The sequence below is a fragment of the Pseudomonas fluorescens genome, from assembly GCF_000968015.1.
Classification (GTDB): Bacteria; Pseudomonadota; Gammaproteobacteria; order Pseudomonadales; family Pseudomonadaceae; genus Aquipseudomonas; species Aquipseudomonas fluorescens_W.
Genome location: NZ_LACH01000046.1, coordinates 1 through 56,926 on the forward strand (window position 1 = coordinate 1; position 56,926 = coordinate 56,926).

Sequence of the window (56,926 nt, forward strand, 5' to 3'; positions counted from 1 at the left end):
GGGGATTTATCCCCGTTCGGCTGCGCAGCAGTCGTGAATCGTTACGTTGGTTATGCCTGGCAGACCGCGATGCAGGTTTAACGACTGCTTCGCAGCCGAACGGGGATAAATCCCCTCGCCACAACGCAGCTGATACAAGGGTTTTGTGATCGGATCGCAGCCCCTCGCCACGCCGACCCTCGGCGGTTACCCTGTCGAGGATTTTTCCCACGACTATTGTGAACCGCCGAATGCCTACTCTGACCCTATACGTCCAGCGCATCCTGGAATTGATGAAGCGCTACCCGGGGGTCATTGCGCTCGGTGGTTTTATTTCCGGGGTCGGCAGTTTCATTCTGGTGGATCGCCAGCAAAGTCTGGCGACCTGGATCACCACCATCATGCTGGTCAGCTGGATCTGGCTGATGCTGGAAAACAGCCTCACCAAGCTGTTCACCAGGATCTTCAAACGCGAAATCCCCCAGCCTCTGCTGCGCTACGCCACGCAGATGATCCACCAGGAAAGCCTGTTCTTCGTCCTGCCGTTCTTTTTTATCACCACCACCTGGAACAGCGGCCAGCTGTTCTTCACCGGGCTGCTGGGCATCGCCGCGCTGATTTCCATCATCGACCCGCTCTACTACAAATGGCTGGCCCCCCGGCGCTGGGCGTTCCTGGCACTGCACACACTGACGCTGTTCGCTGCACTGCTGACCGCCCTGCCCGTCATCCTGCACCTGACCACCTCCCAGAGTTTTAAACTGGCCCTGGGCACCGCCGTCGTCCTGTCGTTCCCGAGCCTGGCATCGATCTTCCCGATTCGTACCGTGCGCAACGCCTTGGCGATTCTCAGTATTACGCTGGGCATCGGCGCACTCGGTTGGGTGCTGCGATCCTGGGTGCCGCCGGCGACCCTGTGGATGACCGACGTGGCGATCAGTACCCAAATGCAGGACCGCACCCCCGGCGACAGCCTCGATGAAGTCAGTGCCGAGCAGATTCGCGGCGGCGGGCTGTACGCCTACACCGCGATCAACGCCCCGCGCGGCCTGGATGAGCGGATCTACCACGTGTGGCAGTTCAACGGCAAAGAGGTCGACCGCATCCCGCTGGATATCCACGGTGGGCGCAAGGAAGGCTATCGGGCCTGGACCCACAAACAGAATTTCCCCGGCAACCCCGCGGGTAAATGGCAGGTTCGGGTGCTGACCGAAGATGGCCAGGTCATCGGTGTGTTGCGCTTCGTGGTAAAGGACAGCAAGCCGGCGACTGCCGCAAAGTAACCTGTTCGTGCTATTACGTAGAGCTGCGTAATAGCCGATAAAGCACGGAGCTTATGACCAGCAGCACAATGCCCGGCAGTGCCCGACTGGACACCTCTCACTCTCCTGCTCAGTTGCGGGTCACGGGTGACTGGACGCTTGTCCATTACGCCGATCTCAAGCACCTGAGCGAAAAGCTCCACGGCCAATACGACGACAGCACTCACATCGACCTCAACGGCCTCGGCGCGCTCGACACCGCCGGTGCGTCGCTGCTGGTGGAGTTGCTCGGTTCCGAGCGTTTGGGCCGATCTGCCGAACACCCCGATTGCACACTGTCCTCGGCTGACCGTGCCTTGTTGCAGACCGTCTATTGCTCGCTGACCGACTTCTGCGTGCCGATCAAGGAACCGGAAATCAGCGTCGGCATTCAACTGCTGACCCGCATCGGCCGCGCGGTGGACGCGGTCTGGCAAGACACTCTGCAACTGCTGGGTTTCGTCGGCCTGATTCTGGAAACCATCGCCCGCGGTCTGTTTCGCCCTAAACGCTGGCGCATCACGCCGATGGTGGCGCACATCGAACAGACCGGCCTCGACGCCGCCCCCATCGTCGCCCTGCTGACCTTTCTGGTGGGCGCCGTGGTGGCGTTTCTCGGGGCGACCGTGCTGGCGAGTTTCGGCGCGAGTATTTTCACCGTGGACCTGGTGGCGTTCTCCTTCCTGCGCGAATTCGGTGTGTTGCTGACCGCAATCCTGATGGCCGGCCGCACCGCCAGTGCGTTTACCGCACAGATTGGCTCGATGAAAGCCAACGAAGAAATCGACGCCATCCGCACCCTGGGCCTCGACCCGATGGAGCTGCTGGTGGTGCCGCGAGTCTTGGCCCTGCTGGTCGCGCTGCCGATGCTGACCTTTCTGGCGATGCTTTCGGGGATTGTCGGCGGCGGTGTGGTGTGCGCGGTGGCGCTGGATATCTCGCCGGCGATGTTCCTGTCGCTGCTGCAAACCGACATCGGTGTTCAGCACTTTTTGGTGGGGATCGTCAAAGCGCCGATCTTCGCATTCCTGATCGCTGCCATCGGCTGTCTCGAAGGCTTCAAGGTCAGCGGCAGCGCCGAGTCCGTCGGTGCTCACACCACGTCGAGCGTGGTCCAGTCTATTTTCGTGGTGATCGTGCTCGATGCCGTCGCCGCGCTGTTTTTCATGGAGATGGGCTGGTGAGTCGTCTACCCCGAGCGCCCTCCGAGGCGGTGATCGAAGTCCGTGGTCTGTGCAATCGCTTTGGTCGCCAGAGCGTGCATGAGAACCTCGACCTGGATTTGTACAAGGGAGAAATCCTGGCCGTGGTCGGCGGTTCCGGCAGCGGTAAATCGGTGCTGTTGCGCAGCATCGTCGGCTTGCGTCAGCCCAGCGAAGGGGTGGTGAAGGTCTTCGGTAAAAACCTGCCGACGTTGTCCGAACACGAGCGCTCCTTGGTCGAACGGCGCTTTGGCGTGCTGTTCCAGAAAGGCGCCCTGTTCTCTTCGCTGACGGTCACCGAGAACGTCGCCCTGCCCCTGATCGAGCATGCCGGTTTGAGCCGAGAGGACGCCGAGCACCTGGCGGCAGTGAAAATGGCCTTGGCCGGGCTGCCGCTGTCGGCGGCCGACAAGTACCCCGCTTCGCTGTCCGGCGGCATGATCAAGCGTGCGGCACTGGCCCGGGCGCTGGCGCTGGACCCGGACATCCTGTTTCTCGACGAACCCACCGCTGGCCTCGATCCGATTGGCGCGGCCGCGTTCGATCAATTGATCCTGACCCTGCGCGATGCGTTGGGCCTGAGTGTGTTTCTGGTCACCCACGACCTCGACACGCTCTACACCATCACCGACCGGGTGGCGGTGCTGGCGCAGAAAAAAGTGCTGGTGGCGGATGCCATCGACAAAGTCTCGGAAACCGACGATCCGTGGATTCACGAATACTTCCATGGCCCTCGCGGCCGCGCGGCGCTGACCGCCGCTCAACAGCTTAAGGAGGTCTGACATGGAAACCCGAGCCCATCATGTATTGATCGGCCTGTTCACCGTGATTGTGGTGACGGGCGCCCTGCTCTTCGGTTTGTGGCTGGCCAAGTCCAGCGTCGACACCGAGTTCAAGGATTACGAAATCGTCTTTAACGAGGCGGTCAGCGGCCTGTCCAAGGGCAGCGCCGTGCAGTACAGCGGGATCAAGGTCGGCGACGTGGTGACCTTGCGCCTGGACCCGAAAGACCCGCGCCGGGTGCTGGCGCGGATTCGTCTGGGCGGTGATACGCCGATCAAGGAAGACACCCAGGCCATATTGGCGCTGACCGGGATCACCGGGACCTCGATCATTCAACTCAGCGGTGGTACACCGCAAAGTCCGACGCTCAAGGGCAAGGACGGTCATTTACCGACCATTATTGCATCGCCCTCGCCCATCGCCCGTTTGCTGAATGACAGCGGTGACCTGGTGGCCGGTGTGAATATGCTGATGCACAACGCCAACCAGATGTTTTCTTCGCAGAACGTAGAGCGCATCAGCAAGACCCTTGAGCATCTGGAGCAAACCACCGGCACCATTGCCGACCAGCGCGGCGATATTCGCCAGGCGATGCAGCAACTGGCCTCGGTCGGCAAACAGGCCGGCGCCATGCTGGAGCAGACGTCGGCGCTGGTGCGCAACGCCAATGGCCTGCTCAACGATCAAGGCAAGCAAATGTTCGGCAGTGCCGAGCAGGCGATGAAGTCGCTGGAACAGAGCAGCGCGACCATCAACAATCTGCTCACGACCAATCAGGACTCGCTCAGCAGCGGCATGCAAGGCCTCAATGGCCTGGCTCCGGCGGTGCGTGAACTGCGCGACACCCTGACGTCGTTGCGGGCTATTTCCCAGCGTCTGGAAGCCAACCCCACCGGTTATTTGCTGGGCGATGACAAGAACAAGGAGTTCACGCCATGAAGCTGCCTCACCTCGCCCTCCTCGCCAGCTTCATTGCGCTCAGCGCCTGCTCGATTCTGCCCAAGTCCGAGCCGTCCGATGTCTATCGGTTGCCTTCGGCCCAGAGCAGCGCATCGGCCAGTCACGGGACGCCGCAGCGCTGGTCGCTGCGCCTGGCCAAGCCGCAGGCCAGCGAGGCGTTGAACAGTCCGAAGATCGCCGTGATCCCTCAGGGCGATCTGATCAGCAGCTACAAGGCTTCGCGTTGGAGCGACCCGGCTCCGGTGTTGCTGCGCAATCGTCTGTTGGACGGTTTTCAGCGTGATGGTCGGGTGTCATTGCTGAGCACCGACGACAGCAATTTCCAGGCTGATCTTGAACTGGGCGGTAGCCTGCAGGCATTCCAGACTGAGTACCAAGGCACGAACGCGAGCGTCGTCGTGCGTCTGGATGCGCTGCTGGTGCGTGGTTATGACCAGCGAATCCTCGCCAGCCGACGCTTCGAAGTGCGCCAGCCGTTGAGCGATGCGAAGGTGCCGGCGGTGGTGGCCGGGTTTGGTCAGGCCAGTGACCAGTTGACGGCGCAGGTGGTGAGTTGGGCGGTTGAGCAAGGGCAGAAAGTCGCGCCGCCTCCGCGTCTTTAAGGCCAACTCATCCCCCTGTAGGAGTGAGCCTGCTCGCGATAGCGGTAAATCAGTCACCCCAAATGTTGACTGTTAAACCGCTATCGCGAGCAGGCTCACTCCTACAGGGGATCTCGGTTAACCGAAGAACCAGTAGCAGACGCCAATGGCGCCGAGCACGCCGGCCAATTCGGCCAGCAACGCACACCCCACTGCATGCCGCGCCCGCTGGATCCCCACCGAGCCGAAGTACACCGCCAATACATAGAAGGTCGTTTCGGTACTGCCCTGAATCGTCGCTGCCACCAGCGCCGGGAAGCTGTCCACGCCAGACGTTTTCATGGTTTCGATCAGCATCGCCCGGGCGGCACTGCCGGAGAACGGTTTAACCATGGCGGTCGGCAGCGCATCGACGAAGCGCGTGTCCCAACCGGCCCATTGCACCAGATGCCGAATTCCGTCCAGGCCAAAGTCCAGCGCTCCGGATGCCCGCAGCACGCCGACGGCACAGAGCATCGCCACCAGATACGGCAGCAGGTTCTTGGCCACGTCGAAGCCTTCTTTGGCGCCTTCGACGAACGCTTCGTAAACCTTCACTTTGCGCAGCGCGCCGATGACCAGAAACAACATGATCAGCCCGAACAGCGTCACGTTGCCGAGGATCGATGACAGGCCGGCCAGAGCGGTCGCTGAGAGCGTCGCCAGCAGCGCCATGAAGGCGCCGAGGGCCAGGGCGCCGGGAATCAGGTACGCGAGCACCACCGGGTCCCACAGGCGCAGACGCTGCATGAACGCCACCGACAGCAGGCCGACCAATGTCGAGCAACTGGTGGCGAGCAGGATTGGCAGGAACACCAGGGTCGGATCGGGCGCACCTTGCTGGGCGCGGTACATGAAGATCGTCACCGGCAGCAGGGTCAGGGAAGAGGCGTTGAGCACCAGGAACAGGATCTGCGCGTTGCTGGCGATGGTGTCGCTGGGGTTGAGCTCTTGCAGCGCCTTCATGGCTTTAAGGCCGATCGGCGTGGCGGCGTTGTCCAGGCCCAGGCCGTTGGCGGCGAAGTTCAGGGTGATCAGGCCGATGGCCGGGTGCCCGGCCGGCACTCCTGGCATCAGCCGCAGGAACAACGGGCCCAGCGCTTTGGCCAGCCACTCGACGATCCCGGCCTTCTCGGCAATCCGCAGAAAGCCCAGCCAGAGCGTCAGGGTGCCGAACAACAGGACCATGACTTCGACCGACAACTTGGCCATGGCGAAAATGCTTTCCACCATCGCCGCGAAGATCCCGGCGTTACCGCCGATCAGCCATTGCGCCAGTGCCGAAACGGCAGCCACGATGAAGAAGCCAAGCCACAGGCCGTTAAGCATCAGTCAAATCCCCCGAAGAATGCGGCGAATGATAGCGGGGTAGCCAGAAACGACAAACCCCGGATTTCTCCGGGGTTTGTTTGTTCGGCTTGCACCGGACCTTTGTAGGAGTGAGCCTGCTCGCGATGAGGGCGGCACATCCAACATCGCTGTTGTTTGATACACCGCTATCGCGAGCAGGCTCACTCCTACAAGGTTTTGTGTCAGTTGCTGGAGACTTCACCCACCGGCAATTTTTCCTTGCTGCGCCAGTGCGGCAAGGAGTTCCAGTAGCGCTGGCCCTTGGCGTCGTCGTACATGCCTTCCCAACGGGAGATGACCAGCACGGCCAAGGCATTGCCGATCACGTTCAGTGCGGTACGGGCCATGTCCATGATGCGGTCGACACCGGCGATGAACGCCAGGCCTTCGAGCGGAATACCCACGCTGCCCAGGGTGGCCAGCAACACCACAAAGGACACACCCGGTACGCCGGCGATGCCTTTGGAGGTGACCATCAGGGTCAGCACCAGCAGCAATTGCTGGCTGATCGACAGGTCGATGCCGTAGAGCTGGGCAATGAAGATGGCCGCGATGCTCTGGTACAGGGTCGAACCGTCGAGGTTGAACGAGTAGCCGGTCGGCACCACGAAGCTGCAAATGGCTTTCGGCGCGCCGTAGGCTTCCATTTTCTCGATCACGCGCGGCAGCACGGTTTCGGAACTGGCGGTGGAGTAGGCCAGCACCAGCTCATCCTTGAAGATGCGTATCAGCTTGATCACCGAGAAGCCGAACAGGCGAGCGATCAGGCCCAGCACCACGAAGGCGAAGAAGGCGATGGCGACGTAAACCAGGATCACCAGTTTGGCCAGCGGTATCAGGGAGGCGAAGCCGAAGTTGGCCACGGTCACCGCAATCAGTGCGAAAACGCCGATCGGGGCGTAGTTCATGATCATGTGAGTGACTTTGAACATGCTTTCCGACACGCCCTGGAACATCTTCACCAGCGGCTCGCGCAGGTCCGATTGCAGGCTCGACAGACCGAGGCCGAACAATACGGAGAAGAAGATGATCGGCAGCATCTCGCCGCGGGCCATGGCCGCGAAGATGTTCGACGGGATCAGGTTGAGGATGGTTTCGATGAACGCATGTTCATGCTGAACCTCGGCGGCAGTGGCCTGGTACTTGGAAATATCCACGGTACCCAGGGTGCTCATGTCGATGCCGGTGCCCGGATGGAACACGTTGGCCAACACCAGACCGACCACGATGGCGATGGTGGTGACGATCTCGAAGTAGACGATGGTCTTCAGACCGATACGCCCGAGCTTCTTCGCGTCGCCGACGCCTGCAATACCGACGATCAGCGAAGAGATCACGATCGGGATCACAATCATTTTGATCAGACGGATAAAGATATCGCCTGCTGGTTGCAGGACGTTGCTGATCCACCAGGCTTTTTCGGCACTGAAATGGTTGAGCAGCGCACCGATTGCAATCCCCAATACCAGACCGATGAGGATCTGCCAGGCGAGGCTAAGCTTTGCCTTCTTCATATCTTTACCCTTACTTGCGTTTGACTCAGACAGATGCAAGAACTGGAACGCTTGTGGCGAAAAAGTCTTGTGCACCTGCCCCCGTATAAGGTGCCCCGGAGCGCTTGTTATCGGCTCTCTGGCAGGCGAAAAAAGGCGCAACTATTCAGATGCAAGGAAGCGACGTCTAATGCCGTAAACGCCTACCCTATGCCGAATCGGCATGAGCTTTTTTAACTGAAACTCGCGTCCCAACCGGTTCGAATACGACATTTCGGCAGGCATAAGTGCCGTGAACCGGCCATCGCAGAGGAGGTTGGTTGTTTTTTGAACAAGTGAATGTTGACTAAAACTTGGGAAAAATCCTACGTTTAAACGCGAAAATTCTCGGTCTTTGAGTCGCAGTTTTCTCGATATACGGTCACCAAAGAAACACCGCGAAATGGTTTTGCGAGGGATTAACGGAGATGAAGCGGGGATGCGAGCAGAACGCTCTAAGACAACGCTTTGCGCTGAGGAAGCTCTTCGCAAGTCCGTCGATCCATGAGTGACCGACGAACCTGCGTCGCAGCTTCTGCCTGATCCGGCCCTTGCGCAGGCACTCCCTGTACCCGTAGGTCACTCCGCCCCTGAAACAGGCAGAACGTCCCGGCCCCTTGATCATGCGTCTACCGTCCTCGGGTAGCGCAGTGGAAAGAAGCCATGCTGCTTCTTTCATGTTACGAATTCAGTACCCGTGTGGATCTTTCTTCAGCTGTTCCATCAACAAGTCCTGCATGTCGCTGTTGCCATGGCACTGCCGCCCAGTAGCAGGGCGGCTGCCAGTGTCTTTCACAAAACGCTCATGTTCACCCTCGACCGCGACGGCCAAAGAAGAAGGAAGCAATGAACATCACCAGGAACACGACAAAGAGAATCTTGGCGATACCCGTGGCGGTGCCCGCGATACCACCGAAGCCCAGTACTGCAGCGATGATGGCAATGATCAAGAATGTGATTGCCCAGCTCAACATGGTGATTCTCCTTACGCTTCTATTTAGAGGTGTTGCTTGTGGTGCTATTCCCGGCGCATTGAAAGCGCCAAGTTCATGTGTTTAGAACACCCAACGTTCCTGGCGAGGCATCTCATCCGCAGGCTGAGCCTGGTCGACGTCCATCATTCGCATTGGGGGGCTGTCAGCCTGGTTACTGCTGGCCGCGCTGAAATGGGTTTGGATCGGGTGCTGAATCGACAAGCGTGGCGCTTCTTGCTGCCGGTTCTGCTCCCAACGCTGAAGCTGCTGGCCGGCGATCAAGGTGATCAATAGCGCCAGAACAGAAAACAGTACTTGCTGGATATGCAGTGGCGAGATACGCAACTGGGCGGCACGTTGGCGACTCATCCTGAAGCTCCTCCCACTCTTGTGGTGATCTGGTTAGGGGCGACTTCTTGAATGCCCTGGTTAATCAGACTATTGCAGTCTGCATGCCAGCTTTTACTGATAATAAAATTCAATAAAATCAATCAGTTATGAATGGCGTGGAAAGCAGGTCGGACGCATCCTGCACGATGGTCCTTTTGAAGTCGTGCGTAATGCACGATGGATTCGTAGGAACTTTCAATATTTTTGAATTGCGAGGAGGGCGCGGATGTCACAAAGGAACACCGGTAATCGCCTGAGAACCGGCTATCTGATAAAAAAACAACAAAATCAGGCGATTAGCCGTAGGGTAAGCAGAGAGCTACGCTGCTGTAGCTGGAATCGACCAGAATCAACCATGCAACTTGCCCGATTTTTCCGGGACTAACCAAGACCATTCTTTAAGGAGCGTAGGAAAATGGAATCAGCCACTGAGCATCAAGGCCGCATTCTGCTGGTGGACGATGAGTCCGCCATCCTGCGTACTTTCCGCTATTGCCTCGAAGATGAAGGCTACAGCGTCGCTACCGCCAACAGCGCCGCCCAGGCTGATGCATTGCTTCAGCGGCAAGTCTTCGACCTGTGCTTCCTCGACCTGCGCCTGGGTGAAGACAATGGCCTCGATGTGCTGGCCCAAATGCGCATTCAGGCGCCGTGGATGAGAGTGGTGATCGTCACCGCTCATTCGGCCGTGGACACTGCCGTGGATGCCATTCAGGCGGGTGCCGCCGACTATCTGGTCAAGCCTTGCAGCCCCGACCAATTGCGCCTGGCCACCGCCAAGCAGCTGGAAGTGCGGCAACTGTCGGCACGTCTGGAAGCCCTTGAAGGCGAAGTGCGCAAACCCAAGGATGGCCTGGACTCTCACAGCCCGGCGATGAAAGTCGTGCTCGAAACCGCCCGCCAGGTGGCCAACACCGATGCCAATATTTTAATTCTCGGCGAGTCCGGTACCGGTAAAGGCGAACTGTCCCAAGCCATTCACGGCTGGAGCAAGCGCGCGAAGAAATCCTGCATCACGATCAACTGCCCGTCCTTGACCGCCGAACTCATGGAAAGCGAGCTCTTCGGCCACAGCCGTGGCGCGTTCACCGGGGCCAGCGAAAGTACTCTGGGTCGGGTCAATCAGGCCGACGGTGGGACGCTGTTTCTTGACGAGATCGGCGATTTTCCTGTGGTTTTACAACCTAAACTGCTGCGTTTCATCCAGGATAAAGAATACGAACGGGTGGGCGACCCGGTCACCCGCCGCGCCGATGTGCGCATCCTCGCGGCCACTAACCAGATCCTCGAAGACATGGTCCGCGACGGCCGTTTCCGCGAAGACCTGCTTTACCGCCTGAACGTCATCACCCTGCACCTGCCACCACTGCGCGAACGCAGGGAAGATATTCTGAACCTGGCCGATCGTTTTCTGGCCCGTTTCGTCAAGGAATACGCGCGTCCGGCTCGGGGCTTCAGCGACGAAGCCCGTGAAGCGCTGCTCGGCTACCGCTGGCCGGGGAACATTCGCGAACTGCGCAACGTTGTGGAGCGGGCAAGCATCATTTGTCCACAGGAGCGGGTCGAGATCAGTCACTTGGGCATGGCTGAAACCCCGGTCAACAACGCACCTCGCATCGGCGCTGCGCTGAGTCTGGATGAATTGGAAAAAGCCCACATCGGAGCGGTCCTCGCCACTGCAGAAACGCTGGACCAGGCCGCCAAGACCCTGGGTATCGATGCCTCGACGTTGTACCGAAAACGCAAGCAGTACAACTTGTGAGCTGTCTCCGATGAGACTGGCGATGAAGTTGCGCACACGGCTGTTTCTGAGTATTTCCGCACTGATCACGGTGGCGCTGCTTGGGCTGTTGCTCGGGCTGGTCAGCGTGATGCAGATGGCGAGTTCCCAGGAAGCGCTGATTCGCAATAATTTCGTCACGCTCGACCTGGGACTGAAATTGCGTCAGACCTTGGGCGATCAGCTGATGATCATGCTCAGCGAGAAGCCGGATCCTGCTGCGTTCGAGGCGTCCAAGCAGCATTATTTCCAGTTGCTTGATGACGGCATTGTCCATGCCCGGGCTGGCGATGAGCGTCAGTTCGGTTTCGAACAGGCCAAGACTGACTACCTGAGCTTTCTGCAGGTGTACGACCTATCACGTGACTCGACACTGGTGTTGAGTGGCAACAAAGAACTCACCGAAAAATTCAATGCGCTGCGCAATGGTTTGATCGTCGAGCAACAGCGTGCACTGGATAACATCAATGCCACTGAGCGGCAGGCTCGGGAGAGGGCGCTGCTGATTGCCGGCCTGCTCGGGCTGGTGGGGTTGGCGGTGCTGATCATCGGGTTCGTCACTGCCCACGCTATCGCTCGACGTTTCGGTGAACCGATCGAGGCCCTGGCCCAAGCGGCGGACAACATCGGCCAAGGCAATTTCGAAGTGACGCTACCGATTTCATCGGCCGTGGAAATGAACCAGCTGACCAAGCGCTTCGGGATCATGGCCGAGGCCCTGCGCGAGCATCAGGCCACCAATGTCGATGAACTGCTCGCCGGCCAGCAGCGTTTGCAGGCCGTGCTCGACAGCATCGACGATGGGCTGTTGATGATTGATCGCGATGGTCGTCTGGAACACCTCAACCCAGTGGCGCAGCGTCAGTTGGGTTGGGACAGCGATCGTCTCGGTCAAGGTCTGGGTACGGCGCTTGAGCGTCCCGAACTCGATGATCAGCTGCAACTGGTGCTGCGCGGCGGCACCCTGGAGCGAGCGCCTGAGGACCTGAGTATCGAGGTCGACGGTGAGTCGCGGTTGCTGACCTTTAGTCTGACGCCGGTCAGTCATACACAGGGTCATATTCTCGGCGCCGTGATGGTGCTGCATGACGTCACCGAACAGCGGGCGTTTGAGCGGGTGCGCAGCGAGTTCGTGCTGCGTGCCTCCCATGAATTGCGAACGCCGGTTACCGGGATGCACATGGCGTTCGGCCTGTTTCGCGAGCGCGCGCACTTTGCCAAGGACTCGCGTGAAGCTGATCTGCTGGACACCGTGAATGAAGAGATGCAGCGCTTGATGCAGTTGATCAACGACCTGCTGAACTTCTCCCGCTACCAGAACGGATTGCAGAAACTCACGTTGGCGCCGTGCTCCAGCGAGGATTTGCTGGAGCAGGCCCGGGAACGTTTTGCCGGCCGAGCAGAAGAGCAGGGCATCGACCTGCTGGTGGAAGTGCAAGGGCCATTACCGCGATTGCAGGCCGATCAGCCGCAGTTGGACCGGGTGCTTGATAACCTGATCGACAACGCGTTGCGTCACACCACTTCCGGCGGGCAAATACGTTTGCAGGCTCGACGCCATGGGGAACGAGTGATTATCAGCGTCGAGGACAACGGCGAAGGCATTGCCTATGGTCAGCAGGGGCGGATTTTCGAACCTTTTGTGCAGGTCGGTCGCAAGAAGGGCGGTGCCGGACTCGGTCTGGCGCTGTGCAAGGAAATCGTGCAGTTGCACGGCGGTCGTATGGGTGTTTATTCGCGGCCAGGGCAGGGTACTCAGTTCTATATGGCGCTGTCGGTTTAAGCCGCAGTCGCTTCAGGCTTCGTCATCGAGACGTCGGGCAGCCAATCGTCGGCCACGGGTTATCAGCTCGATGAACTGCACCGCACTCAACGCATGGGCGAACAGCCAACCCTGACCGAACTTCACGCCTTCACTGCTCAGAAGCGCCGCCTGGGATTCAAGTTCGATGCCTTCGGCAATCACCTTGAGCTGCAGGGCCTGGGCCATGTGAATAATGTGCGGGGCGACACCGCTACTTGCAGCGTCGTGACCCAGCGCATCGATAAATGCCTTGTCGATTTTCAGGCAATCGACTGGCAGGGTTTGCAGATAGGCAAGGCTGCAATAGCCGGTGCCAAAGTCATCAATCAGCACTTGATGCCCGACATCCCGCAAGGCTTGCAGGTTTTCCCGGGCGACCACGACATCGATCAATCCACGCTCGGTGACCTCAAAGGCAATTTGCTTTGCCGCGACTCGGTGCAAAGTCAGCAGTCGCGCCATTACCTGACCGATACGCGGCACCATGACGTCGCAGGCCGCCAGGTTGACCGAGATGTACAGTTGCGGATTGGCCCGTAACAATTGACCCAGCTGCTCAAGCAGGCGTTGCAGGACGAAGTCGGTCATCTGGCGGATCTGGCCGGTGTTTTCCGCCATCGGAATAAACAGGTCGGGGCTCGTCAGGGTGCCGTCCGGCCTTCGCCAGCGCAGCAAGGCTTCTGCCCCGACACAGTTGCGGCTGTCGAGGTCGAAGATCGGTTGATACAGCACCTGCAATTCGCCTCGTCGTATGGCACCACTCAGTTCGGCGTCCAGCGACTGTCGCTGGCGCACCAGCAAAAGCACCAGAAAACCCACGCATAAGGCGAGAGCCAGGCTGGCCGGCAGCAACCACCACCAGACTGCGGGTACATGCATACCGGTTCGCGGGCTGATCAGCACCAATTGGTATTCCGGATTGTTGGTGGGCATGCGGTAAATCAAGCGGGAATGCGTCACTTGTAGCGCGTCGAGGCTTTTCGGGGGCCAGGGTTCGGTGGGTGGCCAGGCCTGCGAGACACCCAGTACCGGAATCGCGCGCGTACCGTGGTCGAGCACCACTAGCAGGCTGCTTCCCGGTGGCAAGTCGACCATGTCGGTCAAATGCCCGCGAGACGTCGCGACACGAAAATTGCCGCGCCCGAGCATCAGCGCGGCACGGTTTTCATCGGGTTCGGTGGTGGTGTTCAGCCAATAGCTGTAGGTCGGCCCCTTGATGTCTGGCGGCCTTATCATCGACAGCCCTTCCTGGCGGGGGCGGTTGGAACAGATCCGCGATGCATCCATATAAGCGGCTTCGTAAACGAAACGGTAATTGAAGCTGACCTGTTGCAAGGTCGCGATCATTTCGTCATCGCAGCCGCGTAACGGCTGGGCTTCCAGGTCGTCGAGGCTTTCACGCAACTGCCCGAAAAGTTGCTCCAGGCGAGCAAGGAAGCGCTCGCCCTGGGCATTCATTTCTTCGCTTTCGCTCTGCTCGACTTGATGCATGGCCACGAACAGGCTACCGGCCATCAGGAGTGTCGCGCTCAAGGCAGCAGCCACTATCGCCAAAAACCAAGGGCGAAAGAACCAACTACGTAGTGTCTCTCGAGCAGCAGGCATAGGGAATATCCGAAGAATTACCAATGAGTTATAGCTGCTGATTGAAAAAAAGCCCTGACCGTCGGGCGGGCGTCATTATTTTGTCTGGTTTAAGACTTGTAGAAGCGCCGCGGTTTGCGCATCCGGGGTGCCATCGAAACGTGACGGTCGGAAATGCATCTGGAAGGCCGCAATCACATGACGTGTCGCAACATCCAGTTCGCCGGTTTGCGGCGTGGGATAACCTGCGCGGGCCAGCTGTGCCTGAAACCAGCTGATGGTTGGCAGTTGTACTTCGAACTTTACTTGCTGGCGCGTTACGGCCTGCTCGTTCGGCCATACGCCCAGGCCTTCGGCAGCCAGGCGCTTCCAGGGGAACAGCGGCCCCGGATCAAGCTTTCGCAGCGGGGCGATGTCGCTGTGGCCGATGATGCTGTGGGGATTGATGGCGTAACGCTTGCTGATGTCCTTCAGCAGGACGATCAGGGACTGGACCTGGTCTTCGCTGTAGGGGTACCAAAGGCGCCCGGTAGGGGTGTCTTTAAAACCCGGATTGACGATTTCGATACCGATGGAGCTGGAGTTCAACCAGGTCCGGCCTTGCCATTCGCTTTCCCCGGCGTGCCAGGCTCGGAGGTTTTCATCCATCAGCTTGTAGATGGTGGCGCCCTTGTCGTCGCCAATCAGATAGTGGCTGCTGACGTCACCGTGGGTCAGCAGTTGCAGCGAGCGCTCCAGTGACGCGTTGGTGTAATGCACCACCACGAACTGAATGCGGCTGTCGTAATTGGCTGAAGGGTGACGGGTGTCGAACCGGGGGCCGCTGGCACAACCGGCCAACAGAATCAGCGAAACGATGAGAGATAGATATTTCATGGCAGAAGGCAATACACGCAAGACAGTAATGCAACAGTGTAACGTACTGACTTGCGCGCAGACGGCCAACTCGAAGTTTTAAACAAAATGGAACAATTGACCGTCAGCCCAGTGCCACTTGGTTACGGCCGGCATGTTTCGCGCGATATAGAGCCTGATCGGCTCTTTTAAGGACCAAGTCGCTATGTTCTCCGGGTTTGAATGCAGTCAGACCCATGGAAATGGTGATGGTTACTGGCTCACCCTTGAAGTGGAAAGGGCAGGCTTCGATCGAGGCGCGCAGCTTTTCCAGTAGTTTCGCACCAGCAGTTGGCACTGTGTCTGGCATCAACAGGACAAACTCCTCGCCGCCGAACCGGGCAATGAAATCCGTCCCGCGCAGCCGCTTGCGTAGCACGTTGGCGATGATTTTCAGTACTTTGTCGCCCGCCAGGTGACCATAGTTATCGTTAATGCGTTTGAAATGGTCGAGGTCGAGCATTGCCAGCAACAGGGTGTTGCCGTGTTGCTGCCATTGGTTGATTTCGTGATCCAGCCGTTCGCTCCAGGCTGCCCGGTTAGGCAGACCGGTCAGCGGGTCGATCAACGCCTTCTGACGCTGCTCTTCGAGATGCTCGCGGTAACCCAGGGCTTCCTGCTCCATGTGCGCAACGCGTTCGGCCAGACCATGAAGGCGGGCTGCGACTTCCTGCTCGCGCTCGTTACGCTGCTTCTGGTGCTGGTCCATGGTGCCGAGCAGGCCTTCCAGATGGTTTTCCAGAACGTGCTTGAGATCGTCCAGGTCGGCGGCTTCCTGCATGCTGCTCTGCAAGCCGTCGACCTGCTCGCGGATCTGCGTGTCCATCTCGCGTGCGGCGGAACGGTTGTCGGCATGGCCTTCGCTGGCGGCTTGCAAGTTGCTTTGGAATGACTCGAGGCGTTCGTTTAGCTGTTGCAAGTAGGCTTCAAACTCATGCTGGCCACTGTCGGTGATTGCCAGCATCAAGGTTGCCAGATCGTCGAGGATTGGCAGCAGTTCGTACCAGTTCAAGCCGTTTTGCAGACGATCACGCATCGCTTCGGCTTGTGGACGATGACGCTCGGGCAGCGTCAGGTCGTCGAGCAGTCCCAGTAACGTGTCTTCGATGTGCTTGGCCACCGAGCTGTAGGACGGCTCGGGTGAATCCGGCAGGGCGTAGAGAACATCCGGCTCGGATTGTTCAGTGTCTACGGCGGCTAACACCTCGGCCATGGCCGGGGGCAACGGCAGGCTGTCGAGATAGACCACCGGGGTCAGTTCGTCGGGATTGATAGCCGGTTGAGCCTGTATTTCTGGCTCGATGATTGATGGAGCGGGTACTTCTGGATGGTCGATGTCCGGTTGCGGTTGCGTCGCTGGAGTCTGGGCGGGTGCTCGCTCCAGTTCATGCACCGGCGGGACAAACGCTACAACTGCAGGAGAAGGCGCTGCTGCGGGCGGAGCCTCGATCGTCGGTGGCTCGGATGCAGTGGTGACCACTTGCGGCTTATCGATCCCTGGCGCGAGATCGACAGTTACCTGTGGGGTCTCGGCATGAGGCACAGCAACCGTTTCGGCTGGCTGCGGGGCGGGCGTCGGGAAGGTGTCGGAGGCAGTCTGTGATGCCGTTTCATCCGCTTCACGGCTACCAAACAGGCGCTGCAGCAAACCAGGGCGGCCGGGTTCTGCCGGGTTTTCAAGCTGATTCAGGGCCTTGCCTTGCAGACCGCTCAGTTCGCTGAGCAGCAACGGAATTTCGCGCGCCTGCCCGACTCTTGCATCCAGTTGCTTGGCGAAGTTTTTCAGCGGACGGCTTACTTCGCGGGGCAGCGGTAATGTTTGCAGCTGCGAGACCAGCGCGGTCAATGCAGCGCTGGTCTGATTAACCCGGGTTTCCCGGCGTTGTTCGGAGTCGAGTACAGCTTTTTCCAGCCGCGGGAGCAGGGCGGCCAGGCCGGCGTCCATGTCGTCGGTGCGCACGACTTCACGCATTTCCTTCATGCATTGGTCAACGACGCGGTCGGTGCCCTCGGCTGCCAGCGTGCTGCGCACCAGGCCGCGACGCAGCAGGTCGAGTCGGGCGTCCCATCGACGTTCGAGCTTTTCCTGTTGTTCGATGCTTTTGAGGTATTTCTCTTTCCAGCGCTGTGCTTCGTCGCTCATTCATGGGATCCGCGAGGGGCAGGACTCAACGCGGGCAATGCATCAGCCGTGAGCGAACCCGGCAGACGAATCTCTACCGCGACCGGCAGGTGATCGGAAATGGGTTGTGCCAGCACCTCGACCTTTTCAAGGGTCAGGGTGGGGCTCAGCAGAATATGGTCCAGGCAGCGCTGCGGGCGCCAGCTAGGGAACGTCGCTTCCAGTTGCGGCGCGAGCAGGCCGAGGTCGCGCAAGGGGGAGTTTTGCAGCAAGTCACTGGCGTGGGTATTCATGTCGCCCATCAGCACCTGGTGTTTATAGCCGCCGATCAACTCGCGGATGTAAGCCAGTTGCATACTGCGGGCGCGAGCGCCCAGTGCCAGGTGCATCATGACCACCACCAGCGCCTCAGGACCTTCGCCAAAGCGCACCAGAATCGCCCCGCGACCCTTGGGCCCCGGCAGCGGATGATCTTCGATCGCCCACGGGCGCAGGCGGCTGAGCACACCATTGCTGTGCTGGCCGAGACGTCCGAGATTGCGATTGAGTTGTTGATACCAGTAGGGGAATGCGCCGAGCTGGGCCAGGTGTTCGACCTGGTTGACGTAGCCTGATCGCAGGCTGCCGCCATCGGCTTCCTGCAAGGCGACCAGATCGAAGTCGCCCAGCAGATTGCCGATCTTTTGCAGATTGTCGGCACGTCCGGTGTGCGGCAGCAGATGCTGCCAGCCCCGGGTCAGGTAGTGGTGATAGCGCTCGGTACTGATGCCGACCTGGATATTGAAACTGAGCAGGCGCAGACGGCTGTCTGCGGGCAGGCCCGTCGATTCCAGATGATGTTCGTTGACCCGCGGATCATGCAGGCCAACGACGCGTTCAGTGCCCCAGCGGCGCATGGCAGTCGCCGCGCTTAGTTGGCAGCAGCCTTGTTAGCCGCTCGCTCTTTGTCGATCAGCTTGTCGGCCAGTTGCAATGCTTGTTCGGCTCCGCCGGCAGAGCCCACGTCGAAGCGATACTTGCCGTTGACGATCATGGTCGGAACGCCGGAGATTTCGTACTTTTTGGCCAGGTCAGTGGCCTTGACGATCTGGCCCTTGATGGCGAAGGAGTCGAAAGTGGCCAGGAACTTGTCCTTGTCTACGCCCTGAGTGGCCAGGAAATCGGCCATTTCATTCTTGTCGACCAGCTTCTTGTGTTCTTTCTGAATTGCGTTGAACACCGCAGCGTGAACCTTGTTTTCGACGCCCATGGCTTCAAGGGTCAGGAACATCTGGCCGTGTGCGTTCCACGGGCCGCCGAACATTGCCGGAATGCGGACGAAGTTCACGTCGGAAGGCAGTTTCTCAACCCATGGATTGATCACGGGTTCGAAAGCGTAGCAGTGCGGGCAGCCGTACCAGAACAGCTCCACCACTTCGATCTTGCCAGGCACAGCTACCGGGACGGGATTGGTCAGTTCGACATAAGGCGCTGCGGGTGCTTCAGCAGCTTGGGCGGTCATGCCGAACAGGCTGGCAGCGACGAGTGCGGCGCTGATGATCAGATTACGCATGCTTTACTCCTGGACAATTTTGGTCGCCTCGCGCGACCTGTTTTCAGACAGGTCCTGGCGGGCTTGAGTTCTGTAGTGTAACGGCAGCGGCCACAAAAAAGGGCGGCCTAAGCCACCCTTTTTATACTTGCTGCGACGGATTAATAGAGCGTTAACGTTGCAGGAGATGTACATCCCGCGCAACGCTCCAACCGCCAGCCTTAATGCAGGCCCTGAATGTAGCTGGACACGGCTGCGATATCTTCATCGCTCAGCCGTTTGGCGATGGTCTGCATCGTTTTGGTGTCGCCATCGTTGGTGCGGCCGCCTTCTTCCTTGCGGAAGTCGGTCAGTTGCTTGGCAACGTATTGAGCGTGTTGGCCACCCAGGTGCGGGAAGCCGGCAGCTGCGTTGCCTGCGCCATTTGGCGAGTGGCAACCGGTGCAGGCTGGCAGGCCCTTGGCCAGATCGCCGCCGCGGAACAATGCTTCACCGCGAGAAACGACTTTCGGGTCGGCGGCGCCAACACTGCCTTTCTGACTGGCGAAGTAGGCGGCGATATCGGCCAGGTCCTGATCGCTCAGGTTGGTCAGCAGGCCGGTCATTTCCAGTACCGTGCGTTTGCCGGACTTGATGTCGTGTAGCTGCTTGTTCAGATAACGCTCGCCCTGGCCTGCCAGTTTCGGAAAGTTAGGCGCCATACTGTTTCCATCCGGGCCATGACAGGCGCCACATACTGCGGCTTTCGCCTGACCAGCAGTCGCATCACCTGCAGCATGGGCAATGCCGGAGATCCCCACGGTCAACAGCAGACTCACGATCAATTTGTTCATCAGCTAATCCAACTACGGCTAAGGGTTAAAGAGTTATGGACCGGGATCACTCGCTCATCCACTGGATGATTGCTTGGTAATCCTCGGCACTGCAGTCCATGCACAAACCACGCGGCGGCATCGCCTTGAAACCCTGGGTCACGTGTTGCACCAGCGTCTCCATACCTTTCGCCAACCTCGGCGTCCAAGCTTCCTGATCGCCCTTTTTGGGCGCCATGGGTAGTTGGCCGGAATGACAGGCACCACAAACACGGTTGTACACAGCTTCCGGATCCTGTGTAGCCTGAGCGCTGTAAAGCGGCATCAAGACACCGGCAGCTAGCAGCCATTTCGTCATAAAACGACCTTTTCAGGGTTGAGAGCGTTCTGCGTTCTAGTGCGCAATCAAGGTCAATCGCTCTCGTGAACTTCATCCTACGCTGGGACAAAGCGCACACAAAATCTGCGGCATTATATACTGGCGTCACTGAAACGGAAACGACACTGCTCGCCGCGTCCATTCCCGGCGCCGCCCACATCGGAAATCCCATGCAACTCAAGAACCCCATCCTCGGCCTGTGCCAACAGTCCACCTTCATGCTCAGCGCTGCCAAAGTCGATCAATGCCCCGACGACGAAGGCTTTGAAGTGGCCTTCGCCGGGCGTTCCAACGCCGGCAAGTCCAGTGCGCTGAACACCTTGACGCACGCCAGCCTTGCGCGGACCTCGAAAACTCCGGGTCGCACGCAGCTCTTGAACTTCTTCAAGCTAGACGATGATCGTCGTCTGGTCGACCTGCCGGGGTACGGTTACGCGAAAGTACCTATCCCGTTGAAGCTGCACTGGCAGCGTCACCTGGAAGCCTATCTGGGTGGTCGGGAGAGTTTGAAGGGGCTGATTTTGATGATGGATATCCGTCATCCAATGACCGACTTCGATCTGTTGATGCTCGACTGGGCCGTCGCTAGTGGCATGCCGATGCATATTTTGCTGACCAAAGCCGACAAACTGACCTACGGCGCGGCGAAAAACGTCCTGCTCAAGGTTCAGACAGACATCCGCAAGGGTTGGGGAGATGCGATCAGCATCCAGCTGTTCTCGGCGCCAAAACGCATGGGCCTGGAAGACGCCTACACTGTACTGGCGGGCTGGATGGAACTCGCGGACAAGGGCTCGGAGATTGCCGAGCAATAAATCGCGGGCAAAAAAAACCCCGGACTTCTTATGGGGAGGGGGAAGTTCCGGGGTTCAAGTTCCGGACCGCTAGGGCGGGGTCCAGATATCTGCCAACACTTAACACAACATTAGGAGCATCGAAGGGCTTCACCACCCATTCAGTAACTCTGAGTGGCGATTCGGGAGATTAGTTCAGAATTTTTTAAAAAGCCTTTGGAATAGGGCATCGAATTTTCCGGACTAAGAGCCCTTCCGGCCTTTCTGCCGCGGCACTATGCCGCAGCGGAAAAGGCCTTTTCAGACGGCTCAGTGAGCCTCATCCCAGTTATTTCCTACACCAACTTCTACCAACAGCGGCACATCAAGCTTCGCTGCGTCGCTCATGTGCACGCGAATTTCATTGCGGACCTGATCGACCAAATCCTCACGCACTTCCAGCACCAATTCATCGTGCACCTGCAGGATGACTTTGGCGTCGAGGCCTGACGCTGTCAGCCAGCTATCCACGGCAATCATGGCTTTCTTGATGATGTCCGCCGCGGTGCCTTGCATCGGGGCGTTGATCGCCGTGCGTTCGGCACCTTTGCGCAGGGCCGGGTTTTTCGCGTTGATTTCCGGCAGGTACAGGCGACGACCGAAGATGGTTTCAACGAAACCTTGTTCGGCGGCCTGGGCGCGGGTGCGCTCCATGTACTCGAGAACGCCTGGGTAGCGGGCGAAGTAACGGTCGATGTAGGCCTGGGATTGCTTGCGATCAACACCAATCTGCTTGGCCAGGCCAAACGCGCTCATACCGTAGATCAAACCGAAGTTGATCGCCTTGGCGCTGCGCCGTTGGTCGGTGCTGACGTCCGCCAGTTCAACCCCGAAGACTTCCGCTGCGGTGGCCTTGTGCACGTCCAGGTCATTGCGGAACGCGTGCAGCAAACCTTCGTCCTTGGCCAGGTGAGCCATGATTCGCAGTTCGATTTGCGAATAGTCCGCTGCCAGCAGTTTGTAGCCCTTTGGCGCGACGAACGCCTGACGAATCCGCCGCCCTTCGGCGGTGCGGATCGGAATGTTTTGCAGGTTCGGGTCGCTGGACGACAAGCGACCGGTCGCCGCGACGGCCTGATGATAAGAGGTATGAATTCGCCCGGTGCGCGGGTTGATCTGCTCTGGCAGGCGATCGGTGTAGGTGCTTTTCAGCTTGCTCATCGAGCGGTACTGCATCAGCACTTTGGGCAGCGGGAAATCCTGTTCGGCCAATTCCGCCAGAACGGCTTCGGCGGTGGATGCCTGGCCCTTGGCGGTTTTACTGAGGATCGGCAGCCCGAGTTTTTCGTACAGGATCACGCCCAATTGCTTCGGCGAGCCAAGGTTGAATTCTTCCCCGGCGATGGCGAACGCCTCACGCTCGAGGGCGACCATTTTCTCGCCCAGTTCAACGCTCTGAATGCCCAGCAGGTTGGCATCGACCAGCGCGCCTTGGCGTTCGATCCGGGCCAGAACCGGCACCAACGGCATTTCGATTTCGCTCAGGACCTTGCTCAGGCTCGGGATGGCATTGAGCTTTTCCTGCAGGGTTTGATGCAGGCGTAGTGTCACGTCGGCGTCTTCGGCAGCGTAAGGTCCAGCCAGTTCAAGGGAGATCTGATCAAATGTCAGCTGTTTGGCGCCTTTGCCGGCGATGTCCTGAAAACTGGTGGTGGTGTGATTCAGGTACTTGAGCGCCAGGCTGTCCATGTCGTGACGGGTCGCGGTGGAGTCCAGCACGTAGGATTCGAGCATCGTGTCGAAAGCGACGCCTTGGACGGTGATGCCGCAGCTCTGATCGCCACCGATGGCGCAGTTGGCCAGGATGTTCATGTCGAATTTTGCGTGCTGGCCAACCTTGAGTTTGCTCGGGTCTTCCAAAATCGGCTTCAGCGCGCGCAGCACGGTGTCGCGATCGAGCTGGTCCGGCACGCCCATGTAGGAATGGGTCAGCGGGATGTAGGCCGCTTCGTTGGCTTGTACAGCAAAAGACAGGCCCACCAGTTGCGCCTGCTGCGCATCGATGCCAGTAGTTTCGGTATCGAAGGCAATCAGCTTGGCGTCGTTGAGTTTCTTCAGCCACAGGTCGAAATCAGCCTGGGTGAGGATGGTGGTGTACTTGAGTTCGGTGTCGACGGCCGCTTCTTCAGCTACCGGAGCGGCGACTTCCTGGCCGGAACGCTTGGCGTCCCGCTGGTTCTCTTCGAACCAGCTCTTGAACTCAAGCAGGGTGTAGAGCTCGGCGAGTTTGTCGTGATCCGGCTTGCCCATTTGCAGGTCGTCGAGGCCGATATCCAGCGGCACGTCGATCTTGATGGTTGCCAATTGATAGGAGAGAAACGCCATCTCCTTGTGCTCTTCGAGCTTGGCCGGCAGGGTTTTGGCCCCGCGAATCGGCAGGGTCGGGACGATGTCGAGCTGCGCATAGAGCTCGGTCAGGCCGCCGTTCACACCGACCAACAGGCCGGAAGCGGTCTTCGGGCCAATGCCCGGAACGCCCGGAATGTTGTCGGAGGAGTCGCCCATGAGTGCCAGGTAATCGATGATCTGCTCGGGAGCGACGCCGAATTTCTCCTTCACGCCCTCCACGTCCAGCGCGCTACCGGTCATGGTATTGACCAAGGTAATGTGGCCGTCGACCAGCTGCGCCATGTCCTTGTCGCCGGTGGAGATCACCACCGGGCGGTCGGCCGCCGCGCTGCTGCGGGCCAGGGTGCCAATCACGTCATCGGCTTCGACGCCTTCGACGCACAGGAGCGGGAAGCCCAGGGCGATCACACTCTGGTGCAGCGGCTCGATTTGCACGCGCATGTCGTCGGGCATGCTCGGGCGGTTGGCCTTGTATTCGGCGTACATGTCATCGCGAAAAGTCCCACCCTTGGCGTCGAACACCACGGCGAACGGACTGTCCGGGTACTGCTTGCGCAGACTCTTGAGCATGTTCAGCACGCCTTTGACCGCACCGGTCGGCAAACCTTTGGAAGTGGTCAGCGGCGGGAGGGCGTGAAAGGCGCGGTACAGGTAAGAAGAACCGTCCACCAGGACGAGGGGGGCTTGGCTCATGAGCAGGATCAACCTTTTCGGCGGGTCCGGCGCTAGAATAGCGGGACCGTTGACGACAAAGGGACAAGGTTATCATGCGCACACTAAATCGCCTGTTGCTGGCTGGGTTGTTTGCATCCGTTCCGTTGGCCGTCATGGCGGCGGATGATGCGCCGACACCGGAGCCGGAAGTCACTATCCGCACGGAAGGGGATAAAACCATCCAGGAGTACCGTCAAAATGGTTTCCTGTATGCGATCAAGGTCACCCCGAAGGGCGCACCGCCATATTTTCTGGTGCGCGCGGACGGGACCGATGCAAACTTTATTCGCTCGGATCAGCCGGATATGCTGATTCCGTCATGGAAGATCTTTGAGTGGAAGTAGTTTCTTAATTTCAATCGGCGCTGGCTCAAGCAGCGGCGCCCGTACTGGCAGTTCAAACATGTCTGTGTTCACCCCGCTGGCTCGGCCTGAGCTGGAAACCTTTCTCGCCCCTTACGGGCTCGGCCGCCTGCTTGATTTCCAGGGGATTGCCGCCGGTAGCGAAAACACCAATTTCTTCATCAGCCTGGAGCAGGGCGAATTTGTCCTGACCCTGGTTGAGCGTGGTCCGGTTCAGGAAATGCCGTTCTTCATAGAACTGCTCGACGTGCTGCATGACGCTGACCTGCCCGTGCCTTATGCCTTGCGCACCACCGACGGCGTCGCCTTGCGCGAACTCGCCGGCAAGCCTGCGCTGTTGCAGCCACGGCTGGCCGGCAAGCACATCAAGGACGCCAATGCGCAGCATTGCGCTCAGGTGGGTGAGTTGCTCGGCCATCTGCATCTGGCGACCCAGGCCAACATGATCAAGCGCAAGACCGATCGCGGCCTGGACTGGATGCTGGAAGAGGGCACGCAGTTGCTGTCGCACCTCAATGCCGAGCAAAGCGATTTGCTGCAACGGGCTCTGGACGAAATCACACAGCAGAAGACGAAAATTCTGGCGCTGCCGCGAGCCAATATCCACGCCGACCTGTTCCGCGATAACGCGATGTTTGAAGGCACTCACCTGACCGGGTTGATCGACTTCTACAACGCGTGTTCGGGGCCGATGCTATACGACGTGGCGATCGCCTTGAACGACTGGTGTTCGGACGAGAGCGGGTTGATCGACGGGCCGCGGGCGAGGGCGTTGCTCGGTGCATATGCAGCGCTGCGACCTTTCACGGCGGCCGAGGCGGAGTTGTGGCCGACCATGCTGCGGGTGGCGTGTGTGCGGTTCTGGTTGTCGCGGTTGATCGCCGCCGAGTCGTTTGCCGGGCAGGACGTGCTGATTCACGATCCGATGGAGTTTCAGCAGCGTCTGGCGCAGCGGCAGAAGGTCAGCACGCCGCTGCCGTTCGCCCTTTAAATTGTGGCGAGGGGGCTTGCCCCCGTTGGAGTGCGAAGCGCTGCCATGCGATCTATTGGCCGGCCAATTGGAGGGCTGCTTCGCAGCCCAGCGGGGGCAAGCCCCCTCGCCACAGGTTCTGCGCGTCGGTTACAACGACTCCAGACACCCCGCCAAATCATTCCCCAACTTCTCCAGCACCTGCTCATACCCCTGAGCGGTCGCCGGCGTGTACCCGCCCAGCGCGTCCAGTTCCGCCAGCTTCACCGGCAGACCCGCCACCAGGGTTTCCGCCAGGCGCGGACGCAGAGGCGGTTCGCTGAACACACAAGTTTTGCCGACTTCCTGCAAACGAGCGCGCATCGCCGCAACGTGCTGGGCGCCGGGCTGGACTTCGGCGGCGACGCTGAATACGCCGGCGTGCTTGAGGCCGTAGGCGTCTTCAAAGTAGTCAAAGGCCTCGTGGAATACGAAGTACGGTTTGCCCGCGATGCCGGCCAGGCGCGCCTTCAAGCGAAGATCCATGGCATCCAGACGCTCATCGAACGCCTTGAGGTTGCTCTGATAACGCGCGGCATTGGCCGGATCGGCTGCACTCAAGTCAGCCGCCATTTTTGTGGCGATGACGCGGGCGTTGACCGGCGAAAGCCACAAGTGCGCGTCCAGACTGCCGGGACGGTGATCGTGATCATGTTCGTCGGCTTCTTCGGCATGGGAGTGGCTATCTTCGGCGAAACGTCTCAGTTTCAGGCCCGGTAAATCCTGCACGGCGACACTGGGCAGCGTACGACCATTCAGCACGCGGGGCAGGAAACCTTCCATGCTCGGACCGATCCAGTAAACCAGATCCACCGATTGCACCTTCCGTATGTCGGATGGGCGCAAGGCATAGTTATGAGGCGAGGCACCAGGCGGCAGCAAGACCTCCGGAATCGCCACGCCGTCCTGCACCGCCGCGGCGATCAGCTGTAGAGGCTTGATACTGGTGAGAACTTTGACTTCGGCCTGAGCTGAACTGATCAGCAGAAAACTTGCGACAAATGCGACAAAGATAGAAAAAAGTCGGGACACGATGACCACTCGAAGAGGCGAGAACGGGTAACATAATAACGTCTCTCACAAAACTCGTCGCCGCTCATGCCTAAAACACCGATTGCCAGCCGTCCCCACGACCACTCTCATTGCGTCCATAGCGCATTGTCCGAGGCCGATGCTCTGTGCGCACGTCAAGGCCTGCGCCTGACCGCCTTGCGCCGGCGGGTGCTGGAACTGGTCTGGCAAAGCCACAAGCCGTTGGGCGCCTACGACATTCTCGCGGTACTCAGCGAGCAGGACGGCCGCCGCGCGGCGCCGCCGACTGTGTACCGTGCGCTGGATTTCCTGCTGGAAAACGGCCTGGTACACCGCATCTCCTCGTTGAACGCCTTCGTCGGCTGCAATCACCCGGAACACGCCCACCAGGGCCAGTTCCTGATTTGCCGCGAATGCCACGCCGCCATCGAGCTCGAACAGAAATCCATCAGCGACGCGATCATCGGCAGCGCCAAGGATGTCGGATTTGTCGTCGAGGGCCAGACCGTTGAAGTGGTCGGCCTCTGCTCGGGTTGCCAGGGGGTTTGATGAGCAACGCGCTGATCCGCCTCGAGCAGGTTGCCGTCACCTTTGCCGGGCAAAACGTGCTGGATAACATCGAGCTGAGCGTCGAGCCCGGGCAGATCGTCACCCTGATCGGCCCTAACGGCGCCGGCAAGACCACGCTGGTGCGCGCTGTACTCGGTCTTTTGAAACCCGACAGCGGCAGCGTGTGGCGCAAGCCGAAACTGCGGGTCGGTTACATGCCGCAAAAACTTCACGTCGATCCGACGCTGCCGCTGTCGGTGCTGCGTTTCTTGCGTCTGGTACCGGGCGTGGACCGCGCCATGGCCTTGTCGGCACTCAAGGAAGTCGGCGCCGAACAGGTGATCGACAGCCCGGTGCAAAGTGTTTCCGGAGGCGAAATGCAGCGCGTACTGCTGGCCCGGGCATTGCTGCGTGAGCCGGAACTGCTGGTGCTCGACGAACCTGTGCAAGGCGTCGATGTGGCCGGTCAGGCCGAGCTCTACAGCCTGATCACACGATTGCGTGACCGTCACGGTTGCGGCGTGTTGATGGTGTCCCACGATCTGCATTTGGTGATGAGCACCACCGACCAGGTGGTCTGCCTCAACCGTCACGTCTGCTGCTCCGGGCACCCCGAGCAGGTCAGCGGCGATCCGGCTTTCGTCGAGCTGTTCGGAAAGAACGCACAAAGCCTGGCGATTTATCACCACCATCACGACCACGCCCATGACTTGCATGGCTCGGTGGTCAGCGCGGCCCCGTCGGCCCCTACCCACGTTCACGGAGATAGCTGCAAGCATGGCTGATTTTCTGCTCTACGCCCTGCTTGCAGGTCTGGCCCTGGCGTTGGTCGCGGGCCCGCTGGGTTCGTTCGTGGTCTGGCGGCGCATGGCCTATTTCGGCGATACCCTTTCCCATGCCGCGCTGCTTGGCGTGGCGCTGGGTTTTCTGCTGGATGTCAGTCCGACCGTTGCGGTCACCGTAGGCTGCCTGCTATTGGCAGTGTTGCTGGTGACCTTGCAACAGCGCCAACCGCTGGCGTCCGACACGCTTTTGGGAATTCTCGCACCGAGCACGCTCTCTTTGGGTTTGGTCGTACTAAGCTTCATGCACGAAGTGCGGATCGACCTGATGGCTTATCTGTTCGGCGACTTGCTGGCGATCAGCCCGACCGATCTGGCCTGGATACTCGGCGGCAGCGCGGCCGTTCTGGCCTTGCTGGTGACGTTGTGGCGGCCATTGCTGGCAATCACGGTGCATGAAGAACTGGCCAGGGTTGAAGGTCTGCCGGTGGCGGCGTTGCGCTTGACCCTGATGTTGCTGATCGCTGTGGTGATCGCGGTGGCGATGAAAATCGTCGGTGTGTTGCTGATTACGTCCTTGCTGATCATCCCGGCGGCTGCGGCACAACGTCACGCCCGGTCACCGGAGCAGATGGCACTGGGCGCGAGCCTGCTGGGTATACTCGCGGTCTGTGGCGGGCTGGCGCTGTCGTGGTTCAAGGACACCCCGGCGGGCCCATCGATTGTTGTGACGGCCGCCGCACTGTTTCTGCTGAGTTTTGTCCTGCCCCGTCGAGGGGTGTAGACTTGCTTGTTTTTTGCGCAAATAGAGAGTCGCAGGAATGAAGCTGTTCGCCTCCCGTTATCTGCCCCTTGTCGCATTTTCGCTGCTACTGGGCGCTTGCCAAAGCACGCCACCGGCGGCCACCGAGGCTACCGGTACACGGGCCGCGGCCATCGCGCAGCTGCAACAAAGCCTCGCCAGCAGTGAGCTGGCGACGGCTGAAGATCAACTCGCTGCCTTGCAGGCCGAGTCGCCGAATGATCAATCCCTTGAGCAATACCAGCGGCAACTGGCCGAAGCCTATCTGCGCCGCAGCCAGATCGTGCTGCAAAAGGGCGATGTGAATGCGGCTGCCACGGCGCTGAGCCGTGCCCGGTCGTTGATGCCCAAGGCTCCGGCGCTGACTGGCGGGGTCAACAATGCCATCGTTGATGCCCGCAAAGCTGAACTGGATAGAGCCGAAGCAGCGCTCATGGCTGCCGAAGCCAAGCCACAGGCCAAGGTCATTGACCCGACGGCTGAAAGCACCACGGTTGCGTTGAACCTGACCGATATGACCAAGCTTCGTCGCCAGCTGGATGCGATCGCCGCCGATGTGGTGAATTATCAGTGCGACGTGAGTATTCAGGCACCTCGCACCCAGGACTTCCCGTGGCTGACCACGTTGCTGACCAAGCGCGTGAAGAGGCTCGATGCGGATTTTGACCTGAACCTGGAGAAGCAGATTCTGCGCAACGTGCCGGCGCAGATGGTTCTGAGCCCGCGTAAACCTTAAAAGCTTCGCGGGCAAGCCTCGCTCCTACAGGTTCGGTGTCGTTCATTGATGATGTGAACGACTCAAACCTGTAGGAGCGAGGCTTGCCCGCGAAGGCGTCCTCCCTATTGATACAAAACCTTAGGCCGGAATCGCCTTGGCCTTCGGCTCCCTGTCCCACACCCGATGCTGCCCGATCGCGGCAAAAAACGCTTTGATCAGCTTCGCATCCGCACCCACGATCAACCCCGCGTCAGCCTCAAGCTTCAACACATCCAGCAACTGTTTGGCCTCGCCCTGCAGCGCAATCGCTTTCAAGTGCTTGTACGCTTCCAGCACGTAATGCAGCGCCACGCCGTCAGTGCTCAACGCCTTGATCGACGCCGCCCCACCGGGCACAAACACCGCGTCGAACGCCACCGAAGGCAAGCCTTCCATCGACGCATCGACCGGCAATGCTTTGCCATCGGCGGTGGTCACAGGAGCAGACGTCGGGCCGAGCAGTTTGGCGTGCGCACCTTCGGCCTTCAGCGCTTTCTTCATGGCATCAATCGCTGCACCATCGACGCCATTGGCTGCCAGAATTGCCACTTTGCGGGTTTTGATATCCGCCGGCAGCAAGTTGGCCTGACTCAGGGCCGGCGAGTGATCCAGTGAGGTTTTGCGTACTTCGACCGTCCCGGCTTTCGGCGCTGGCAACCCCAGGTTCTGCGCGACACGCTTGGCCAGTTCCAGATCGATGTTGGCCAGGATCTCATTCACCTGGCGCGCGCGGATGAACTCCCGCTCAACCTTGCCCAACTCAAAGCTGTAAGCCGAGATGATGTGCTCCTGCTCGTGCTTGCTCATGCTGTGGAAAAACAGTCGCGCCTGGGAGAAGTGATCGCTGAATGATTCGCTGCGCTGACGGATCTTGTTGGCGTCGATGCGCTCTGGATAACTTTCGAAGCCGCCATCCTGGGCTGCCGGCGGCGTTTCTTTCGGCCAACCGCTATCAATGGAGTTCGGCTCGTAGGACGCGCGGCCCTTGTCGATGGTGGTGCGATGCAACGCGTCCCGTTGACCATTGTGGAACGGCGCCACCGGGCGGTTGATCGGGATCTCGTGAAAGTTCGGCCCACCGAGTCGGCTGATTTGCGTATCGGTGTAGGAAAACAATCGACCTTGCAGCAATGGATCGTTGGAAAAGTCGATCCCCGGCACGATATGCCCAGGGCAGAAGGCGACCTGTTCGGTTTCGGCGAAGAAGTTGTCGGGATTACGGTTGAGGGTCATTTTGCCCAACGGGGTGATCGGCACCAGTTCTTCCGGGATCAGCTTGGTCGGGTCGAGGATGTCGAAGTCGAATTTATGTTCGTTTTCCTCCTCGATGATCTGTACGCCCAGTTCCCACTCCGGGTAGTCGCCCATCTCGATCGACTCCCAGAGATCGCGACGGTGGAAATCCGTGTCTTTACCGGCGAGTTTCTGTGCTTCATCCCACACCAGCGAACAGGTCCCGGCAGTGGGGCGCCAGTGGAATTTGACGAAGCGCGATTTACCTTCGGCATTGATCAGGCGGAAGGTGTGCACGCCGAAGCCTTGCATGCTGCGCAGGCTTTTCGGGATCGCCCGGTCGGACATGGTCCAGATCACCATGTGCGCCGACTCCGGTACCAGAGAGACAAAATCCCAAAAGGTATCGTGAGCTGAACCGCCGGTGGGCATCTCATTGTGCGGCTCGGGTTTCACCGCGTGCACGAAGTCAGGAAACTTGATCGCATCCTGAATGAAAAACACTGGCATGTTGTTGCCCACCAGGTCGAAGTTGCCTTCGTCGGTGAAAAACTTCACTGCGAAACCTCGTACGTCCCGCACGGTATCGCCCGACCCACGAGGGCCCTGCACCGTGGAGAAGCGGACGAAGACCGGGGTTTTTTGGCTTGGGTCTTGTAGGAACCCTGCCTTGGTCAGCACGGAGTGAGCTTCATAGCTCTGGAAGTAGCCGTGGGCACCCGTACCGCGGGCGTGGACGATGCGCTCGGGAATGCGTTCATGGTCAAAGTGCGTGATCTTTTCACGCATGATGAAATCTTCCAGCAACGATGGCCCGCGAGCGCCGGCCTTCAACGTGTTCTGGTTGTCCGAGACTTTCACGCCCTGGTTGGTGCGCAGGGCCTGTTCAGTGGCGTCGGAGCGAAATGGCTCCAGGCTGTCGAGCTTGGCATTGGTGTTAGCGCGGTCCGGGGTATCGGTCCCGGCCAGTGCGCTTTTGGTTGCGGCAGGTTTTTTAGTACTCATCAGACAAAACTCCTCGTTGCGATTCCCGCCGTAGCCAGGACTCTTGAGCAATGCCCCAGGCACGGGCCGGGGGCGTTTTCGAGTTGCCTAATTAGTGACTGATGACGTTTTGCGGCGTTCCTTTTTTCTAACCTTTGATCGCGTTATTGCCAAATGGAAGGTTGAATGCGGAATAAATGCTAATAACCTCTATACGGACAGGCTAAAATGCGCGCCCGGCTAACCGCTGACCCTTTTCCAACGCGCCCCACAAGGTTCGCTACGTGATCGAGTTTCAAAACGTCCACAAAACCTACCGCGTCGCCGGTAAGGATATTCCCGCCCTGCATCCGACCAGTCTGACGATTGAGAACGGTCAGGTCTTCGGTCTGATCGGCCATTCCGGTGCGGGAAAAAGTACCCTGCTGCGTCTGATCAATCGCCTGGAAGAGTCCAGTGGCGGCAAGATATTCGTCGACGGCGAAGAAGTCACCGCGCTCGACGCCAACAGCCTGCGACGTTTCCGTCAGCAAGTCGGGATGATTTTCCAGCACTTCAACTTGCTGGCGTCCAAGACCGTGGCCGACAACGTCGCGCTGCCACTGACCCTGGCCGGTGAACTGTCGCGCAGCGAGATCGACCGGCGTGTGGCCGAATTGTTGAAGCGGGTCGGCCTGTCCGACCACGCCAAGAAGTACCCGGCGCAGTTGTCCGGTGGCCAGAAGCAGCGCGTCGGCATCGCCCGCGCCCTGGCAACCAAGCCGAAAATCCTGTTGTGCGACGAAGCCACCAGCGCGCTGGACCCGCAGACCACCGCGTCGGTCCTGCAATTGCTGGCCGAGATTAATCGCGAGCTGAAGCTGACCATCGTGTTAATCACCCACGAGATGGACGTGATCCGCCGGGTCTGCGACCAGGTTGCGGTGATGGATGCTGGCGTGATCGTCGAGCAAGGTTCGGTCGCCGAGGTGTTCCTGCATCCGAAGCACCCGACCACCAAGCGCTTCGTGCAAGAAGACGAGCAGATCGACGAAAGCGAGCAGCGCGACGACTTCGCTCACGTTCCAGGCCGTATCGTGCGTCTGACGTTCCAGGGCGAAGCGACCTACGCACCGCTACTGGGCACTGTCGCTCGTGAAACGGGTGTGGACTACAGCATCCTGGCCGGTCGTATCGACCGAATCAAAGACGTGCCCTACGGGCAGTTGACCCTGGCCGTTACCGGTGGCGACATGGAAGCGGCGTTCGCCCGCTTCACCGCAGCTGACGTCCACATGGAGGTGCTGCGCTGATGGAAGTCCTGACAAGTTTCTTCGTCAATATCGACTGGTTCGAAATCTGGCTGGCCACCGGCGATACCTTCCTGATGCTCTTCGGTTCGCTGTTGTTCACCGTTTTGCTCGGCCTGCCCCTGGGCGTGCTGTTGTTCCTCTGCAGCCCGCGTCAGTTGCTGGAAGCCAAGGGCGTCTACGCGATGCTGTCGCTGGTGGTGAACATTCTGCGTTCGCTGCCGTTCATCATTCTGCTGATCGTGATGATTCCGTTCACGGTGTTGATCACCGGTACGTCCCTCGGGGTTGCCGGTGCGATTCCACCGCTGGTGGTGGGCGCTACGCCATTCTTCGCGCGGCTGGTGGAAACCGCCCTGCGTGAAGTGGATCGCGGCATCATCGAGGCGACCCAGGCCATGGGCGCGACGACGCGGCAGATCATCACCAACGCCTTGCTGCCGGAAGCCCGCCCGGGCATCTTCGCTGCGATTACGGTGACAGCCATTACACTGGTGTCCTACACGGCGATGGCGGGTGTGGTCGGCGCGGGTGGTTTGGGCGATCTGGCGATCCGCTTCGGTTACCAGCGTTTCCAGCCTGATGTGATGGTCGTGACGGTGATGTTGCTGCTGGTGATCGTTCAGGTTCTGCAAACCGTTGGCGACAAACTGGTTGTCCATTTCTCCAGAAAATAAAGCGTTCACGTAAATGACAATTGAGCCGGCCATTCGCTGGCAGGCGTCGAAGACCGGCGCCGCACAAGGAGTTAGCTGAATGAAAAAACTACTCGTAGCGCTCGCAGCCGTTGCAGCGTTCTCTGCTCAGGCCGATGAAACCCTGACCGTCGCGGCTACCCCGGTCCCGCACGCAGAAATCCTCGAATTCGTAAAACCGGCCCTGGCCAAAGAAGGCGTGGACCTGAAGGTCAAAGTCTTCACCGACTACATCCAGCCGAACGTGCAGGTAGCCGAAAAACGTCTGGACGCCAACTTCTTCCAGCACCAGCCGTACCTCGACGAATTCAACAAGGCCAAGGGCACCAACCTGGTGGCCGTTGCCGGCGTGCACCTGGAACCGCTGGGCGCTTACTCCAGCAAGTACAAAGCGCTGACCGAGCTGCCAGGCGGCGCCAACGTGGTGATCCCGAACGACGCCACCAACGGCGGCCGTGCGCTGTTGCTGCTGGCCAAGGCAGGCCTGATCAAGTTGAAGGATTCGAACAACATCCTCGCGACCGTCAAGGACATCACCGAGAACACCAAGGACCTGAAATTCCGTGAACTGGAAGCCGCGACCATCCCGCGTGTGCTGACCCAGGTCGACCTGGCGCTGATCAACACCAACTACGCGCTGGAAGCCAAGCTTGACCCGTCCAAGGACGCGCTGGTCATCGAAGGCAGCGACTCGCCTTACGTGAACATCCTCGTTGCCCGTCCAGACGACAAGGACAGCGAAGCGCTGAAGAAGCTGATCGCTGCCCTGCACAGCCCGGAAGTGAAAGCCTTCATCCTCGAGAAGTACAAAGGCGCGGTCGTGCCGGCGTTCTGATTCGAAGCAGTAACGAAAAATGGGGCGCATTGAATGCGCCCCATTTTTTTATGCCTGAAACACCATCCCCTGTAGGAGTGAGCCTGCTCCGGGCGGCGTTCCGACGATAGCGTCATCACTGCCAACATTGATGTTGAATGTCAGACCGCTTTCGCGAGCAGGCTCACTCCTACAAGGGGCTATGCGGTGTTAATTATTTGCGGGTAAGCATCACCGGCAACTGCGCGACCAATTTCACGTTGTTCAACGGTGCGCGAATGAACCCACGTTGCGTCCCGTCCGGCCCGATCACCGCCAGGTTGCCGCTGTGGTCAACGGTGTAGTTCGGCTTGCTGGTGTCCGCCGGAATGAACGGAATGCTCACCGCGTTGGCCAGTTTCTGAATGTCTTCAACCGACGAAGCCGTCAGCCCTTGGAACTGCGGATCGAAGTAGCCCAGGTACTGCTTGAGCTGATTGGGTGTGTCGCGATTCGGGTCGACGCTGACCAGAATGATCTGCAACCTGGCCACAGCCTCTGGCGGCAGTTCGCTTTTGATCTGGCGCAGCTGGGCGAGGGTGGTCGGGCAGATGTCCGGGCAAAAGGTGTAACCGAAGAACAGCAGCGACCATTTGTCTTTCAGCTCGTTGACCGCCACCGGTTTGCCGTTCTGGTCGGTCATTGTCACGGCCGGCAGGTTGCGGCTTTGCGGTAGCAGAATGATCCCGGCATCGATCAGCGCCGTCGGGTCGCCCTGGCCTTTGCCGGACAGCACTTTGTTGATGGTCAGGCCCAGGACCAGCGCGATCAGGGCGACAAGGATGAAGACGGTTTTCTGGGTTCGAGTCATAGGTTCAACAGTAAGTAGTGGTCTACGAGCAGCGCGATAAACAGCAGGAACAAGTAGTAAATAGAGTACTTGAACGTGTTGATCGCCGCGTGCGGTCGAGTGCCACGGTACAGCACCACGGCCCATTGCAGAAACCTCGCGCCCAGTCCCAGCGCGCAAATCAGGTAGAGCATGCCGCTCATGTGGATCACGTACGGCATCAGGCTCACGGCCAGCAGCGCAAAGGTATAAAGCAGGATGTGGACCTTGGTGTAGTGCTCGCCATGGGTCACCGGCAGCATCGGGATGTCGGCCTTGGCGTATTCCTCTTTGCGGTGAATGGCCAGCGCCCAGAAGTGCGGCGGGGTCCAGGCGAAGATGATCAACACCAACAGCAAGGGTTCGGCGCTGACATGCCCAGTGGCGGCGGTCCAGCCGAGCAGTGGCGGGGCGGCGCCGGCCAGTCCGCCGATGACGATGTTTTGCGGCGTCGCGCGTTTCAGGAAACCGGTGTAGACCACCGCATAGCCGAGCAGCGAGGCCAGGGTCAGCCAGGCCGTCAGTGGATTGGTGAAGGCCAGCAGTACGGCTTGCCCAAGCACCGCCAATACCAAGGCAAACGTCAGCGCGGCCGCTGGCGACACCCGGCCTTCGGCCAAGGGACGTTTGTGTGTGCGGGCCATGACCGCATCGATGCGTCGGTCCACCACATGATTGACGGCTGCCGCACCACCGGCACACAAGGCAATCCCCAGATTGCCGAACACCAACACCGTCCACGGCACCCCGGCGCGGGTCGCGAGGAACATCCCCACCAGCGAGGTGATGAGCATCAGCACCACCACTTTCGGCTTGGTCAGCTCCAGGTAGTCACGCCAGATCGCTTGACTGTGACGTGCGCCGATCAGAGTCGCCATGGCATCTCTCCTTTTATTGTTATGGGCCCGGCTGAGTGTTTGCGCGGGCTGAACCGCCAGCGCGCAGGGGGGTGTTGCTTGACCCGAACCAGACTGGTTCGCGCGTGATAATTGACCAGCACCATCGTCAGCAACAGTGCCGCGCCGCCCGCGTTATGCGCGACGGCCACTGGCAGTGGCAGGTGAAACAGCACATTGCTGATGCCGAGGGTGATTTGTGCGGCGAGTGCGATCAGCACCAGCCCGGCCAAGCGAGTCATGCCGACCACCTTCAGTTGCCACGCCAACCCGATCAGCACCAGCGTCACTAACAATGCGCCGATGCGGTGAGTCACATGAATCGCGGTGCGAGCATCACTGTCCAGTTGCCCGCCGAGGTAATTGGGGCCGATGTGTTGGGTCAGGTGAAAGCCGTTGGCGAAGTCCGCGGGCGGCAGCCATTGCCCATGACAGGTCGGGAAATCGATACAGGCCACCGCTGCGTAGTTGGAACTGACCCAGCCACCCAAGGCTATTTGCAGGATCACCAGCAGCAACCCGGCGGTCGCCCAGTACTGCAAACGCCGGGGCACGGTCAGCGCCGGCAACACGCCAGACAATCGCAAGGTCAGCAAAAACAGCAGGCTCAACGTCGCAAAACCACCGAGTAAATGCCCGGTGACCACTTGCGGCCAGAGCTTGAGCGTCACCGTCCACATACCGAACGCCGCCTGGGCGAACACCACGGCCAGCAGGAACAACGGCAACTTCACCGGTTGCCCCGGATGACGACGATGGACCCAGGCGCGCCCCGCCAGCACCGAGATTAGCAGCCCCAGCGTGCCGGCGAAGTAGCGGTGAACCATCTCGTTCCAGCCCTTATGCGCTTCGACGGGCGCGTCGGGAAAATGCAGTTCGGCATGGGCCAATTGAACTTCGCTTTTCGGCACGCTGATAAAGCCATAGCAACCCGGCCAGTCCGGACAGCCGAGCCCGGCGTGGGTCAGGCGGGTGTAGGCGCCGAGCAACACCACAATCAGTGCCAGCAAGGTGGCAAACAACGCGAGGCGAAATCCAGGTTTGGCCATGACGATGCCCTTATCCGATGTTCGACAGTTTCAGCAAATGGCGCAGGTCGTTGAGCAGATCCTTACCCTTCACCGTCGGGTCGTAGCGCAGCACCAGATTGCCGTGAGGATCGATGATCCACAGCTGCGGCACAGCCTTGTCGCCGGCAGTTTTCTGGAAGTCAGTCAGGCTCAGTGGATAGCGCTGCAATTGAGGATACTCGCGCGTCAGCTTGGCGTCGTATTCGCTGCTCAGCGGTTGTGCCACGGCCAAGGCATGACTGGCGCGCCCGGCATCACGGCCAAGACCGATCTGGATCTGCCGCGCCAGGTACACCAGTTGCTGGCAGTCCACCGAGCAATCCTTGGGCGCGGTCACCAGTATCTGCCAACGATCCTCCTGCGCCTGCACGCCGAGGTCGGCGCGGGTCTGGCCGTTGCCGATCAGTTCGCCGTGATAGCTGCGACCTTCCGGCACCCAGAACTGCAATTTGTACATGCCGGTGGCGAGGATCATCGGACCGATCACCCCGAGCAGGATCAGCAGCAACTGCAAGCGACCTTTACGCCGACTCGCCGGCGTTTTCGCCTCAGACATGCTGGGTGGATTCATGGCCGCTCCCATGGTGTTTCTCCTTTGCGTTGTGCCAGCCGAGATAGAGATAGAGGCCGAACAGAGCGATCGACATGGCGAACCACTGCACGGCATAAGCCAGGTGTTTTTCCGGTCCCATGGCGACTACCGGCCAGTCAGCCTGGTAAGTCGCGGGGCCACTTTCTGCGCGTAATTCGTAGGCAAAACCTTCGCGATCCAGCGCCGTCCAGAGCCTGGCCGGTTCGACCGCGGTGATCAGTTGTGGCCAGGTCGTGGTGTTCGGGTCGGCGTGCAACTGGAAGGTGGCGCCGGGGGAGACGTAAACCCAGGCATCAAGACTCAAGGCCTGAGTCGGTGTGGTGAATTGCGGTGGGATGCGGCGATCCGGCCATGGCAGCCAGCCGCGATTGACCAGCAGCCAGAGGCCGGTCACCTGATCCTGAAACGGTTGCAGCAGTTCGACGCCAACCTTGCCGCCACGCTGACGGTTATCCAGCAACAGGCTGTGTGCGGCATCGAACTGGCCGTGCAGGCGAACGCGGCGGAAGGCCGGATCTGCGGTGTGTTGCAGCTCGGTGCTGGCCATCGGTTCGGCGGCACGGCGTTCGGTGTAGCTTTGCAGCAGCGCACTTTTCTCTGCGCCCCGGCTCAATTGCCAGAACCCGAGTGACACCAGCATGGGCAACAACACCGCGACCACCAGGGTCGGCACGATGCCCGGCCGGAAACGCTTCATGGCGTCGCCAGAAAGTCGGTAGTCGCGATAGCTATACTCAAGTGCATCGCCTTTCCCCCGGAGTCTCACCATGCTCAAAGCAGCCATCGTCCTGATGCTGATTGCCACGGTTGTCAGCCTGTTCAGCGGCCTGTTTTTTTTGGTCAAGGACGACAGCAGCTCGAACCGCCTCGTCATTGCCTTGAGTGTTCGTGTCGCGCTGGCCGCCATCACCGTCGGCTTGATTGCCTGGGGTTTTTTCAGCGGCCAGTTGGTGTCACACGTACCTTGGTAAGCCTCAGAGCACGTAGACGAAAACGAAAAGCCCGATCCACACCACGTCCACGAAGTGCCAGTACCAACTCGCCGCTTCAAACGCGAACTGGTGGTCGGCGTCGAAGTGCCCGCGCATGATCCGCATCAACATCACAAACAGGATGATGGTGCCGATGGTCACGTGGGCGCCGTGGAAGCCGGTGAGCATGAAGAAGGTCGCGCCGTAGATACCCGAACCGAGCGTCAGGCCCAGTTCGTGGTAGGCATGTATGTATTCTTCGGCCTGAAAACTGAGGAACGCGCAGCCCAATAACACGGTGAGCGCCAGCCAGATTTTCAGCGCGCCGCGATGGCCCTTTTTCAAGGCGTGGTGAGCGATGGTCACGGTGACGCTGGAACTCACCAGCAGAACGGTATTGAGCAGCGGCAGGCCCCAAGGGCTGATGACTTCCTTGGGTGGCGGGAAGAGTTTCGGGTCAGGGGTATGCAGCAATGGCCACGCAAACTGGAAATTCGGCCACAGCATATGAGCGATGCCTTTGGCCCCTTCACCCCCGAGCGCCGGGCCGGAAATGTTTCTCACATAAAACAGCGCGCCGAAGAACGCGATGAAGAACATCACCTCCGAGAAGATGAACCAGCTCATGCCCCAACGGAACGAGCGATCCATCTGTGCGCTGTACAGCCCCTGGCGGCTTTCCTTGATCACCGTACCGAACCAGCCGAACAGCATGTAGGCCACCAGCAAGCCACCGACGAAAAAGATCAGCGGACCGTGGGACTCCGGCCGCGCCGCCTTCAGGTCGTTGAACCAGGTGGCTAGGCCGAACACGGTGACGAACATACCGACCGTGGCAATGATCGGCCATTTGCTTTGGGCCGGTACGTAATAGTGTTCATGAGTTGCCATTTATTGTTCTCCTTATCGGGCACGCTCAGCCGCCAGTATTTACAGCCACCGGTGGATGTCGGGCGGTGATATCGAACAGCGTGTAGGACAGCGTCAGGTGCTTCACATCCTTGGGCATGTCACGGTCAACGATGAAACGTACCGGCATCTCGATCCGTTGACCGGGCTGCAGCACTTGCTGGGTAAAGCAGAAACATTCGGTCTTGTGGAAGTACGCTGCCGCGGCGCTGGGCGCGATGCTCGGAACCGCCTGGGCGCTCATCGGGCGATCGGTCGGGTTATGGGCGATGAAGATCATCTCGTTCACCGCCCCCGGGTTCGCCACCAGTTCATCGCCCTTGGGGTAGAAGTCCCAGGACATGTCGGCGGAATTGGTCGACAGAAACTGCACGCGGACCTGCCGCGATGTGTCGACCGTTTGTTCGCCCTCGTACTGCCCGCCGGTCTTGCCGTTGATGCCGAACGCCTTGCACATCACGTCGTAGATCGGCACCAGGGCAAACCCGAAGACAAACATCGCTACCACCACCAGCAGCAGGCGCGTGACCAGTTTCTTCAACGAAATAGAGTCAGCCATGACGTCCAACCTCCGCCGAGTACCCTGTGGCGAGGGGATTTATCCCCGTTGGGTCGCGAAGCGCCCCCAAAACCTGCAACTGCGGTGTGTCAGGCACACTGCGTGATTTGGTTTTACGACTGCTTCGCAGCCGAACGGGGATAAATCCCCTCGCCACAAAGGTTCCACCAGTTCCAAAGGCAAGGCTGTTCATTTCACTTCCGGCGGCGTGGTGAAGGTGTGATAAGGCGCCGGTGACGGGATGCTCCATTCCAGGCCTTCGGCCCCATCCCACGGTTTGGCCGGTGCTGGCGGGCCACCACGGATGGTCTTGATCACGATGAACAGGAAGAAGATCTGCGTGGCGCCGAACATGAACGCGCCGATCGACGACACCATGTTGAAGTCGGCGAATTGCAGGTTGTAGTCGGGAATCCGCCGCGGCATGCCCGCCAGCCCCACGAAGTGCATCGGGAAGAACGCCATGTTCATGCCGATGAACGAGAGCCAGAAGTGCAGCTTGCCCAGGGTTTCGTCGTACATGTGGCCGGTCCATTTCGGCAGCCAGAAGTAGGCCGAGGCGAAGATCCCGAAGATCGCGCCCGGTACCAGTACGTAGTGGAAGTGCGCGACCACAAAGTAGGTGTCCTGGTACTGGAAGTCCGCCGGGGCGATGGCCAGCATCAACCCGGAGAACCCGCCGATGGAGAACAGGATCACGAATGCCACCGCAAACAGCATCGGTGTCTCGAAGGTCAGCGAGCCTTGCCACATGGTGCTGGCCCAGTTGAACACCTTCACGCCTGTCGGCACCGCGATCAGCAGTGTGGCGTACATGAAGAACAACTCGCCCACCAACGGAATGCCGACCACGAACATGTGGTGCGCCCAGACGATGAACGACAGGAACGCGATACTCGCCGTCGCATAGACCATCGAGGTGTAGCCAAACAGCGGCTTGCGCGAAAAGGCCGGAATGATCGAGCTGACGGCACCGAAGGCCGGCAGGATCATGATGTACACCTCGGGGTGACCGAAGAACCAGAACACGTGCTGGAACAACACCGGGTCACCGCCACCGGCGGCACTGAAGAAGCTGGTGCCGAAGTGGATGTCCATCAGCATCATCGTCACGCAGCCGGCCAGTACCGGCATCACCGCGATCAGCAGGAACGCGGTAATCAGCCAGGTCCAGACGAACAGCGGCATTTTCATCAGCGTCATGCCGGGGGCGCGCAGGTTGAGGATGGTGGCGATCACGTTGATCGCGCCCATGATCGAACTGATCCCCATCAAGTGGATGGCGAAGATGAAGAAGGTCACGCTTTCCGGTGCGTAGGTCGTCGACAGCGGGGCGTAAAACGTCCATCCGAAGTTCGGTCCACCACCCGGAGTGAACAGGGTCGATACCAGCAGGATGAACGCCGCCGGCAACAGCCAGAAGCTGAAGTTGTTCATCCGTGGCAGGGCCATGTCCGGAGCGCCGATCATCAACGGGATCATCCAGTTGGCGAGGCCGACGAAGGCCGGCATCACCGCACCGAAGACCATCACCAGACCGTGCATGGTGGTCATCTGGTTGAAGAACTCCGGCTGGACGATTTGCAGTCCCGGCTGGAACAACTCGGCGCGAATCACCATCGCAAACGAGCCGCCGAGCAAGAACATGGAGAACGCGAACCACAGGTACAGCGTGCCGATATCCTTGTGGTTGGTGGTCAGCACCCAGCGCATCAGGCCTTTGGCGGGGCCGTGGGCGTGGGCGGTGCCGGTATGAACATGGTCATCGACGACAGCAGTCATGTCCTGTCTCCTGCAAACAGATGGGCTGGGCAGGCCGGGGCGCGATGCCCCGACTGGTTCCTTACGTGCGCAATAGACCGGGTCATTTGCTTTCCGCCTGTTTCAGCTCCAGCACTTCTTTAGGGGTGACCATGTCGCCCTTGTTGTTGCCCCAGGCGTTACGTTCGTAGGTCACGACCGCTGCGATATCGACTTCCGAAAGCTGCTTGCCGAACGCCGCCATGGCGGTGCCGGGCTTGCCGTGGAAGACAATGCTCAGGTGACCTTCTTTCGGGCCGGTAGCGATTTTCGAGCCCTTGAGTGCCGGGAACATCGGCGGCAGACCCTGACCTTCGGCCTGGTGACAGGCGACGCAGGTGGTGTGATAGATCTTGTCGCCGCGCTCTTTAAGCTCGTCGAGGGTCCATTCCTTGCTGGTCAGCTCTTTGAGCTGCAGGGCTTCAGCCTTGCGCTCGGCCAGCCATTTTTCGTAATCGGCCTTTTCCTTGACCTCGACCACGATCGGCATGAAGCCATGGTCCTTGCCGCACAATTCGGCGCATTGACCGCGGTAGAGGCCGGGCTTGTCGACGCGGGTCCAGGCTTCGTTGACGAACCCCGGAATCGCATCGCGCTTGACCGCAAAGGCCGGCACCCACCAGGAATGGATGACGTCGGCGGAAGTCACCAGGAAGCGCACCTTGGCGCCGATCGGCAGCACCAAAGGCTTATCGACCTCAAGCAAGTAGTGCTCGCCCTTGGCTTCCTTGTTGTGGATCTGATCGGCGGGCGTGGTCAGGTTGCTGAAGAACTCAACGTCCTGGCCCAGGTATTTGTAGTGCCACTTCCACTGATAGCCGGTGACCTGGATATCAATATCCGGCTCACTGGCGTCGTACATCTTGATCAGGGTTGCGGTCGCGGGAACCGCCATGGCCACCAGGATCAGGAAGGGCACGATGGTCCAGAGGATTTCAACGGTGGTGCTTTCATGAAATTTTGCGGCCACCTGCCCGGTCGAGCGGCGGTGGAGAATCATCGACCAGAACATGGCGCCGAAGACGATGATGCCGATCACTACACAGATCCAGAAAATGGTCATGTGCAGGTCAAATACTGCGTGACTGATTTCAGTCGCTCCAGGCGCCATATTCACAGTCCAGGCCGCTTGTGCCTGACTGAAAATCGACCACAACAGGAGGCCCATCCAGACATGTGGATGTCGCATCATTGCGGGTTCCCCTTATCGTTCTTGTTATCCCGCCGGCTTTCACCTGCGGCAAGGGAGCGGCTTTTTCAGACTACGAACTTGAATCGCCGAGCCTTGCTGCGTGTGCAGTCGGGCGTCATCAGCTAACTCCATTCCCACCCGAGTATAGACAGCGACTGCCACCTCGCAACGTGATGGCGTAAATCATCTGAAACAGCTGGGACTTGCGTTCCAGGGTACGAATGGAGAAGGATGCAGACGAGTGATAGCAAACCGATATAACTTCGGTGTCTCAAGGATGAAATATTTATGACAAATGCGTCTTAGCATTTTTTGTACGCCAGCTAAGTTATGTCTTCCCTATTTCATTGCCTTTGTTTCCTGGAGTTTTCATGAACACCGCCGCATTGCGCGAGCAGATCCAAAAAGCCCAACAACACGAAGCCGAAACCGGCCTGCTGACTCGTCAGCTGGAAACCCAACTGCCACACCTTCACTCCGCCATCCAATTACCGGATGTCGACGCCAACGGCGTGATGACGCGTTTTGTGGCCGCGTATATAGAGCAAGTGCCGGACCTGCTGGATGCAGCCAATGAAGTCGCCAGGGAAGCGGGTATCGAATCACAGATCAAACCGGTGCTGAAAATCGCCGAGCAGTTCTTCCTTCAGCCGCCAGCGATCCTGATCGGTCACGTCGGTCTGGACAGCCTGCTGGACGAAGCCTATCTGGCGCATCGCCTGGTCGAAGAGGTCAATGACCTGTACATCAAGCATTTTGGCCAGCCACTGATCCCCTTGGACATGACTGTTGCCAACCTGATTGCCCACCAATTGATCGGCGAGGAGTTCGCCAATCAATTGGATGAGGCGGTACATCACGCCGTGGACGAGATGCTCAGTGAAGACAGTTTCGCGCTGGAGTCCGTCGAGGCCTACCGCGAGAAGCTCAACAGCCCGGACACCGGCGCTGCATGGAAGCGCTGGCCGTGCCTGTCGCGCCAACTGGGCGTAGGCCTGGAGCTGGATCAGCCAGCCGCTTGATCCAACTGAGTAAACCGAACACCTGTGGGAGCGAGCCTGCTCGCGATTGCGGTATGTCATTTAACATTTATGTCGACTGATACACTGCCTTCGCGAGCAGGCTCGCTCCCACATTGTTTACCTCTATGCCGTAGAACCCACGCCGGTTGTGGTCCGCAATCGCCCTTCCAGCCTGCGCTTCAACCCCCGCGCTTCAATCAACAGATTTGATCCCTTGGCCGCATTGGCCCGACCCCATTCCTCCAGCAACTCCAGACACGAGTGATCGATGTAGCTCAAGTTATTGAGCGGCACATGCACCGTCGTACCTGCCGGAATGGTCCCCAGCACTTGGGTCAGCGCCGGCACCTTGAGAAAAGTCGCTGCACCTATCAATCGCAGTTCCATTTCGCCGTCCTTGGGCAGATCGATCAGGCTGATTTTCAGCCGCGAAGCTTTCCAGGCCAGTTTGGCCAGGGTCAGGCCGAAGCCGATCAGCACGCCGGTCAGCAGGTCGGTGAAGATGATCGCCAGGGCTGTTGCCGCGTAGGTGAACATCGGCATCCGCCCATAACGGCCCAGACCTCGGAAGGCTTTGAGGTCGACCAGTTTGAAACCGGTATACACCAGCACGCCCGCCAGGCTCGCCACCGGAATGCTTTGCAGCACGCTGGACAGCAGCAACACGAAAGCCAACAGCCACAGGCCATGGAAGATCGTCGACATTCGCGTGGTGGCGCCGGCCTGGACGTTGGCCGAACTGCGCACGATCACACCGGTCATTGGCAGCGCGCCGAGTAAACCGCAGAGCATGTTGCCTACGCCTTGAGCCGACAATTCCCGGTCGAAGTCCGAGCGCTGGCCGCTGTGCATGCGGTCCACCGCAGCGGCCGAGAGCAGGGTTTCGGCGCTGGCGATAAACGCCACGGCAAATGCGGCAATGAGCAGCGTCGGGTCAGCCAGGTTGAGTAAATCTGCGGGTTTCAGCCAGTCGATGGCTTCCGCCAGGTTGGCTGGGACTTCCACTCGTTTGACCTGCAAGGCAAGCACCAGGCTGGCGACGGTCGCCAGGCCTACACCCAGCAGTGCGCCGGGAATGAAGCGCAGGGAATGGGGGCGGAATTTCTCCCACAACCACATCACCGCAATCGTCGACAGCCCGAGCAAACCGGCTTGCCAGCCCAAGGAGGGTAATGCCTGGACGACGGCAGCCGGGAAGGCTGCCAGATTATCCAGCCCCGAGGGCTTGGGCACGGAGTCGAGCATCACATGCACCTGTGACAGCACGATCAACACGCCAATCCCGGCGAGCATTCCGTACACAACCGCTGGCGCCGTGACCCGAAACCAGCAGCCCAGCTTCAATCGCCCAGCCACCAGTTGCAGAAAACCGGCCAGCAGCAGGATGGGCCCGAGCATGTCAATACCGTGCTGGCGCACCAGTTCGAACACCAGAACAGCCAAACCGGCCGCCGGGCCACTGACTTGCAGTGGCGAACCGGCAATCCAGCCCACCACCAGCCCACCGATGATCCCGGTGATCAAACCTTTGGACGGCGGCAGCCCCGAGGCGATGGCGATGCCCATGCACAAGGGCAGGGCGACGAGAAACACAACCACGGACGCCAGCAGCTCCCGTGGCAGAACAGCTTTAAGTTGAGCAGCACGCATGGTGACTCTCCCGAAGTTTTCTTCAGGCATGGCGAAGCCAGGCTGCCTGATCGGCAGCCTCGGCTAAAAACCACACAAAATTTAGGAGGATTTAGAAGCGCGCTTTGGGCGTCGCCACCGGAATCGGATGGCTGCCATCGAGCGGCAGGAAACAACCCTTGTCCGCGTCGTAAGCTCTGATTTCGCTGGTTTCGATGTTGTAGATCCAACCATGGATAAATAGCTGACCATTGGCCATGCGCGAGGCTACCGACGGGTGCGTGCGCAAATGTTGCAACTGGGCGATCACATTCTCCTCGGTGAGGACGTGCATGCTTTCGTTTTCGTCAGCGCAATGGCAGTTTTCCTGGACCATGGTTTTTGCCACTTCGGCATGACGCAGCCAGGCTTTGACCGTCGGCATTTTTTCCAGGCTTTGCGGGTTGAGCACTGCGCGCATTGCGCCACAGTCGGAGTGTCCGCAGATGATGATGTGCTGCACGCCGAGGGCCAGTACCGCGTATTCGATTGCCGTGGAAACACCGCCGTTCATTTGCCCATAAGGCGGCACAACGTTGCCGACGTTACGGGTCACGAACAGGTCGCCGGGGGCGCTTTGGGTGATCAACTCAGGAACGATGCGCGAGTCGGCGCAGGCGATGAACATCGCTCTGGGGCTCTGGGCCGTGGCGAGTTTTTTGAAGAGTTCTTCCTGTTGTGGAAAAACTTCGTGATGAAAATGCAAAAAGCCGTCAACGATATGCTGCAGCGCTGCATCGGCGGTTTCCGCCTCCGGTTGGGCTGAAGCCGACGCAGCCAACGGCTGTTTATCCTTGTCACTCATGATTCATCCTCTTTGGCGGAGTCAGGGAATTTTCCCGTTTTGTCCGGTGTGAAGCCAGTGGCTGTTTAAAAAACATCCAGGCCGAGCATCTCGACCCGTCAGTCACTCGATGAACAAGGTAGCGCTCGAATCTTAACTCAAACTGAATAAAACGCTCTAGAACGTGTGTTCCAGGTCACAAAAAACGTGACCGGCGTAGTGGCAAAGTGCATTTCACACTACTCAACCATAGGTCAATTGTCCTCAAATCAACGACATCTGGCGACCCGGCGGACAGAAGGCTTCGCAGTCCAGATTGAAACCTTCCCGACGATTGAGACCCAGGCGTTTGATGGTTTTGGCGAAGCGTTGCGCCAGCAGATCGGCAAACGGCCCTTCGCCACGCATCCTGGCACCGAAGCGACTGTCATAGAGGTCGCCACCACGGCTCTGACGAATCAGGCTCAACACATGAGCGGCACGCTGAGGATAGTGGGCCGCCAGCCATTCTTCAAACAGCGGCGCAACTTCCAGCGGCAGGCGCAGCATCATGTAGGCCGCACTTTGCGCCCCCGCGGCATGAGCTTCAGTGAGCAGGCTTTCGAGTTCGCTGTCGTTGATCATCGGAATCATCGGCGAGCACAGAACGCCCACCGCAATTCCCGCTTCACGCATCACGCGGATCGCCCGTAACCGGGCCTTGGGTGCCGCGGCGCGCGGTTCGAGGATGCGTTTGAGTTCATCGTCCAGGGTGGTGAGGCTGATCATCACCGCCACCAGCCTTTGCTCGGCGAGTTCGGCCAGCAGGTCCAGATCCCGCAGAATCAGCGAGCCCTTGGTAATGATGGTCACCGGGTGACGATAACGCAGCAGGACTTCGAGGGTTTTGCGGGTGATTTTGTGTTCGCGCTCGATCGGTTGATAAGGGTCCGTATTGGAGCCCAGATTGATCGGCGCACATTGATAGCCGCGCTTGGACAGTTGTTCTTCCAGCACATCGGCGGCGTTGGTCTTGGCGATCAGTTTGGTTTCGAAGTCCAGCCCTGGCGACATGTCCCAATACGCATGGCTGGGCCGCGCGTAGCAATAGATGCAGCCGTGCTCGCAGCCGCGATAGGGATTGATCGAACGATCGAAGGGCAAGTCTGGCGAGTTGTTGCGAGTGATGATGGTTTTCGCCGTTTCGATGCGCACCTCGGTGCCTTGGGTGACCGGCGCTTCCTGATACCAGCCGTCATCCTCGGCCACCGAGCGATTCGGCGCGAAACGGTTGTGCGGGTTGGTGGCGGTGCCACGGCCGCGCGGGGGAAGAGGGGTGGACATGAAAACGCCTCTGTACTGTTTTTATATACAGTATAGGGGCGTTATTCATCTGGCTAGTGCCGCTGGGCAGTCAGTTCTTCTGGGTAACTTGCCCCAGGTCGTCGTTCGACGTGGTCTTCAATTCATCCGTGCGCAGGTTCGCCACTTCGCTCGCCTTGACCGGTGAGCCGCTGTTGCCCCAGCTGCCGCGGATGAAACTCACCACATCCGCCACTTCCTGATTCGACAAGCGCCAGGCGAATCCCGGCATGGTAAAGGTCGAAGGCGCCATGTGGGTCGCAGGCAGCGTACCGCCCTTGAGCACGATGTGAATCAGCGACGTCGGATCCTCCGACTGCAACACCGGGTTGCCCGCCAGCGCCGGGAACACTTTGGTGTAGCCATGGCCATCGGTACGGTGACAGGCCGCGCAGTTGTCGATGTACACCGAAGCGCCAGGCTTGCTGTCGTCCCCGTTCCACAGCGCCTGTGCGACCTGTTTGTCGTACTGGTGCGGCTGATCGTCGGGATCATTCGTCGGCAACGACTTGAGGTAACGGGCAATCGCGGTCAGATCGTCGTCGGTCATGTACTGCATGCTGTGCGTCACCACATCACTCATGCCGCCAAACACCGCGCTACGATCACTGCGACCGGTCTTGAGAAACTGCACCAGTTGTTCTTCGCTCCAGCTGCCGAGGCCGTCTTTGTGATCGCCGCGCAGACTTTTCGCGATCCAGCCTTCCAATGGCGCACTGCCTGACAGAAATGCGCTGCCTTCGCCTGCATTCAGGGCTTTTTCCTGCATGGTCAGGGCACGTGGCGTATGGCATGCGCCGCAATGCCCGAGGCCTTCCACCAGATAAGCCCCACGACTGACCACGGCATCTTCGCCGGATGCCGCTTTGTAGTCCGCCACGGCCGGGGCAAACATCCAGCGCCACCCCGCAAGCGGCCAGCGCATGCTCAAAGGCCAGGGAATGTCGCTGTCCTTGTTCTCCTGAGCGACGGGCGCCACGCCCTGCATGAAGTAGGCGTACAAGGCTTTCATGTCGGTTTCGTTGACGCTGGCGTAGGACGGATAGGGCATCGCCGGGTACAAGGTACTACCGTTTTTGGCGACACCATGGCGCACGGCTTTGTCGAAATCCTCAAAGCTGTAGTCACCCAAGCCGGTTTTATCCGGTGTGATATTGGTGGAGTAGATCGTCCCGATCGGCGTTTCCATCGGCAGACCACCGGCGAAGGGCTTGCCGTCCTTGGCGGTGTGGCACGCCACGCAGTCACCCGCGCGGGCGAGGTACTCGCCTTGTTTGATCAGGTTTTGATCAATTTCTGCGGCGTTGATCGAGCCACAGCCGAGCAGCGTCAGGGTCGCGATAACAAGTGCTTTCATGGTCATCGCTCCTTAAGCCTGAACCAGCGGGCCGGGGTTTTTCAGGTACTGCTCACGGATCGCCCGGGCCGACCAGTAGGTCAACGCTGCCACAAGGCCGGTGGGGTTGTAGCCCAGACCTTGTGGGAAAGCTGATGCACCAGGGACGAAAACGTTGTGTACGTCCCAGCTCTGCAAGTAACGGTTCACGGCGCTGGTTTTCGGATGGGTGCCCATGATCGCGCCACCGTTGAGGTGGGTGGTCTGGTAAGACGCGGTGTTGAAGTGATCGCCAACCTTCTTGCCCAATACGGCAATGGCCTTGGGGCTCATCGCTTCGGCGATCTTGCCCATTTTCTCGACCATGAAGCGGTTCATCTTGATGTCGTTTTCCTGCCAGTCGAAGGTCATCCGCAACAGCGGCAAGCCGTAGGCATCGCGGTACACCGGGTCCAGATCGAGGTAGTTGCCGCGGTAGGATTGATGCGCGCCGTGGGCATCCATCGACACTTGATGGGTGTAGTAATCGGCGGTGGCACGTTTCCAGGCACTGCCCCAGGCTGGGGTGCCCGGCGGGTTGGATGTGCCTGCAATCGGTCGGCTGCCCGCCTGGTTGACCCACATCGGCGAGCCGCCGACGAAACCATGGGGACCGTGATCGAAGTTGTCGGCGTTGAAGTCGTCCACCGCCACGCCGTTACCGCCTGCACCAATAAAGTTATTGGTGTGGGTGTCTTTGTCGAAGTAGGCCTTGATGGTGGCCATGTTCTGGTAAGCGAAGTTCTTGCCGACCACGCCTTCGCCACTGATCGGGTCGTAGGGCTTGCCGATACCCGAAAGCAACATCAGCCGCACATTGTGGAACTGGAAGGCACCAAGGATTACCAGGTCGGCGGGCTGCTCGATCTCTCGGCCCTGGCCATCGATGTAAGTCACGCCTGTGGCCTTGCTCTTGGTGCTGTCGAGATTGACCCGCAGTACGTGGGAGTTGGGCCGCAACTCGAAATTGGGCAGCGGTTTGAGTGCCGGCAGAATGTTTACATTCGGCGATGCCTTGGAATACATGTAGCAGACATAGCCGCTGCAAAAGCCGCAGAAGTTACACGGGCCCATCTGTGCGCCGTAAGGGTTGGTGTAGGGGCCTGACGTATTGGCGGAGGGTAGGTTGTAGGGTTTGTAACCCACTGCGGTGGCCGCTTTCTGAAACAGTTGTGCGGAAACAGTGTTCTTCTGCGATTCCAGCGGGAAATGATTCGAACGATCTGGCGCGTACGGGTTGCCGCCCTTGCCTTCGCCGACCAATTGACCCTTCACCGTCCAGGCCTGACCCGACGTGCCAAAGACCTTCTCGGCGTAATCGAAAAACGGTTCCAGTTCTTCATAGCTGACGCCGAAGTCCTGGATGGTCATGTCCTTGGGGATGAAGCTTTTGCCGTAGCGTTCTTCGTAGTGGCTGCGCATGCGCAACTCGATCGGGTCGACCCGAAAGTGCACGCCGGACCAGTGCAAACCGGCGCCGCCGACACCATTGCCGGGCAGGAAGGCGCCCAGTTGGCGGTTCGGCAGCGCAATGTCATTCACGCTATGGCGAATGGTCACGGTCTCTTTGGAAATGTCCTGAAAGAGTTTTTTCCGCACGCTGTAGGTGAGTTCGTCGATCACCTGTGGATAGTTGCCGTCGGGGTAAGTGTCCTGCATCGGCCCGCGCTCCAGCGCCAGCACATTCAGGCCGGCTTCTGTCAGCTCCTTGGCCATGATCGCGCCCGTCCAGCCAAAACCGACGATCACTGCGTCGACCTTCTTCATTACCGTTGCCATGCTTACGCCCTCTCGCCGCGAATCGAAACTGCCGGGAAGGGGTATTGCTCGTTGCGTTCCACCCAATCCATGAAATCGGCGCGGGCGCCGGGGAAGCCGATCATGGTCCAGCCGACCATGCCTTTATTGCCGCCGTGAATCGGGTCGCAGAAGAACCCTTCTTTGGTGTTTTGCAGCAGCAGATTGAAGAAAATCTTCGCTGGAACACTGTCGAACCGAGGTTTTCCGGCCTCGAGTTGCTTGAGCAAATCGTCTCGGGTAGCGCTGTCTTGCTCAGCAAATACTTTGCCGTTGAACGCTTTCGACCAAGCATCCGTGGCGGCGATGCCCAAGCGATAAATCTCTTTGGGCACCAGTTTGCTCTGCCAGCCCATTTCCGGAGCAGCGTCTGCGTTGAACGGTCCCTGCATGAACCACAGCGCACCGGCCGCGTAAGGCGTGTTCATCTGGCGGTCAATGTATTCGGGCACACCGGCTTCCAGCGCGCCTGGCCCTTGGGCATCGTTCGGAATCAGCTGCGCGACAGCCGCCTTGATGAACGTCCATTCTTCGGCGGTGAAGTAGCTGGGTTCATAGGTGCTGGTGTTGACCGGCGCTTTGCCGGAACTGGCCGGGATTGCTTCGGGCGCGGCCATCAGGACCGTGCTGCCCAGACCGGTGCTGGCAACGGTGACCAACGGGATCAAGGTCAGGGATTTGCGCAAAAACTCACGCCGCGGGTTGTCTCGATCTTGATCGGACATAGGGGGGCACCTCATCAGGCATAGCGGTTTTTCAGCCGTCTCGCAGGACGACTTTTCGTTTTGGCACCGATGAAGATCGCCAGCAAGCGGGGAGCACTAGGGCGCATCGGTAATATGGAGAAACAAATGGTAGCAGGCTAAGCATCAAGATGAACCGATTCAGCTAAAAAACCTCGATTTTGCGACGAAAGCGATTGGCTGATTCACGATTCTTTGACAGAGGGGTCACAGGCCTTTGACCGCTCGGGGGGGAAGCTGGGCGTCATCTTTCGATTCTCCTGAACGGTCACCCAAGCATGTCTCTATCGCGTTGTATCCCAGCGATCTGCCTGTCGCTGGCCGCACTGTTGAACCTGACGCCGGCCCTTGCCGACGACAGCGCGTTGCCCCGCCCTGCGGAGTGGGCTCAATCGGTTGAGGTGCAATACAACCTCTTCAAAATGTCCCCGACGCTCTATCGCAGTGCATTACCCGACCGAGGCGCCGTGCCGTTACTGGAAAAACTCAAGGTCGGGACCGTTATCACGTTCCTGCCCGAGTCGGACTCCAGCTGGTTGTCGACACCAGGGATCGCACAGGTACAGCTGCCCTATCGCACCAACCATGTGGATGATGCGGATGTACTCAAAGCGCTTCGTACGATCCAGACGGCCGAAGCCAAGGGACCGGTGCTGATGCACTGCAAGCATGGTTCGGACCGCACGGGCCTGATGGCGGCCATGTACCGGGTCGTGGTGCAGGGCTGGAGCAAGGAAGACGCCCTGAACGAAATGACCCAGGGCGGCTTTGGTGACAGCACTCATTTCAAGGACGGCGTCCGTTACATGATGCAGGCCGATGTCGACAAGCTCCGCACCGCGCTGGCCAACGGCGATTGCAGCACGAGCCCGTTCGCCAGTTGTTCGATGAAGAGCTGGTTCAAATCGGCCCATGTCGAGTAAACCGTTACGTCAGCTGGTAATGGCCTCTAACGAAAGCACGAGCGGATCTTCGGCGATCGGCCGTTCAAGGAACGCTTCCAGGGCGGTCAGCAAGGAGCGCGAATCGCCCGGAGAAAAAAACGCCTCGCGAAAGGCTCGCCCTGTTTGCGCATTGAAGACCCAGTCCTGACGGAATCGCTTGAAGGCTTCGATGGCCAGTACGCCTGACCACGTGTAGGCGTAAACGGAGGCTGCGTAACCGGTCACCATGTAGTCAAAGCTGTTTGCGAATCGGCAATAAGATGGCAGTTGCACATGGGGAACCTCCCGCTGAACGTCTTCGAATACTTGCTGAACGCTACGGCCATCGCCTTGGCAGCGATGCAGTTCGAAGTCGAACAAGGCGCCCATCAGGGACTGCACGGTTTGCCAGCTGTTCAGGGATTGAATGGCTGCAAGCGCCACCTCAACTCGCTGCTCGGTCAAGCGCTCACCAGTCTGATGATGGGCGGCCAGCCACAGCAGAAACTCCTGTGACAGGCACCAATGTTCGAACAACTGCCCGGCGAACTCGGCGGTATCGCGTCCCAATTGAGAAATCCCGGAAAGGGTGTAGTGCGGCGAACGCGTCAGAATATGCTGCAAGCAATGACCAAACTCATGGAACAGCACACGCAGGTCCAGGTGCGCCAGGAGGCAAGGATGATCGGCGTTCCCAGGTGTGAAGTTGCCGTGAAGAACGGCAATGGGCAGCGTCAATTGACCTTCGGCATTTATCCGCCGGTTGCGAGGCGTGGCCGTCCAGGCATAGTCCGCGGCCTCTTCTCTGTGGAAAGGATCAAGGTAAACATGCCCGATCACCTGCCCATGTTCGCTGATTTCAAACAGACGTACGCTGTCATGCCAGCGGCTGAACGTGTTCTGCTCGACGATCCGTATGCCGAACATGCGCTCGCTGAACAGGCACAGTCGGTGCAACGTTCCGTCCAATGGGAAATAGGCTCGCAGGTTATTCAGGGAGCCACCGAGGTGGCGCTGACGTAATTGCTCGGCGAGAAACTCGCGGTCCCACGGTTGAATCTCGGTAATACCCCGTTCGAGCGCAAACGCCTTGAGTGCCTGTGCGTCCTTCTCGACCACTGGCGTTGCCAACGTTACTTGCCGTCGCAAGAATCCACTCACTTGCGCGGTTGATTCCGCCATTTCCGTCACCAGGGCAAGTTGTGCGAAATTTTCATACCCGAGCAATCCGGCTTTTTGGTGACGCAAGGACAGCAGCAACTCCAGTACGGGGCCATTATCGAATTGTCCGGCATGCGGACCTTGATCGGACGCACGGGTGGTGTACGCAAAAAAGTATTCTTCGCGCAGCGCTCGATCTTCGGCATAGGTCATCACCCGGTTGTAGGTGTCCTGGTCCAGACGGATCAGCCAGCCCTCATGTCCTGCCTGTTGCGCGTTGAGCGCCAGACGGTCCTTTGTCGCCTGGGATAAACCGTTGAGTTGCGTGACGTCATCAATGCGCTTGTTCCAGGCCGCGGTGGCGCTTTCCAAATGGCCTAGAAACAGGCTTTCGAGCAGGCTGATGTGCCGATTCAGAGGACCAAGTTGCTGTTGTTGCTCGGCAGGCAAGTCGATTCCCGACAAGTGAAACCTGCGCAGAATTTTGGTCAATACCGCTTTGCGGGACTCATCGAAATTCCGGGCAACCGGGCTTTGGGCCAGATGTTGGTACGAGCGGAACAGCGCTTGATTGCTCATCTTTTCAGTTTTGTACTGCGCCACGGCCTCGCCGCACGTCGTGCTCGCCACGTCCCAGGCGTTGCCGTTGTGTTTCACCATGCCCAGGGTTTCGATGACGCCCATGGCCTCATTCAGGCGCGCATCGGTTTCATCGACCGCCAAAACCAGGTCATCCCAAGTCGGGAATGCGGATTGGGAGGCGATGATCTCAGCAATGGCCTGACGGTTGTCTGCAATGAGGGTGTCGATGGCCGGCACAAGATGCTCGGCGCGAACCTCCGAGTAAGGCGGCAGGTCCCAGGCTTGCAAAAGAGGATTGGTGTCGGGCATGGCGTCTTCCTTGAGCAGAGGCTGAATTCGATCAGCCTATAAAGGAAGCGCAGGGGAAAGGTGGTAGATAGATACCACCTTCCAATCCGTTCAGGAGTGGAAGGTGGTGATGACTCAGTGTTGCTCGTCAGGCTTTTTCTTCAGCTTCGGGTTCGGGAAAAACTGCACGGCCTGAACCTTGGCGTCCGGTACTTTCAGCGCTGAAGTGTTGACTCGCGTGCCCAATTCCTTGGGCACGGACAGGCCTTGTTCATTCAGCGTGTCGGAATATCCGCAGGCCACGCACTCACGGTGCGGGACCTCGTCTTCGTTCCACATCATCAATTTGTCCGGCTCGCTGCAGGCCGGGCAGACTGCCCCGGCGATAAAGCGCTTTTTCGTGATCACAGGACCCTCACTCATGCTGCCGCGACCTCACTCAGGCCGCTGTGGCGCAAGAGTGCGTCAATCGACGGCGGACGTCCGCGGAAGTCGACGAACAGCACCATCGGCTCCTGGGAACCACCGCGCGCCAGGATCGCTTCGCGGAAGGCGCGGCCGGTCTCGGCGTTGAGTACGCCTTCTTCTTCGAATTTCGAGAAGGCATCCGCGGACAGCACTTCAGCCCATTTGTAGCTGTAGTAGCCCGCGGCATAACCACCGGCGAAGATGTGCGCAAAGCTGTTCGGGAAACGGTTGTAGGCGGGTGGACGCATGACCGACACCTCGTCGCGGACACCTTCAAGTACCTGCGCCACGCTACGGCCGTCACCGTGGGTGGCGTGCAGGTCGAAGTCGAACAGCGAGAACTCCAGCTGACGGACCATCATAAGGCCGGACTGGAAGTTCTTCGCGGCGAGCATTTTCTCCAGCAGGTCCTGAGGCAGCGGTTCGCCGGTTTCGTAGTGACCGGAGATCAGCGCCAGACCTTCCGGCTCCCAGCACCAGTTCTCCATGAACTGGCTTGGCAGCTCGACCGCATCCCAGGCCACACCGTTGATGCCGGATACGCCGGCGTGTTCAACGCGGGTCAACAGGTGATGCAAGCCGTGACCGAACTCGTGGAACAGGGTGGTCACTTCATCGTGGGTCAGCAGGGCCGGTTTGCCGCTGTCGGCCGGGGTGAAGTTGCACACCAGGTTCGCCACCGGACTTTGCAATACGCCGCTGATCGTGCGGCGACGGTCGCGGGCGCCGTCCATCCAGGCACCGCCACGCTTGTTGGCGCGAGCGTAGAGGTCGAAGAAGAAGCGGCCGACGTGCTGGCCGTTTTCCTTGATTTCAAACAGGCGAACATCCGGGTGCCAGGTGTCGAAGCCTTTCTGCTCGGCGATTTCGATGCCGTACAGACGCTGGACGATAGCGAACAGACCGCCCAGCACTTTGTCGATCGGGAAGTAGGCGCGAAGGGCTTCCTGGGCGACGCTGTAGCGCTGCTCGCGAAGCTTTTCACCGTAGAAACCGCTGTCCCAGCTTTGCAGGTCCGGGCAGCCTTGTTCGGCGGCATAAGCCTTGAGCTGTTCCAGATCCTGGGCGGCGAACGGCTTGCTGCGCTTGGCCAGATCGCGCAGGAAACTCAGGACCTGATCGCTGGATTCGGCCATTTTGGTGGCCAGGCTCAGCTCCGAGAAGCTGGCGAAGCCCAAGAGTTTTGCAAGCTCCTGACGCAGGTCGAGGATTTCTTCCATGACCGGGCCGTTATCATTCTGGCCGGCATTCGGGCCTTGGTCCGACGCACGGGTGCAGTAGGCGGCGTAGACTTCTTCGCGCAGTGCGCGGTCCTGCGCGTAGGTCATCACCGCGTAGTAGCTCGGGAACTCCAGGGTGATCAGGAAGCCTTCCAGGCCTTTGGCCTGTGCGGCCGCGGCCATCTGCGCCTTGGCCGAATCGGTCAGGCCGGCGAGGGTCACTTCATCGGTGACGTGCTTGGTCCAGGCCTGAGTGGCATCGAGCAGTTGGTTGGAGAAGCGGCTGCCCAGCTCCGACAATTTGCTCTGCACTTCGGCGTAACGTTTTTGTTCGGCTTCCGGCAGGTCGATACCCGACAGACGGAAGTCACGCAGGGAGTGCTCCAGGATAGTTTTCTGTGCCACCTCGAAACCGACAGCTTCGGGGCTGTTAGCCAGCGCTTCGAACGCCTCGAACAACTCGCGGTTCTGGCCGAGTTCGGTGGAGTAGGCGCTC

52 protein-coding genes (1 of these 52 cut by a window edge) are annotated in these 56,926 nt (G+C 59.4%); 20 read left to right on the forward strand and 32 right to left on the reverse strand.

Translation table 11 applies throughout. The features are described from left to right. Positions 1-230 precede the first annotated feature (230 nt). Genes VD17_RS19880 through VD17_RS19900 form a run of 5 tightly spaced genes read left to right on the forward strand, consistent with a single transcriptional unit; the run spans position 231 to position 4,827 of the window. A complete protein-coding gene (locus VD17_RS19880) occupies positions 231-1,262 on the forward strand; it encodes a DUF5924 family protein (protein ID WP_046055289.1) in 1,032 nt (343 codons plus the stop codon). Between the two features lie 53 nt (positions 1,263-1,315). Next, complete coding sequence (locus VD17_RS19885; RefSeq protein WP_046055290.1) at positions 1,316-2,464, forward strand: ABC transporter permease; 1,149 nt, start codon at positions 1,316-1,318, stop codon at positions 2,462-2,464. Continuing rightward, positions 2,461-3,264 (forward strand): ABC transporter ATP-binding protein, encoded by an 804-nt coding sequence (locus VD17_RS19890; RefSeq protein ID WP_046055291.1) that lies wholly within the window; start codon positions 2,461-2,463, stop codon positions 3,262-3,264. Before VD17_RS19885 ends, VD17_RS19890 begins: the two co-directional genes overlap by 4 nt. Before the next feature lies 1 nt (position 3,265). Beyond that, positions 3,266-4,204, forward strand: a complete 939-nt coding sequence (locus VD17_RS19895; protein WP_046055292.1) for an MlaD family protein — start codon at positions 3,266-3,268, stop codon at positions 4,202-4,204. Then, on the forward strand, positions 4,201-4,827 hold the full coding sequence (locus tag VD17_RS19900; RefSeq protein ID WP_046055293.1) for an ABC-type transport auxiliary lipoprotein family protein: 627 nt from the start codon (positions 4,201-4,203) through the stop codon (positions 4,825-4,827). The genes VD17_RS19895 and VD17_RS19900 overlap by 4 nt, the downstream gene beginning before the upstream one ends. Before the next feature lie 117 nt (positions 4,828-4,944). Here VD17_RS19900 and VD17_RS19905 read toward each other — a convergent pair whose 3' ends face one another. The 4 genes from VD17_RS19905 to VD17_RS19920 all read right to left on the reverse strand — a co-directional run bounded on the left by VD17_RS19905 (position 4,945) and on the right by VD17_RS19920 (position 9,070). Next, complete coding sequence (locus tag VD17_RS19905) at positions 4,945-6,174, reverse strand: nucleoside recognition domain-containing protein (RefSeq protein WP_046055294.1); 1,230 nt, start codon at positions 6,172-6,174, stop codon at positions 4,945-4,947. Between the two features lie 203 nt (positions 6,175-6,377). Then, complete coding sequence (gene gltP, locus VD17_RS19910) at positions 6,378-7,709, reverse strand: glutamate/aspartate:proton symporter GltP (protein ID WP_046055295.1); 1,332 nt, start codon at positions 7,707-7,709, stop codon at positions 6,378-6,380. 827 nt (positions 7,710-8,536) lie between these two features. Continuing rightward, positions 8,537-8,701, reverse strand: coding sequence for a DUF1328 domain-containing protein (locus VD17_RS31740; RefSeq protein ID WP_003177151.1), 165 nt, complete (start codon positions 8,699-8,701; stop codon positions 8,537-8,539). Between the two features lie 81 nt (positions 8,702-8,782). Continuing rightward, the gene (locus VD17_RS19920; RefSeq protein WP_046055296.1) at positions 8,783-9,070 is read right to left on the reverse strand and encodes a hypothetical protein; all 288 of its coding nucleotides are present in this window, start codon (positions 9,068-9,070) and stop codon (positions 8,783-8,785) included. Positions 9,071-9,506: 436 nt separating this feature from the next. Here VD17_RS19920 and algB point away from each other — a divergent pair, with 436 nt between their 5' ends. Both algB and VD17_RS19930 read left to right on the forward strand, forming a co-directional pair. Continuing rightward, positions 9,507-10,853 carry a sigma-54-dependent response regulator transcription factor AlgB gene (algB, locus tag VD17_RS19925; RefSeq protein WP_046055297.1) on the forward strand — a complete coding sequence of 449 codons (1,347 nt, stop codon included), beginning with the start codon at positions 9,507-9,509 and terminating at the stop codon, positions 10,851-10,853. Positions 10,854-10,863: 10 nt separating this feature from the next. Then, positions 10,864-12,654 (forward strand): ATP-binding protein, encoded by a 1,791-nt coding sequence (locus tag VD17_RS19930; protein WP_046055298.1) that lies wholly within the window; start codon positions 10,864-10,866, stop codon positions 12,652-12,654. Between the two features lie 12 nt (positions 12,655-12,666). Here the strand turns inward: VD17_RS19930 and VD17_RS19935 are convergent, their stop codons facing one another. The 7 genes from VD17_RS19935 to VD17_RS19965 form a co-directional block, all read right to left on the reverse strand. Next, positions 12,667-14,280: an EAL domain-containing protein gene (locus VD17_RS19935; protein WP_046055299.1), complete on the reverse strand. Its 1,614-nt coding sequence runs from the start codon at positions 14,278-14,280 to the stop codon at positions 12,667-12,669. 75 nt (positions 14,281-14,355) lie between these two features. Then, on the reverse strand, positions 14,356-15,135 hold the full coding sequence (locus tag VD17_RS19940; protein ID WP_046055300.1) for an N-acetylmuramoyl-L-alanine amidase: 780 nt from the start codon (positions 15,133-15,135) through the stop codon (positions 14,356-14,358). A gap of 103 nt (positions 15,136-15,238) precedes the next feature. Next, positions 15,239-17,296 carry a GGDEF domain-containing protein gene (locus VD17_RS19945; protein WP_046055301.1) on the reverse strand — a complete coding sequence of 686 codons (2,058 nt, stop codon included), beginning with the start codon at positions 17,294-17,296 and terminating at the stop codon, positions 15,239-15,241. Continuing rightward, positions 17,293-18,171 carry an endonuclease/exonuclease/phosphatase family protein gene (locus VD17_RS19950; RefSeq protein WP_033059783.1) on the reverse strand — a complete coding sequence of 293 codons (879 nt, stop codon included), beginning with the start codon at positions 18,169-18,171 and terminating at the stop codon, positions 17,293-17,295. Before VD17_RS19950 ends, VD17_RS19945 begins: the two co-directional genes overlap by 4 nt. 14 nt (positions 18,172-18,185) lie before the next feature. Next, on the reverse strand, positions 18,186-18,827 hold the full coding sequence (locus VD17_RS19955; RefSeq protein ID WP_008156010.1) for a thiol:disulfide interchange protein DsbA/DsbL: 642 nt from the start codon (positions 18,825-18,827) through the stop codon (positions 18,186-18,188). A gap of 200 nt (positions 18,828-19,027) precedes the next feature. After that, the gene (locus VD17_RS19960) at positions 19,028-19,639 is read right to left on the reverse strand and encodes a c-type cytochrome (protein WP_046055302.1); all 612 of its coding nucleotides are present in this window, start codon (positions 19,637-19,639) and stop codon (positions 19,028-19,030) included. A 46-nt stretch (positions 19,640-19,685) separates the two neighbouring features. Further along, entirely contained in the window at positions 19,686-19,976 is a 291-nt protein-coding gene (locus VD17_RS19965) for a c-type cytochrome (protein WP_008156007.1), read from the reverse strand. 191 nt (positions 19,977-20,167) lie between these two features. On the opposite strand from VD17_RS19965, the gene yihA reads away from it, so the two are divergent. After that, positions 20,168-20,812 carry a ribosome biogenesis GTP-binding protein YihA/YsxC gene (yihA, locus tag VD17_RS19970; RefSeq protein ID WP_046055303.1) on the forward strand — a complete coding sequence of 215 codons (645 nt, stop codon included), beginning with the start codon at positions 20,168-20,170 and terminating at the stop codon, positions 20,810-20,812. 288 nt (positions 20,813-21,100) lie between these two features. Here yihA and polA read toward each other — a convergent pair whose 3' ends face one another. Further along, positions 21,101-23,872 (reverse strand): DNA polymerase I, encoded by a 2,772-nt coding sequence (gene polA, locus VD17_RS19975; protein ID WP_046055304.1) that lies wholly within the window; start codon positions 23,870-23,872, stop codon positions 21,101-21,103. Positions 23,873-23,946: 74 nt separating this feature from the next. Between polA and VD17_RS19980 the strand changes: the two genes are divergently transcribed. Both VD17_RS19980 and VD17_RS19985 read left to right on the forward strand, forming a co-directional pair. Further along, positions 23,947-24,237 carry a DUF2782 domain-containing protein gene (locus VD17_RS19980; RefSeq protein ID WP_046055305.1) on the forward strand — a complete coding sequence of 97 codons (291 nt, stop codon included), beginning with the start codon at positions 23,947-23,949 and terminating at the stop codon, positions 24,235-24,237. Positions 24,238-24,295: 58 nt separating this feature from the next. Further along, on the forward strand, positions 24,296-25,246 hold the full coding sequence (locus VD17_RS19985; protein WP_046055306.1) for a homoserine kinase: 951 nt from the start codon (positions 24,296-24,298) through the stop codon (positions 25,244-25,246). A gap of 129 nt (positions 25,247-25,375) precedes the next feature. Here the strand turns inward: VD17_RS19985 and VD17_RS19990 are convergent, their stop codons facing one another. Further along, positions 25,376-26,296 (reverse strand): zinc ABC transporter substrate-binding protein ZnuA, encoded by a 921-nt coding sequence (locus VD17_RS19990; protein WP_046055307.1) that lies wholly within the window; start codon positions 26,294-26,296, stop codon positions 25,376-25,378. Between the two features lie 66 nt (positions 26,297-26,362). Between VD17_RS19990 and zur the strand changes: the two genes are divergently transcribed. From zur to VD17_RS20010, 4 genes are read left to right on the forward strand one after another with little or no spacing between them, the layout of a single operon-like run. Next, the gene (gene zur, locus VD17_RS19995; RefSeq protein ID WP_046055308.1) at positions 26,363-26,845 is read left to right on the forward strand and encodes a zinc uptake transcriptional repressor Zur; all 483 of its coding nucleotides are present in this window, start codon (positions 26,363-26,365) and stop codon (positions 26,843-26,845) included. Beyond that, positions 26,845-27,630 (forward strand): zinc ABC transporter ATP-binding protein ZnuC, encoded by a 786-nt coding sequence (gene znuC, locus VD17_RS20000; RefSeq protein WP_046055309.1) that lies wholly within the window; start codon positions 26,845-26,847, stop codon positions 27,628-27,630. Before zur ends, znuC begins: the two co-directional genes overlap by 1 nt. Beyond that, positions 27,623-28,411: a zinc ABC transporter permease subunit ZnuB gene (gene znuB, locus VD17_RS20005; protein ID WP_046055310.1), complete on the forward strand. Its 789-nt coding sequence runs from the start codon at positions 27,623-27,625 to the stop codon at positions 28,409-28,411. Before znuC ends, znuB begins: the two co-directional genes overlap by 8 nt. A gap of 37 nt (positions 28,412-28,448) precedes the next feature. After that, positions 28,449-29,165, forward strand: coding sequence for a PA5502 family lipoprotein (locus tag VD17_RS20010; protein WP_046055311.1), 717 nt, complete (start codon positions 28,449-28,451; stop codon positions 29,163-29,165). A 120-nt stretch (positions 29,166-29,285) separates the two neighbouring features. Here the strand turns inward: VD17_RS20010 and katE are convergent, their stop codons facing one another. Then, positions 29,286-31,475, reverse strand: coding sequence for a catalase HPII (gene katE / locus VD17_RS20015; protein WP_259674584.1), 2,190 nt, complete (start codon positions 31,473-31,475; stop codon positions 29,286-29,288). 212 nt (positions 31,476-31,687) lie between these two features. On the opposite strand from katE, the gene VD17_RS20020 reads away from it, so the two are divergent. The 3 genes from VD17_RS20020 to VD17_RS20030 all read left to right on the forward strand — a co-directional run bounded on the left by VD17_RS20020 (position 31,688) and on the right by VD17_RS20030 (position 34,222). After that, the gene (locus VD17_RS20020) at positions 31,688-32,695 is read left to right on the forward strand and encodes a methionine ABC transporter ATP-binding protein (RefSeq protein WP_046055313.1); all 1,008 of its coding nucleotides are present in this window, start codon (positions 31,688-31,690) and stop codon (positions 32,693-32,695) included. After that, positions 32,695-33,369, forward strand: coding sequence for a methionine ABC transporter permease (locus VD17_RS20025; RefSeq protein ID WP_033059807.1), 675 nt, complete (start codon positions 32,695-32,697; stop codon positions 33,367-33,369). The genes VD17_RS20020 and VD17_RS20025 overlap by 1 nt, the downstream gene beginning before the upstream one ends. A gap of 79 nt (positions 33,370-33,448) precedes the next feature. Continuing rightward, positions 33,449-34,222, forward strand: a complete 774-nt coding sequence (locus tag VD17_RS20030; RefSeq protein WP_046055314.1) for a MetQ/NlpA family ABC transporter substrate-binding protein — start codon at positions 33,449-33,451, stop codon at positions 34,220-34,222. A gap of 193 nt (positions 34,223-34,415) precedes the next feature. On the opposite strand, the gene VD17_RS20035 is transcribed toward VD17_RS20030, so the two are convergent. Genes VD17_RS20035 through VD17_RS20055 form a run of 5 tightly spaced genes read right to left on the reverse strand, consistent with a single transcriptional unit; the run spans position 34,416 to position 38,324 of the window. Beyond that, positions 34,416-35,051 (reverse strand): SCO family protein, encoded by a 636-nt coding sequence (locus VD17_RS20035; protein ID WP_046055315.1) that lies wholly within the window; start codon positions 35,049-35,051, stop codon positions 34,416-34,418. After that, positions 35,048-35,947, reverse strand: a complete 900-nt coding sequence (gene cyoE / locus VD17_RS20040) for a heme o synthase (protein ID WP_033059812.1) — start codon at positions 35,945-35,947, stop codon at positions 35,048-35,050. The genes VD17_RS20035 and cyoE overlap by 4 nt, the downstream gene beginning before the upstream one ends. Then, entirely contained in the window at positions 35,935-37,014 is a 1,080-nt protein-coding gene (locus VD17_RS20045) for a COX15/CtaA family protein (protein ID WP_046055316.1), read from the reverse strand. Before VD17_RS20045 ends, cyoE begins: the two co-directional genes overlap by 13 nt. Before the next feature lie 10 nt (positions 37,015-37,024). Beyond that, a complete protein-coding gene (locus VD17_RS20050; RefSeq protein WP_033059816.1) occupies positions 37,025-37,618 on the reverse strand; it encodes a hypothetical protein in 594 nt (197 codons plus the stop codon). Further along, positions 37,584-38,324: an SURF1 family protein gene (locus VD17_RS20055; RefSeq protein ID WP_046055317.1), complete on the reverse strand. Its 741-nt coding sequence runs from the start codon at positions 38,322-38,324 to the stop codon at positions 37,584-37,586. The genes VD17_RS20050 and VD17_RS20055 overlap by 35 nt, the downstream gene beginning before the upstream one ends. Positions 38,325-38,394: 70 nt before the next feature. On the opposite strand from VD17_RS20055, the gene VD17_RS20060 reads away from it, so the two are divergent. Beyond that, the gene (locus VD17_RS20060) at positions 38,395-38,598 is read left to right on the forward strand and encodes a twin transmembrane helix small protein (protein ID WP_008152470.1); all 204 of its coding nucleotides are present in this window, start codon (positions 38,395-38,397) and stop codon (positions 38,596-38,598) included. Between the two features lie 3 nt (positions 38,599-38,601). On the opposite strand, the gene VD17_RS20065 is transcribed toward VD17_RS20060, so the two are convergent. From VD17_RS20065 to coxB, 4 genes are all read right to left on the reverse strand, one after another. Then, complete coding sequence (locus VD17_RS20065; RefSeq protein ID WP_046055318.1) at positions 38,602-39,489, reverse strand: cytochrome c oxidase subunit 3; 888 nt, start codon at positions 39,487-39,489, stop codon at positions 38,602-38,604. Positions 39,490-39,514: 25 nt separating this feature from the next. After that, positions 39,515-40,066, reverse strand: coding sequence for a cytochrome c oxidase assembly protein (locus VD17_RS20070; RefSeq protein ID WP_046044864.1), 552 nt, complete (start codon positions 40,064-40,066; stop codon positions 39,515-39,517). Positions 40,067-40,255: 189 nt separating this feature from the next. Further along, entirely contained in the window at positions 40,256-41,848 is a 1,593-nt protein-coding gene (gene ctaD, locus VD17_RS20075; protein ID WP_046055319.1) for a cytochrome c oxidase subunit I, read from the reverse strand. A gap of 82 nt (positions 41,849-41,930) precedes the next feature. Then, positions 41,931-43,058: a cytochrome c oxidase subunit II gene (gene coxB, locus VD17_RS20080; protein WP_033059824.1), complete on the reverse strand. Its 1,128-nt coding sequence runs from the start codon at positions 43,056-43,058 to the stop codon at positions 41,931-41,933. 371 nt (positions 43,059-43,429) lie between these two features. Between coxB and VD17_RS20085 the strand changes: the two genes are divergently transcribed. Next, positions 43,430-44,080, forward strand: a complete 651-nt coding sequence (locus VD17_RS20085; protein WP_046055320.1) for a hypothetical protein — start codon at positions 43,430-43,432, stop codon at positions 44,078-44,080. A 123-nt stretch (positions 44,081-44,203) separates the two neighbouring features. Here VD17_RS20085 and VD17_RS20090 read toward each other — a convergent pair whose 3' ends face one another. From VD17_RS20090 to VD17_RS20115, 6 genes are all read right to left on the reverse strand, one after another. After that, on the reverse strand, positions 44,204-45,730 hold the full coding sequence (locus VD17_RS20090; RefSeq protein ID WP_046055321.1) for a SulP family inorganic anion transporter: 1,527 nt from the start codon (positions 45,728-45,730) through the stop codon (positions 44,204-44,206). A 91-nt stretch (positions 45,731-45,821) separates the two neighbouring features. After that, complete coding sequence (locus tag VD17_RS20095) at positions 45,822-46,553, reverse strand: carbonic anhydrase (RefSeq protein WP_033059830.1); 732 nt, start codon at positions 46,551-46,553, stop codon at positions 45,822-45,824. Positions 46,554-46,796: 243 nt separating this feature from the next. Further along, positions 46,797-47,855: a PA0069 family radical SAM protein gene (locus VD17_RS20100; protein WP_046055322.1), complete on the reverse strand. Its 1,059-nt coding sequence runs from the start codon at positions 47,853-47,855 to the stop codon at positions 46,797-46,799. A 70-nt stretch (positions 47,856-47,925) separates the two neighbouring features. Continuing rightward, a complete protein-coding gene (locus VD17_RS20105; protein WP_046055323.1) occupies positions 47,926-49,230 on the reverse strand; it encodes a c-type cytochrome in 1,305 nt (434 codons plus the stop codon). 12 nt (positions 49,231-49,242) lie between these two features. Further along, positions 49,243-51,027 carry a GMC family oxidoreductase gene (locus VD17_RS20110; protein WP_033059837.1) on the reverse strand — a complete coding sequence of 595 codons (1,785 nt, stop codon included), beginning with the start codon at positions 51,025-51,027 and terminating at the stop codon, positions 49,243-49,245. A gap of 2 nt (positions 51,028-51,029) precedes the next feature. Then, on the reverse strand, positions 51,030-51,770 hold the full coding sequence (locus VD17_RS20115; protein ID WP_046055324.1) for a gluconate 2-dehydrogenase subunit 3 family protein: 741 nt from the start codon (positions 51,768-51,770) through the stop codon (positions 51,030-51,032). Positions 51,771-52,066: 296 nt separating this feature from the next. Between VD17_RS20115 and VD17_RS20120 the strand changes: the two genes are divergently transcribed. Next, positions 52,067-52,711 carry a phosphatase domain-containing protein gene (locus VD17_RS20120; RefSeq protein ID WP_033059841.1) on the forward strand — a complete coding sequence of 215 codons (645 nt, stop codon included), beginning with the start codon at positions 52,067-52,069 and terminating at the stop codon, positions 52,709-52,711. A 9-nt stretch (positions 52,712-52,720) separates the two neighbouring features. Here the strand turns inward: VD17_RS20120 and VD17_RS20125 are convergent, their stop codons facing one another. The 3 genes from VD17_RS20125 to prlC all read right to left on the reverse strand — a co-directional run. Then, the gene (locus tag VD17_RS20125; RefSeq protein ID WP_046055325.1) at positions 52,721-54,763 is read right to left on the reverse strand and encodes a M3 family metallopeptidase; all 2,043 of its coding nucleotides are present in this window, start codon (positions 54,761-54,763) and stop codon (positions 52,721-52,723) included. Between the two features lie 114 nt (positions 54,764-54,877). Beyond that, positions 54,878-55,165, reverse strand: coding sequence for a YheV family putative zinc ribbon protein (locus VD17_RS20130; RefSeq protein ID WP_008152496.1), 288 nt, complete (start codon positions 55,163-55,165; stop codon positions 54,878-54,880). Further along, positions 55,162-56,926 carry the 3' portion of an oligopeptidase A gene (gene prlC, locus VD17_RS20135; RefSeq protein ID WP_185753192.1) on the reverse strand. It continues 314 nt past the right edge of the window, so 1,765 of the gene's 2,079 nt are visible here — the last part of the coding sequence; the start codon falls outside the window, past its right edge — the gene reads right to left on this strand; the stop codon is at positions 55,162-55,164. The genes VD17_RS20130 and prlC overlap by 4 nt, the downstream gene beginning before the upstream one ends.

Excerpts from the sequence above, each read along its gene's own strand:
- VD17_RS19895 (WP_046055292.1), top strand. The coding sequence starts at position 3,266 with ATGGAAACCCGAGCCCATCATGTATTGATCGGCCTGTTCACCGTGATT.
- VD17_RS20090 (WP_046055321.1), bottom strand. The coding sequence starts at position 45,730 with ATGCGTGCTGCTCAACTTAAAGCTGTTCTGCCACGGGAGCTGCTGGCG.
- VD17_RS20070 (WP_046044864.1), bottom strand. The coding sequence starts at position 40,066 with ATGGCTGACTCTATTTCGTTGAAGAAACTGGTCACGCGCCTGCTGCTG.
- VD17_RS20130 (WP_008152496.1), bottom strand. The coding sequence starts at position 55,165 with ATGAGTGAGGGTCCTGTGATCACGAAAAAGCGCTTTATCGCCGGGGCA.
- gltP (WP_046055295.1), bottom strand. The coding sequence starts at position 7,709 with ATGAAGAAGGCAAAGCTTAGCCTCGCCTGGCAGATCCTCATCGGTCTG.
- VD17_RS20065 (WP_046055318.1), bottom strand. The coding sequence starts at position 39,489 with ATGGCAACTCATGAACACTATTACGTACCGGCCCAAAGCAAATGGCCG.
- VD17_RS20120 (WP_033059841.1), top strand. The coding sequence starts at position 52,067 with ATGTCTCTATCGCGTTGTATCCCAGCGATCTGCCTGTCGCTGGCCGCA.
- VD17_RS20100 (WP_046055322.1), bottom strand. The coding sequence starts at position 47,855 with ATGTCCACCCCTCTTCCCCCGCGCGGCCGTGGCACCGCCACCAACCCG.
- zur (WP_046055308.1), top strand. The coding sequence starts at position 26,363 with ATGCCTAAAACACCGATTGCCAGCCGTCCCCACGACCACTCTCATTGC.
- VD17_RS19945 (WP_046055301.1), bottom strand. The coding sequence starts at position 17,296 with ATGAGCGACGAAGCACAGCGCTGGAAAGAGAAATACCTCAAAAGCATC.
- VD17_RS31740 (WP_003177151.1), bottom strand. The coding sequence starts at position 8,701 with ATGTTGAGCTGGGCAATCACATTCTTGATCATTGCCATCATCGCTGCA.
- VD17_RS20035 (WP_046055315.1), bottom strand. The coding sequence starts at position 35,051 with ATGACTCGAACCCAGAAAACCGTCTTCATCCTTGTCGCCCTGATCGCG.
- algB (WP_046055297.1), top strand. The coding sequence starts at position 9,507 with ATGGAATCAGCCACTGAGCATCAAGGCCGCATTCTGCTGGTGGACGAT.
- coxB (WP_033059824.1), bottom strand. The coding sequence starts at position 43,058 with ATGATGCGACATCCACATGTCTGGATGGGCCTCCTGTTGTGGTCGATT.
- VD17_RS19965 (WP_008156007.1), bottom strand. The coding sequence starts at position 19,976 with ATGACGAAATGGCTGCTAGCTGCCGGTGTCTTGATGCCGCTTTACAGC.
- VD17_RS20110 (WP_033059837.1), bottom strand. The coding sequence starts at position 51,027 with ATGGCAACGGTAATGAAGAAGGTCGACGCAGTGATCGTCGGTTTTGGC.
- VD17_RS20095 (WP_033059830.1), bottom strand. The coding sequence starts at position 46,553 with ATGAGTGACAAGGATAAACAGCCGTTGGCTGCGTCGGCTTCAGCCCAA.
- VD17_RS20030 (WP_046055314.1), top strand. The coding sequence starts at position 33,449 with ATGAAAAAACTACTCGTAGCGCTCGCAGCCGTTGCAGCGTTCTCTGCT.
- VD17_RS19880 (WP_046055289.1), top strand. The coding sequence starts at position 231 with ATGCCTACTCTGACCCTATACGTCCAGCGCATCCTGGAATTGATGAAG.
- VD17_RS19940 (WP_046055300.1), bottom strand. The coding sequence starts at position 15,135 with ATGAAATATCTATCTCTCATCGTTTCGCTGATTCTGTTGGCCGGTTGT.
- VD17_RS20025 (WP_033059807.1), top strand. The coding sequence starts at position 32,695 with ATGGAAGTCCTGACAAGTTTCTTCGTCAATATCGACTGGTTCGAAATC.
- VD17_RS20010 (WP_046055311.1), top strand. The coding sequence starts at position 28,449 with ATGAAGCTGTTCGCCTCCCGTTATCTGCCCCTTGTCGCATTTTCGCTG.
- cyoE (WP_033059812.1), bottom strand. The coding sequence starts at position 35,947 with ATGGCGACTCTGATCGGCGCACGTCACAGTCAAGCGATCTGGCGTGAC.
- VD17_RS20045 (WP_046055316.1), bottom strand. The coding sequence starts at position 37,014 with ATGGCCAAACCTGGATTTCGCCTCGCGTTGTTTGCCACCTTGCTGGCA.
- VD17_RS20050 (WP_033059816.1), bottom strand. The coding sequence starts at position 37,618 with ATGGGAGCGGCCATGAATCCACCCAGCATGTCTGAGGCGAAAACGCCG.
- VD17_RS19950 (WP_033059783.1), bottom strand. The coding sequence starts at position 18,171 with ATGCGCCGCTGGGGCACTGAACGCGTCGTTGGCCTGCATGATCCGCGG.
- VD17_RS20060 (WP_008152470.1), top strand. The coding sequence starts at position 38,395 with ATGCTCAAAGCAGCCATCGTCCTGATGCTGATTGCCACGGTTGTCAGC.
- VD17_RS19885 (WP_046055290.1), top strand. The coding sequence starts at position 1,316 with ATGACCAGCAGCACAATGCCCGGCAGTGCCCGACTGGACACCTCTCAC.
- VD17_RS20085 (WP_046055320.1), top strand. The coding sequence starts at position 43,430 with ATGAACACCGCCGCATTGCGCGAGCAGATCCAAAAAGCCCAACAACAC.
- VD17_RS19960 (WP_046055302.1), bottom strand. The coding sequence starts at position 19,639 with ATGAACAAATTGATCGTGAGTCTGCTGTTGACCGTGGGGATCTCCGGC.
- ctaD (WP_046055319.1), bottom strand. The coding sequence starts at position 41,848 with ATGACTGCTGTCGTCGATGACCATGTTCATACCGGCACCGCCCACGCC.
- VD17_RS19980 (WP_046055305.1), top strand. The coding sequence starts at position 23,947 with ATGCGCACACTAAATCGCCTGTTGCTGGCTGGGTTGTTTGCATCCGTT.
- VD17_RS19920 (WP_046055296.1), bottom strand. The coding sequence starts at position 9,070 with ATGAGTCGCCAACGTGCCGCCCAGTTGCGTATCTCGCCACTGCATATC.
- VD17_RS20115 (WP_046055324.1), bottom strand. The coding sequence starts at position 51,770 with ATGTCCGATCAAGATCGAGACAACCCGCGGCGTGAGTTTTTGCGCAAA.
- VD17_RS19900 (WP_046055293.1), top strand. The coding sequence starts at position 4,201 with ATGAAGCTGCCTCACCTCGCCCTCCTCGCCAGCTTCATTGCGCTCAGC.
- VD17_RS19985 (WP_046055306.1), top strand. The coding sequence starts at position 24,296 with ATGTCTGTGTTCACCCCGCTGGCTCGGCCTGAGCTGGAAACCTTTCTC.
- VD17_RS19930 (WP_046055298.1), top strand. The coding sequence starts at position 10,864 with ATGAGACTGGCGATGAAGTTGCGCACACGGCTGTTTCTGAGTATTTCC.
- yihA (WP_046055303.1), top strand. The coding sequence starts at position 20,168 with ATGCAACTCAAGAACCCCATCCTCGGCCTGTGCCAACAGTCCACCTTC.
- znuC (WP_046055309.1), top strand. The coding sequence starts at position 26,845 with ATGAGCAACGCGCTGATCCGCCTCGAGCAGGTTGCCGTCACCTTTGCC.
- VD17_RS19935 (WP_046055299.1), bottom strand. The coding sequence starts at position 14,280 with ATGCCTGCTGCTCGAGAGACACTACGTAGTTGGTTCTTTCGCCCTTGG.
- znuB (WP_046055310.1), top strand. The coding sequence starts at position 27,623 with ATGGCTGATTTTCTGCTCTACGCCCTGCTTGCAGGTCTGGCCCTGGCG.
- polA (WP_046055304.1), bottom strand. The coding sequence starts at position 23,872 with ATGAGCCAAGCCCCCCTCGTCCTGGTGGACGGTTCTTCTTACCTGTAC.
- VD17_RS19905 (WP_046055294.1), bottom strand. The coding sequence starts at position 6,174 with ATGCTTAACGGCCTGTGGCTTGGCTTCTTCATCGTGGCTGCCGTTTCG.
- VD17_RS20055 (WP_046055317.1), bottom strand. The coding sequence starts at position 38,324 with ATGAAGCGTTTCCGGCCGGGCATCGTGCCGACCCTGGTGGTCGCGGTG.
- VD17_RS19955 (WP_008156010.1), bottom strand. The coding sequence starts at position 18,827 with ATGCGTAATCTGATCATCAGCGCCGCACTCGTCGCTGCCAGCCTGTTC.
- VD17_RS20105 (WP_046055323.1), bottom strand. The coding sequence starts at position 49,230 with ATGAAAGCACTTGTTATCGCGACCCTGACGCTGCTCGGCTGTGGCTCG.
- VD17_RS20125 (WP_046055325.1), bottom strand. The coding sequence starts at position 54,763 with ATGCCCGACACCAATCCTCTTTTGCAAGCCTGGGACCTGCCGCCTTAC.